Genomic DNA, 56,195 nt, shown 5'->3' on the forward strand with positions numbered 1-56,195 from the left:
TGAGTTGCCTGCGCGTCACGACCACAGTCCTACCGGGTTCCGCCCCGCGAAGAGGCCACAACCCAGGAACTGATCACGACACCACACAGGCCCTAGTACTCCAGCTGTAGATCGTGATCTTTGCGTTGTTGGGCTGCTTGGCGCTGGTAGTGGCCGGCACGGGCTGGCTCGGTCTGGTGCGGTCGCGCCAGTCGTCGGCGGGTCACGCCGTCGTGTCCGCCGGATGGCCGGACTCGGCGAAGGGCCCCCGGTCGGGGCGCAGCGAATAGAGCACCTCGTACACCTCGCGGCGGACCTCTACCGCTTCGTACGCGGCAGGGATTGTGCGGGCGAGCTCGGTCTCCCGGAACGCGTCGAGCACCTCGCGGCTCTCGAAGAAGTAGATGCCGCACACGTCGCCGGTTGCGCTGTCGCGGCCGTAGACCTTCTGCAGGAGACCGGGTACGTCATGGAAGCGGGGCCGCCGCTCCAGCAGGCGCCGCTCGAACTCCTGCGCATCGAGTCCGGATGTGATCCGGACGAAGAGGATGGCGGGCATGGAGTCATCTCCGTCCTTGAGATGCCCCCTGAGTCGAGTATAGCCAGCAGGCACATGGACAGTGATCTCGCTGGTCAGGGCCTGTGCGGACACAGGTGCGGCCACCGTTGATCATCGTGAGTTGTGTGGACTGACGAAGAGACGGTGGCCGCAGGTCACAGCATAGATCCCACCCGTTGGCGGGGTGCGTTCGAGGCCCTGATGGGCAGGATCGCGGGCCGCTTCGCACGGGTTGAACCCCGGCGCCGGGCCGGGTGGCTGGTGCTCGGTCTGCTGGCGGACCTGCCGCGCAAGAACTGCTGGACGATCGCGGAGTGGGCCGGGGATCCCACTCCGCACGGTTTGCAGCACTTGCTGTCCCGGGCGTCCTGGGATGCGGACACGGTCCGTGATGACGTCCGTGACTACGTGGTCGAGCATCTGCGTGATGACGCGGCGGTGCTGGTCGTCGACGAGACCGGCGACGTGAAGAAGGGCACGCACACCGTCGGGGTCCAGCGGCAGTACACCGGCACCGCGGGCCGGATCGAGAACTCCCAGGTCGCCGTCTACCTCGTCTACGCCGGCAGCCGCGGGCACGCCGCGGTGGACCGAGAGCTGTACGTTCCGCGCGCGTGGACCACCGATCCCGACCGCTGCCAGGCCGCGGGCATCCCAGAGGAACGGGCCTTCGCGACCAAGCCGGAACTGGCCGCCGTGATGATCGAACGGTTCCTGGACGCCGGGCACCACGCCGCCTGGGCGGCCGGGGACGAGGTCTACGGCGGCAACCCGAAACTGCGGGCCGCACTGGAAACACGCGGCATGGGCTACGTCCTCGCCGTCGCCTGCTCAGCCGGAATCACCACCCAGGCAGGCAAGTTCAGGGCCGACGCCCTGGCCGGCAAGCTGCCCAGGCGGGCCTGGCAGAAGCTGTCCGCCGGGGCCGGCGCGAAGGGGCACCGGTTTTACGACTGGGCCGTCATCGACACCGTCGACCCCGGCCCCGGGCACCGTCAGTTGCTGATCCGCCGCAACCGTGCCACCGGCGAACTCGCCTACTACCGCTGCTATTCGCCCGGGGCCGTGCCGCTGACCACCCTGGTCAGGGTCGCCGGATCAAGGTGGCGGGTGGAGGAGACCTTCCAGGCCGGAAAGGGTCTGGCCGGACTTGATGAGCATCAGGTCCGACGATTCGTGTCCTGGACCCGCTGGGTCACTCTGGCGATGCTCGCCCATGCCTTCCTCGCCGTCGTCCGGGCCGACGAACACGACCGGGCCGCCGACCCCGCCGACCTGATCCCGCTGTCCTGCAACGAAGTACAGCGACTGTTCATCGCCATCGTCGTCCAGTCCGTCCACAACACCGCCCACCGTCTCGCCTGGTCCAACTGGCGACGTCGCCATCAGGCCCGATCCCAGACCAGCCACTACCGGCGACAAGCCGCAACGCAGACATGAAGATCACGATCTACAGCTGGAGTACTAGAAGAGCAATTGTCCGTACGACCACTGACCCCTCGGAATCGATCAGCCAGGGAGCCCGGTGGCGGGGGCGGTGGTGCTGTCGGGGCGGCTCACCCGCATCACGAGCGGACGGTGGTCGGAGGCCTCGGTGTCCACCACCTCGCAGGCGGTGCGCGGCAGCAGCGTGAACAGATAGTCGATCTTCGTTCCGTCCTCGTACGTGGGACGCCCCTTCCGGGAGGCGTCGCCCTTCTGGTCGCACTCGCGGTAGGTCGCGTACAACTCCCGCGGCCAGACCCACGCCGTCGCGTTCTTGGCCCCCGGCGGCGGCGAGTTGAAGTCACCTCCGAGGACCGTGCGGTCGTCGGCGCCCGCCGCCGCCGCCGTCATCAGCGAGCGCAGCTGGTCGTCCCGGAACTCCCAGTCGGGGTGCGCCGTGTCGCTCTCGCGCAGCGCGATGTGCGCGTTGCACACCCGCATGCCCTGCGCCGGGACCCGGGCGCACAGGATCCCGCGGTGCAGGCCGACCGTGGGCTGCGGGGTGGGGACGGCCTCCGCGTCGGGGAGGGGGGAAGCAGCCAGCAGGCCGAGGCCGGCCCGGCCGCGGCCCTCACCGGTGCAGTCGACGAAGGTGCGCCTCCCCTCCGCGTCCACCTCCTCGTACGGCTCGAAGGCGCTGTGCCACTCCGGGCCGAGGCGTACGGCCGAGGCCACGAGGTCCTCCGAACACACCTCCTGGAGGAGCAGGACGCGTACGCCGAGGTCGCCGACCAGGTCGCGCAGCTGCTGGAACTTGTCCTTCGCGCCGCCCGTGTCCTCGCAACCCCACTGCTCCACACCGCACATGTTCCACGTGGCGAGGGCCACGTCGTCCGGATTCACGGCCGCCGTGACCGAGGCCGGCGCCTGCTGCGCGGACGAGCACGCCACGGAGGCCAACAGGCTCAGGGTCGCCACGGTGCGCCCCAGCCGGCGGCCCGGGAGCCGGTTCCCGGTCTCCATCTGTCTCTGCATCCGGACATCATTGAGTATGCGCCGGTCAACCCGTGCATCGGGGGCATCCGTGGCCTCGCGTACGTCGATGGCCAGGCAGCGAGGGTCAGGAGACCGACCTCCGGGTGGAGGAACCGCTCGGTGTCCCGCCCAGGCGGCGGCCAGGAGCCCCGCCCGGGTGCCGCACACCCCGGCTGCGGACCCGGAGACCGCCTCCGCCGCCGCGGACGAGGCCCCTCCCGCCACCGCCCGTCCCCTAAGGTGGGCGCGTGGAGACGAACACGAGTGCGGCCGCGAACGGTGACCGGGTGCTGTACGGATGCATGGGACTCGGCGGGAGCTGGGGCCCCGAACCCTACGGACCGCAGGACATCGACGCCGCCGAGGCGGCGATCGAAGCCGCCCTCGACAGCGGGATCACGGCCTTCGACCATGCCGACATCTACCGGCACGGGAAGGCCGAGGCCGTCTTCGGCGAGGTCCTGGCCCGGACCCCGGGCCTGCGCGCGCGCATCACGCTCCAGACCAAGTGCGGGATCCGCCTCGCCGACGAGGCCGGCCCGGGCCGCTACGACCTGCGCGGCGAGAGCATCCTGCGCCGCGTCGAGGAGAGCCTGGAGCGGCTGCGCACCGATGCGGTGGACGTCCTGCTGCTGCACCGGCCCGACCCCCTGGCGGACGTGGACTCGACCGCCGCCGCGCTGACGTCCCTGCACCGCCAGGGCCTCGTACGGGCGTTCGGCGTGTCCAACATGGGCGCGGCGCAGATCGCGCACCTGCAGGCGCGTCTCGACGTCCCGCTGGTGGCGAACCAGCTGGAGATGAGCCTGCACAGCCGCGACTGGGTGGAGGCCGGGGTCCTGCTCAACACGGCCGCGTCCACGGGCAACGGGTTCCCGCTCGGCACGCTGGAGCACTGCCGGGACCACGGCATCCGCCTCCAGGCCTGGGGCGCGCTGGCGCAGGGCCGTTTCACCGGCCGTCAGCAGACCCCCGCCGAACGGGCCACCGCTGACCTGCTCGCCGATCTCGCCGGCCGCAAGGGCACCACGCCCGAATCGGTCCTGCTGTGGTGGCTCGGCCGGCATCCGGCCGGCATCGCGCCGGTCATCGGCACGGCGCGGCCCGACCGCATCCGTGCCTGCCGCGACGCCGCCCTGCGCGAGCCCGACCTGACCCACGAGGAATGGTACGAGCTCTGGATCACCGCCCGGGGACTGCCGCTGCCCTGAAGTCGCGGGCGAAGGCCTCGCGGAAGCCCGGCCGTTCGACCGCGGCCTCGAAGGCCCGGGTGGCGCGCCGGAGCCCGGCCTCGTTCTCCTGGGCGGCGGTGAGTTCGGCGAGGTACGCGGGCAGGCTCAGCCCGTGGGCGGCGGCGAGGGCGGTGAGCCGTGCGTGGACGTCCGTGTCGACCTCGACGGTGATGGTGTCAGCCATGGTTCCGAGTATGCGTCTTCGCGGGGTGCGCGGGGAGACCGTTCACCCGACCCGGTGCTTGGCGCGCGCGATGACCAGGGCGACGTCGTCGTGGTCGTCCGGCCGGCGCAGGGCGTCCAGCAGCCGGTCGCAGGTCTCCTCCAGGGGGTTGCTGGTGTCGGCGAGCAGCCCCAGCAGCACGTCGAGCCGCTCGTCGATGGGTTCGTCGCGGGTCTCGACCAACCCGTCGGTGTACAGCACGAGTTGGTCGTCGGGTGCCATGGGTACGGTGGTGGTCTCGAACGGGATCCCGCCCACGCCCAGGGGTGCTCCGGTGGGCAGGTCGAGCAGTTCGGGCGGCTGCCCCGAGCGGATGAGGACGGGCGGCAGATGCCCGGCGACCGCGATCCGGCACTCCGACCGGTGCGGGTCGTAGACGGCGTAGACGCAGGTGGCGATGGTCTCCTCGAGCGCGGCGGTGGTGCGGTCCAGCTGCTGGAGCACCTGGGTCGGGTCGAGCGCGAGTTCCGCGAGGGTTCGGGTGGCCGTACGCAACTGCCCCATGCTGGCCGCCGCGTTGATGCCGCTGCCCATCACGTCGCCGACCACGAGGACCATGCTGTCGTCCGGCTGGGCGATGGCGTCGAACCAGTCCCCGCCGATCTCGCTGCTGGCCGCCGCGGGCCGGTACCGGTAGGCGACCTCCAGGCCGGCGGAGTACGGCGGATGGTGGGGGAGCAGGTGCTGCTGGAGGGCCAGCGCGGTGTGGTGCGCGTTGCGGTACCAGCGGGCGTTGTCGATGCACACCGCGGCGCGGGCGGCCAGTTCACCGGCCAGGACGATGTCGTCGTCGTCGAAGGGCAGCGGGTTGCGGGTGCGCTTGAGGTCGAGGGCGCCGAGGACCTCCCCGCGGGCGATGAGCGGCACGGCCAGGTACGAGCGCAGCCCGGCACGTGCCAGCAGGGCCGCCGCGTCGTCGTCCCGGGCGATCCGCGAGAGGTCGCTGGCCTGCACGTGGGCCACGAGCACCGGGTGGCCGGTGGTCACCGACTGCGTGACCAGCCGGTCCGCGTCGTACTGGGCGACGTCGCCCGGCGGGTCCGCGGCCCGCACGGCCTCGCTGGGGAAGGCGGCCGCGAGGGCCAGGGCCCGGAAGACCGCCGGCTCGTGCGAGGAGGACTTCAGGCTGGGACGGCCTTCGAGGACCGAGTCGAGGATGTCGACCGCAGCGATGTCGGCGAGCTCGGGCACGACGACGTCGGCCAGCTCGCCGGCGGTCTGGTCCAGGTCGAGCGTCGTGCCGATGCGGACGGTCGCGTCGGCGATCAGGGCGAGCCGCCGGCGGCTGTGCGCGACCTCCTTGGCCGCCTGGTGGCTCTGCGTGACGTCCACCACGGAGGTCGCCAGGCCCAGTACCCGCCCGGTGGCGTCCTCCAGCCGGTAGTACGACACCGACCAGGCGTGCTCCGTCCGGTCGCCGTGGGTGTGACCGGCGGTGAACTGGTCGACCAGCGGCCTGCCGGTGGCGAGCACCTGGCGCATCGCCGCCTCGACGGCCTCCGCGTCGTCCAGGAAGGAGAGGGCCTCCCGGACGCCCCGGCCGATGTGCTGGACGGCGGGGAGGCCGTTGATGCGCTCCAGTGTGGGGTTGACCAGCACGTACCGCAGCTCCGTGTCCAGCACCGCGAGCCCGATCGGGGACTGCGCCACCAGGCGCGCCGACAGGGCCAGGTCCCGCTCCAGCTGCCGCAGCCGGGTGCGGTCCGTCGCGATGCCGAGGGCGTACAGGTCGCCGTGCTCGTCGAGCAGCCGCATGTTGCGGAACTCGACCAGCCGCTGGCTGCCGTCCTTGTGGCGTACGGGGAAGGCCCCGGCCCAGTCCCCGGCACCGCCCATGACGCGCGCGAACAGCTCCGTCACGAGCGACAGGTGGTCCTTGGATGCCAGCAGTGCGGCCGCGGGCCGGCCGAGCGCCTCCTGGGCGGCCCAGCCGAACAGTTGCTCGGCCTGTGGGCTCCACAGCGCGATCCGGCCTTCGGCGTCGAGGACGACCGCGGCCACGTTCAGTACGTCGAGCAGCCCGCTGGGCGCGGAGGCCCCGCTCCGGCCGGTCAACGCGTCGACGGGGCGTTCCGCGGGGGGACGCGCCGCGGAAGGGTGCTCCGCGGAGGGGCGGCCGCGGGCCGGTCGAGCATCCTCGGCTCCGAGGGCGTCGCTCGTGCCGCTGGTGCCGCTCGTGCCGCTCGTGTCGCTGGCGTCCATCCGCACGCCCCTTCAGGTCGCCGGTCGCCGGTCGTCGGCCCGTCGCCGGCCGACCGCAGGCGGACCGGGGCTCGCGGGCTTCGTTCCATCCTCCCCCCGTCCCCGTCCCCTCGCTGGCCGGAAGACTCCTCAGGCCCTCGCTTTGCTGTCAATATGTGTCACCACTGGCGGGAAAAGCAGCCTCGGGGCCTGCCGCCGCCGACCCGGTGCGACCGGACCGGACGGTCTGTGAGAAGCTCCGCACCGCATGGAGCGCAGTCCCGCCGTCACCGCTGTGACCAGGGGCTTCGCGAGGAAATCATAGGGGCGGGGAACGTGGCGAAGAACGACGACGGCAGGCCGGACATATCCGACGAGGAGTGGGCGCGCTTCGTCCAGGAGGTGCAGCAGCGCGAGCAGGAGGCGCGGCGGGAGCGGGCCGGGCGGGCCGGGCGGGCCGGAGGCGCTCCGGAGGTGCCGCAGGAGCCGTCCGCGCGGGCGCGGATGGTGACCGAGCGGCTCCGCCGGGAGGACGAGGAGCGCGCCCGCCGGCAGCCTCGACGCTTCGGCCGGTCCGCTCCGGTCCGCAACGAACCGCCGGGCTGGCGGACCGGCCCCACATGGCAGGAGCGCACCGGCCGGGCAGCGGCCCGGCGGCGCCTCAAGGCGGTGCCGGCCGTCGTCTTCATCGCCGTCCTCGCCCTGATCGCCGTACGGCCCGAGCTGGTCATCGACCGGCTCACCGGCAAGGCCGAAGCCCGGAACGCCCCACCGCTCCCCGCGGAGTCCGTACGTCCGACCGCGCCTCCGGAGGACCTGCACCCGGACCTGCCCACCCTCCAGGAGCCGTTCCGCGGCTCCCCGGCCCTCCAGTGGGCCGACGGCGCCGCGGGCATCGAGGTGCCGCCGGCCCAGGCCGTCGGCGCGATGTCCCAGGAAAAGGTGGCGCGGGCGCTGGAGCAGGCGAAGGCCTTCCTGGTGGCGACCAACCTGGACCCGGCCGCCCTGCGCGGCGAGCGCCCCGGGGCCGCGCTGGAGCTGCTCGACCCGGCGGACCGGCAGACGCTGACCTGGCTGGACCAGTCCCTGGCGCGGCCGACCAGGGATCACGACCCGATCGTCCTGTTCACGCGGTTCGACCCGGCCGAGGTCAAGCCCGTGGGCGACGTGGTGAAGGTCCGCGGCCGGATGTGGACGGAGCCCGGCAAGGACCCTGGCCAGGCCCACGTACGCGCCGACTACACCTTCGTCTACCCGCTGGCCAAGGCGAAGAAGGGTTCGGACCGGGTGGAGCGGACCATCGTGCGCCGCGAGATCACCTTCTCGATCGCCGACCCGCGCACGTGGGAGGCCACCCCGGGCACGATCCGGCTCGTGGAGTTCCTCAACGACGTCACCAACACCGCCTGCGACCGGTTCGACGGCTACCTGCACCCGGGCTTCGACGAGGACCCGGCGGCCGGGCCGACCCCGTCCGGGACGCCGTTGGACCCCTACGACCGGAGCAAGGGCATCGAGACGGCCTCGGAGGAGGGCTGCGGCGCGGCGTCCCGCTCCTGACCGTCCGCACAGGGACCGGACGCAGGGCAGGGGGTCGGGATCGGGAGCACAATGGTGTTCATCAGCGGCGGCGGAGGACCTGATGGCGGCACCTCAGGACTGGCACATCACCAGCGGCTCACCCGGCCCGGAAGAGGTCGCCGCCGTGACGGTGGCCCTCTCCGCCGTCCTGGCCGCACGCGCAGCGCAGGTGGTGGAGGCGGCCGCGGGGGCCGAGCACCGGCCGCCGGCCCGCTGGTCGCCCGCGACGGCCCGCCGCCGCGCGGTGACCTCCTGGACCGCGGGCTCCTACCTGGGCTGGCGCCGCACAGCCTGACCCACCACGATCCCGATCACCCTTGACCACAAGGACATCGGCACGGTCTGGCCGGGACGCCCGACCCGCTCGACGACGGGCTCCCCGAGCGCCTCGCCCTCGCCGCGGCGGCAGCCGTCAGCTCCGGCCCGAGGCGGCCAAGGCCCGGGCCCTGCGCCTCCTGGGTGTGCCGGCCTGCCGGGCCCCCCGGTGAAGGCGGCCCTGCTCGCCGACGTGGCCGGGGTCGCCCGGATCGCCGCCGACCGGAAGGCTGCCTGCTCGGACACCCCGGGGTTGTTTACCATACGGGTCGACCCGTATGGTAAATCTTATGAGCTCCTCTCCGTCCCCCAGGGGACGTCCCAGGGACCCCCGCTCGCACGAGGCGATCATCGGCGCGGCCACAGAACTGCTGATCGAGGTCGGCTACGCCGCGACATCGATCGGGGCGGTGGCTGCCCGCGCCGGTGTCGGCAAGGACACGGTCTACCGACGGTGGCGGGGCAAACCGGAGTTGGTCTTCGAGGCCGTGTTCACGACCACCGACCAGGCTCCGGTCCCGGACACCGGAACGCTGGCCGGGGACCTGACCGCACTGCTGCGGAGTCTGGTCGACGAGTTCCACGCACCGGCCGCCGCAGCGGCGCTGCCGGGGCTGCTCGCCGACTTCGCCGCCGATCCGGTACTGAAGGCGCGCATCCGCAGCGACTTCCTGGCCCCCTCGAAGGAGCGGCTGCTGATCGTCTTCGAACGTGCCGCGGCACGCGGGGAGATCGCGGCCGGCACACCCGTGGATCTGGTCCTGGACACGCTGGCAGGAGCCGTGTTCTTCCACGTCGGTCTGGTCGGGGAGCACCCCGACCGCCAGCTGGCCGACCGGCTGGCTGCTGTCGTCGCCAAAGGAATCGAGATCCGATGAACGGCTGGCTGCTCGCAGCAGGCATCACCGCGTCCGGTGTGGCCGCAACGCACATCGCCGGCGGACACCGGGACGTGGTGCGCCCGCTGCTGTCCTGCGCACTCGCGGACGAACCCAAGCGCGTCCTTCATGCCGTCTGGCACATGGTGAGCGTCGACCTGGTGCTCTCCGCAGCCGCCTTGGTGTACCTCGCGCTGGCGGACGATACGTCAGCGACCGGCCTGATGGCGTGGTTCGTGGCTGCGCACTTCGTGGCGTACGCAGCCGCCTTCCTGGTCGTCACGCTGTCGGTCGGCTGGCCGAAGCCACTGCTCCGGCTGCCGCAGTGGATCCTCCTCCTACCGGTCGCGGTCCTGACAGGGGCGGGTGCGGCGTAGGACAGCCCTCACTCGCCCCGCCCATGGCCCGGGTTTTCACCGATGCGGACGTGGCACCACGGCGGGCGACGTCCAGGCCGCGGTACGGCCGGCCGGCGCAGTAGGGACGCGTTCCGCTGATGCCGACCACGTCGAACTGTGCTGTGACCGAGGTGCGGAGCTCCACGATCCCGGCGTCCACCACCGCTTCGCAGGCGTACGCGTTCGCCGCGGCGGGTGCCGCCCGCGGGCGTTCGGGTTCACGCGCGAGGCCGGGCGCGGGGACCTCCGCCGGACCGGCAGGGTGCGCAGGTGTTGCGACGCCGACCGGGCGCGCACGCAGGGCACGTTTCCCGTCCATTCAAGGCTCCGCGCTGCGTCCCGCGTGTTCGGAGGGCTTCCCCCATGGGGCATGATCGGGGGATGTCTGAACGCATCATTGCCGCCTGTGACGGAGCGGCGAAGGGTAACCCGGGGCCGGCCGGATGGGCGTGGGTCATCGCCGATCCACAGGGCCGTCCCCAGCGTTGGGAGGCCGGACCACTGGGACGGGCCACCAACAACGTCGGCGAACTGACCGCTCTGCAGCGCCTGCTGGAGGCGGTGGTGCCGGGCACCGCCGTGGAGGTGCGCATGGACTCCCAGTACGCGATGAAGGCCGTCACGCAGTGGCTCCCGAACTGGAAGCGCAACGGCTGGAAGACCGCATCGGGCCAGCCCGTCGCCAACCGCGAACTCGTCGAGAGCATCGACGGACTGCTGGCGGGCCGTGACGTGACCTTCCGCTACGTTCCCGCGCACCGCGAGGACGGCGACCACCTGAACGCCATCGCCGACCAGGCCGCCAGCGACGCAGCCCTCACCCAGCAGCCCGCCGGGACGGCTCTGGGAGCCGCGGAGATGCCGGTCCCGGCGCCGGTCCGCAGCGCGCCGTCACGCGCCAGGTCGGGATCCGGGTCCGGGGCCGCGAAGAAGGCCGGGGCCGCGGGCGCCCGGAGCAGCGCAGGGCCGCGGGCCATCAAGGCGAAGTTCCCGGGCACCTGTCCGTGCGGCAAGCCGTACGCGACGGGCGAGATGATCAGCAAGAACGGGGCCCGCTGGGGCCACCAGGCCTGCGCCGCCCCGTCGGACGTCCCTCCGGACACCCCGTAGGAGGCACCGGGCCCGGCGTCCGGCTGTCAGGCGTCAGGTCGGCAGGCCGGCGTCGGCCTCGCGGTGCATGCCCGTGCACAAGGCCCAGACGATGAAGAGGTTGACGGCGATCAGGACCAGGGCCCACAAGGGGTAGTACGGCAGCCACAGGAAGTTGGCGATGGCACCCAGACCGGCCACGGCCACCCCGAAGAACCGGGCCCACAGGGCTTTGCTGATGACGGCGCAGCCGGCGAAGACGAGGGCGATGCCCAGGATCAGGTGGACCCATCCCCAGCCCGTCAGGCTGAACTCGAACACGTAGTGGCGCGTCACGACGAGCAGGCTGTCCTTGGCGAGGGCCGCGATCCCTTCGAAGATCGCCATCGCTCCACCGAAGATCATGAAGGATGCTGCCAGGACGGTCGTACCGGACGTGGGCGCGTGCGTGGGGCTCGGGTGTCTGGGGCCGGTTCGGGCACCGGCGGCGTCACTGGCCATGTCGATCTCCTCGGTGGCAGAGCCGGCCTGGCGCGGCCAGGACCAGCGCGATCCCCTGTTTCAGCCTGTCACGGCGGCCCTACCTCGGCACTCCGGCCCCCGTCCCCGGCCGGTTCCCACAGCCCCGTGAAGGCCGTTCACGCAGGTCAGGGGGGTGCGCAGGCCGGCGGGGCCGGACTGATGCGGCTTGATCGGCAGGCCACCGTCTCGCCCCTGCCGGCGGGCGCCGACGTCTTCCCGGCGTGTACGAGCCGTCGGGGCGCCGGCCCTGCCACCCTCGACCCCATGGATGTCAGCACCTTCGACGCCCTGTTCTCCGCCAGTCGTCCCGCCCTCGTCGGCTTCGCGTGCACGCTCCGCCTGCTGTCCCGGGGGCGCGGCGACCGCCGCTCCGCCGAGCGTTCCTAGGACGCGGGTGAGTCCACCGGCCGGGCCGCCTCCGGGAAGTCTTCCGGCGCCGGCGGGCGGGTGAAACGCGGTCCGGCCGCCAGGGCGGCCGCGCCCGCCGTCAGCGAGATCAGGCCGCCCGCGTACAGCACCCAGCGGACGCCCCACTGCTCCGAGAGCCAGCCCGTGAGGAGGGCGCCCAGCGGTGTCGAGCCCTGGAAGATCAAGGTGTACAGGGCCATGACGCGGCCCCGGTAGCGGGGGTCGCAGCCGAGCTGGACGCGGTGGTTCGACGCCTGGGCGAAGTACATCATCGCGAAGCCCGTCAGGCCGAGGAGCAGGCAGGCGACCGGCAGGGTCGGAGCGAGCCCGGTCACCGCCTCCAGCGCACCGAAGGCCAGCGCCGATCCCGCCACCACCGCGGCCGTGGGGCGCCCGCGCCGGGCCGTCGTCGCGAAGGCGGCCAGCAGCGAGCCGGCCGCCAGGGCGCTGCTCAGCAGGCCGAAGGTGGCCGAGTCGGTGCGGAACTCCGTCTTCGCCAGCAGGGGCAGCGTCAGCTGGAAGGTGAAGCCGACCAGGCCGAGGACGCCGACCAGGGCCATCGGCAGGAGGAGGTCCGGGCGCCGCCCGATGTAGCGCAGGCCTTCCGTCACCCGTGCCTTGCCCGGCCGCACGGCGGGCCGGTGCAGCTCCGCGGGCCGCATCAGCGCGACGCTCACCACGGTCGCGAGGTAGCTGAGCGCATTGACCAGGACGACCGGCCCGACATCGACACGGGCGATGAGGAAGCCCGCGACGGCCGGACCCACCACGCGCGCCGCGTTGAAGTACGCGGCGCTCATCGCCGAGGCGTTCGGCAGCAGCTCGCCGCCCACCATCTCGCCGACGAACGAGATGCGGGTGGGCGCCTCGACCGAGTTCACCGTGCCCAGCGCGAGGGCGAACAGCCAGATGTGCCACAGCCGTACGGTCCCCAGCAGCACCCAGAGCCCCAGCGCCAGGGCCAGCACCCCGAACGCCAGGTTGGCCAGGATCAGGATCCGCCGCTTGTCGTAACGGTCGGCCAGCCGCCCCCCGTACAGCGTCAGCAGCAGGACCGGAGTGAACTGCAGGGCCGTCACCGTGCCGAGCGCCGTGCCCGAGTTCCCCGAGAGGTCCAGGACCAGCCAGTCCTGTGCGATGACCATCATCCAGGTGCAGGTCACGGACAGGAGCTGGCCGAAGACGAACAGCCGGAAGTTGCGCACCGACAGCGACTGGAAGGTGCGTTTCAGGGTCTTCACGGTTCGGTCGATGCGGACATGGTCGCTCCGCTCGCGCGATCATGCGGGGAGGCGCGCGTCACGCGGTACCGTGCAGCGGGTCGGGCCGGCCGCCGGGGTCAGAACCTGATGCGGGCGGCGACCGGCAGGTGGTCGCTCCCGGTCTCCGGCAGCGTCCTGAGGTCGGTGACCGTCAGCGACCGGGTCAGGATCTGGTCGATCCGCGCGAGCGGCAGGGCCGCGGGCCAGGTGAACGCGAAGTCCGGTCCGGCGCCGTCCAGCCGTGCGGTGACCGGGGCCAGACCGCGGTCGTCCACCGTGCTGTTGAGGTCCCCCAGCAGGATCACCCGCTCCAGCGGCTCGGCGGCGAGGGCCCTGCCGAGGAGGACGGCGCTGTCGTCCCGCAGGCCGGACCGGAAGCCGCTCGGGCCGAGGCGCACGGACGGCAGGTGCGCGACGTACACGGCGACCTCGCCCTGCGGGGTACGGGCGGTCGCCCGCAGCCCGCGGTCCCAGCCCTCCCCGATCCCGTCGGGCCGGATGTCCACCGGCCGGACGTCGGAGAGCGGGTGCTTCGACCACAGACCCACCGTCCCCTGCGCCGCACGGTGGGGGTACTCGTCAGCGAGGGCCGCCTCGAAGGCCGGCAGCGCCGCGGGCGTCAGCTCCTCCAGGGCGACCAGGTCGGCCCGGGCCCCGGCCAGCGCCCTCGCGGTGCCCGCCGGGTCCGGGTTGTCGTCGCTGACGTTGTGCTGGACGGCGGTGAACCCGCCCGCGGGGCCGCGACAGGGCAGCAGCAGGCCGCCGAAGAGCCCCAGCCAGGCGGCGGCGGGCAGCAGCACGGCGAGCAGGGCCGTACGGGAGCGCCGCAGGAGGGCCAGGCCGGCGAACACCGGAACGGCCAGGCCGAGCCACGGGAGAAACGTTTCGAGGAGGCTGCCGAGGTGGCCGGGCGTGTCCGGCACGAGGGAAGGGAACCCCAGCAGGAGGGCGACCAGTACGGACAGCACCGCGAGGAGACGCCCACCCGCCGACGGCACGGCGCCTCCAGGACCTCCTCGCCGCGGACGCCCCGGACGAGACCACCCCGACAGCCCCGGACGAGACCGCCCCGGCCGCCCCGGCCGCCCCGGCCGCCCCGGCCGTCCTGCTTCCCCGTTCCCCGGCATCCCCGCTCCCGTCGGATCCGCGCGGGTCGTGGCCCGGCGTCCGGTCCCGGCCGATCCCGCACGGTACAAGGACGCCCGACGCCCAGCCGCGGTTCCGCTCCCGGTCCCCTGAGCAGGACAGGGAGCGGGGCGGGCACACGCCGGGGTGCGCCCGCCCGCTCTGCGTCGGTCAGCGCCGGTCCAGTTGCGCCGCCGAACGGGCCAGCGCGTCGGCGGCCGTGGCGCACCGCCGGGCCAGGGCCTCCAGACGGGTACGGAAGGCGTCGGCCTGCACACCCTGCCGGTCGAGGGTCGCGGCGTCCGCCCGCAGCCGTTCGGCGTGGTCGCGCAGGGCGGTGGAGTGCGCGTACAGGCCCTCCGCCGCACCGGGCCGGCCGGCTGCCGCCGGACGCGGGGCCGGGATCTCCGTCACGCGCTCCTCCAGGGGGCGAAGGCGTTGGTCACACCGGACAGGGCCGGACCCAGCTCGGGGTGGTGCCGCAGCAGCACGGTGACCATGGTGTTGCGGTCCACCCACTCCAGGCCCTCGGCGGTGTAGACCTCGGGCCGGTAGTCCGTGGTGAAGAAGCGGTCGCTCTTCAGGCGCCGGCTGGCCATCAGGATGAAGATCCGGAAGAGCGAGTCGCTGAAGCCGAACCCGGCCGGCCTCGGCTCCGCCAGGTTCCCGACGAGCGTGTCGACGCGGTCGAGCCTGCCCTCGTACAGGTCCCTGATCAGCGCGGTGTCGCCGGGGTGCCCCCCGGTCAGCTCGTCGAAGGAGGCGACGGGCCGCTTGCGCAGCATCTGCCGGTAGGCGTTGTAGCGCGGGATGCCGCGCTCGCGGTCGCGCAGGACGTCGACGGTCCCGAGGTCGAGGTGCTCACCGGTGAGCCGGGCAAGGTTCCGCAGCCCGTCCGGGTGGTTGTGCAGGACGAGGGCACCCGGATGGGCGGTGCCGAAGGTGTAGAAGAGGTCGCTCATCCCGAACTCGTCGACCGACCTGCGGGTGGTCCGGCCCTGCAGGTCCTCGAAGCCGACGGCTTTGCGCACGGCCCCCGAGCGGTGGTCGCGGACCGTCACCTCGTCCGGGATCAGCGGGTGCAGCCGGTACGCCGAGACGAACTCCTCCGTCATCGAGAAGGGGGCCGCGTGGTGGTCCGTCGGCGAGCCGAGGATGCCGCTGAGCAGTTCGCCCTTGCCGATCCGCCCGTACTTCCGGCTGACCCAGCGGGGCAGCATGCCGTACCAGTTGGCGTCCATACCCCGCTTCAGGACGGGGGTGTCGAGGATGCCGGGGGTCCACTCCACCGTGTGGATCTTCGCCATGAGCGCCGCGTTGACGAGCCGGGCCGTGTGGAAGAGCCGTTCGTCGGCCCAGGTCGGGTGGTGGGAGCGCAGGTGGTCGCAGATCGCGTTGTGCTCCTTGGCGAACAGCGTGTGGAGCAGCGACAGGCCGGTCCAGTAGTCGCTGTTCATGCCGGTCGCGTCCAGGCACTCCATGCCGGGACGGGGATCGGCGGGCAGCCGGCCGTCCTCGACGCGCAGCTTCCCGTACTCGCCGGTCCGCAACGACCTGCACCGGGCCTCGTCGCTGCCGTAGATCTGCGAGCCGTCCCACCAGTGCGTCACGGTGTTCTCGTACGTCGGCGGGGAGTCCGGGCCGGTGTGGGCCACCGGGTCCGGCCGGGTGCGGTTGACCCGCATCGGGCAGCTGCCGCCCGTCCGCTCCCAGTCGTCGTCCGCGGCGAGCGGGACGGTGAACGGCTCGGCCTCCTCGTTGTCGCCGTGGTTGGCCCAGCCGTGGTTCTCGAAGTGGATCCAGGCCGCCGCCAGCAGGTTGAGCGTGGGCGCAGGTACGAAGCCGCGGCGCGCCAGCAGCTGCCGGCTGATCTCCCGGGGGCTCGGCGTCATCAGCTCGGCGTCGGAGTCCGGGAAGACCAGGTGCAGCGGCGCGTTGCGGTCCAGGCGGGTGCCGGCCCTGCCCATGTCCTCGTCGTACGGGTCGTAGCCCGAGCCGTCGTACGAGCGGTAGGGAGCCAGGCCGGCGCTGGGGCGGCGCGGGCGTTCACCGCCGGCGCCGTAGGTGTCGTACAGGTTCCGCCGGCGCAGGTCGTCCCGGAGCACCGAGAGGTTCAGCAGGCTCAGGGGGGTGGGGAGTTCGTGCCATTCCCGGGTTCGGTTGATCCGCTCGAACGCCGCGGAGGCGAGCCGTTCCAGGAGCCCGGGAGGGCCCTGCACGGGCCCCGGAGCCCGCCCCGGGACGGGGGCCGGGCCGGTGCGGGCCGTGGCCTGGGCGGGAACCGCCGCGGAATCCGTCGCGCTCGGCGCGCTCGGCGTCGGCACGCTCGTGCCGGTCGTGTCAGTCGTGTCAGCCATCGTGCTTGGTCGTTCCTCAGCGGTCGTAGAGCTGGAAGAGCCGGGTGGCCATGACCCGGCCGCGGTAGGGCGCGAGTTCCGCGTCGACGTGCGCGCTCGCCTCCGGCACGTCGAACTCGAGGTTGTGTGCGTACCGGTTGGCGGGCATGGCACAGCGGGAAGGCGTGCGTGTCGTCGGTCCAGGTGAACTCGGTGAACTGCGCGGGCAGCGCGTAGGGGGAGACCGCCGAACGCCCCTCCAGGCTGGGCACCACATCGTGTTCGTTGACCAGCGAGCACACCCGGGTCCGGGGGTCCGCGGGACGCTTGCCGTCGATGGGCGAGCCGATCGCCACGACGTGGGTGACCCGGTACACCGCGCAGAAGTCCCGGTCGGCGGCCAGGTTCATCGCGGTGATCCCGCCCAGGCTGTGCCCGACCAGCGCGAGTTCGGTGCCCGAGGGGACGACCGACCGCAGTGCCCTGGTGACGGCCCGGGAGTACGGTGTCGCGGGCCGGGACACCGCGTTCAGCGCGCCCAGCAGGTCCTGCGGGCTCTCGCCCCGCACCCCGGCCATGCCGGCGAGCTGGACGACGTGGCGCGTCACCCCGTCGGGCCCGGCCACCTGCTGGACGAGGAGGGTGCCGCCGGTGCCGAAGGTCCCGATGTTGCGGATGTAGCCGGTGATGGTCCCGGAGCGGTCGAGTCGCTCCAGCAGGGCCCGGTCGGCCCGTTTCCGTTCGGCACGCCCGGGACCGCGGTCCAGGAGGCTCCAGAGCCGGCCGGCGATGCCGAGGAAGGGCTCCGCGGCGGTCAGCGTGCGACCGGTCGCGATCTCCCACCCCGCCTCGTCGTTGAAGGGGTTCTCGTCGGTCAGGGCGTTCCACGCCACGATGTCGGCGAAGGAGGGGGCGAGCAGGGCGAAGGCGCGTTCGGCGCCCTGGTTCCCGATGATCCCCTTGAACACCCGTACGGCCTCGGCCTGCCGGTCCTCCTCGATGGCGCGGATGACCCGGGCGGTGTCGGGGTCCTCGAGCAGTTCGGGGTGTTCCACCGCAGCGGCCCGGACACGGGCCTTGAGGCCGGTGACGGCGAGGGAGACCGCGAGGCTCTCGCGACCGGTGAGGACCCCCGCGAACCAGGCGGCGCGGGCCAGCGGCCCGCGTCCCTGCGGGCCCCAGCCGAATCCGGCGGGGTCGGTGAGGGCGCGCAGCAGGCCACGGCGCGCGGCGGGCGGGACCCCGGCGCCGAAGGCGAGGCCCGTGGCGTGGCGGGCGGCCTCCCGCACGGCGTCGGCGGCCTCGGCCAGGTCGCGGCAGATCTGGTGCAGGCAGGCCACGTCCGGTTCGGTGACGGCCTGGACGGGGCCGCGGGGAGCGGCCGGAGCGGCGGCGGCTTCGGGCACGGATCGTCGTCCCTTCGGTCAGCGTGCGGTGAGGGTGAGGCGGACGGTCGTCGCGTCCAGGGCGCCGGGCAGCGGCCGGTCCGGGTCGAGCACCGGGCGTCCTCCGGTGACCCGGTGGCCTCGCAGCACCTCGGCGCAGACCGCCGCGGTCACGAGCAGACCGAGCCGGTCGCCGGGGCACCGCCCGCCGCCGTGCCCGAAGGGGGCCATGAGGGTGTCCGTGTCGGCACCCGGCGCCAGCCAGCGGCCCGGCACGAAGAGGTGGCCGGCCGGCACCTGTTCGGGGTCGCGCTGGTGGAAGCCCATCGGTGCGAGCACGTGGGTGCCGGCCGGGTAGGTCACCCCGCGCCATACGGTCTCCGCTCGGGTGACCCGTACGAAGTCGGGCACCACCGGGTAGAGCCGCACGGCCTCCTGTACGCACGCCCGCAGCCGGGACGCTTCGGCCGTTCCGGTGTCCCCGGCCACCGCGTCCTGCTCCGCCGGGTGGGCGGAGAGCAGCAGCAGGGTCCGGGCGGCCACGAACGCGGCAACGTCCAGGGCGAGCAGCCAGTGGTGGGCCTGGCCGACCACGTCGACCTCCGCGCCGAAGGCGGTGTCGGGCGCGGCGAGGGCCCGGCCGAGCAGGGTGTGCCCGGGGGTGCGGGCGGCGTACTCCTTCAGACGCGCGTCCGCCCGGGCGTACAGCCGCTCGTTGGCGGGGGTGCGTGCCTTGCGCAGGCCCAGCCAGTTGGCCTCCTCGCGGAGGGTGACCAGCCCGCGGTGCAGCTCCTCGTCGTCGCGGGCCAGGTCACCGAGGACGAGGCGGCGGGAGATCCGCTGGAAGGCGCGCAGCAGCTGCGGGTAGTCCAGTACGGGTCCGCGGGTCAGCGGGGCGCACTCCTCGGCGATCACGGCCAGGTACGGGGTGCAGGACGGGTGGACCGTCCGGTCGGGCGCCAGGGCGTGGTCGTTGACCTCGCGCCGGGCCTTGCGCAGGGCACCGTGGGAGCAGATGACCCCGGTGGGCTCCAGCACGCCGAGCATCTTGACCTTGTCGACGGCGTCCATGGCGAGGCTGTCCACCGGCTCGGCGAAGAACTGCCGCACGTCGGCCGGGTCGAGGAGCACCAGAATCTCGCCGGAGAGCGCGCGGAGCCGGACGGGCGCACCGCCGTGGCGGGCGCGCAGGGCCCGGAACGTGGCGGCCGACCAGCCGTACTGGTTCACCGCGGCCAGCGCGGAGACCAGCGGGGGACGCGGGGCGGAGATGCCCTTGACGAAGGTGGGCAGGGTGTGGGTCAGGACGAACCGCAGGGTCTCGGCGCGGCCCGCGCGGACGGCTTCCGTCCGGCCGTGCGCGGGGGCGCCGGGGCCGGCTCCGCCCGGTTCGGCCGTAGGCCGCGGAAGGGAGACCCGGTCCGGGGTGGAAGCGAGCTCGGACTCGGTCATGCCGCGATCACCTTGCCGGGGTTGAGCAGGTTCTTCGGGTCGAACAATCGCTTGAGCCCGCGGTGCAGTTCCAGGGCGACGGGGTCGAGCTCGCGGGTCAGCCAGTCGCGCTTGAGGATGCCGATGCCGTGTTCGCCGGTGGTGGTGCCGCCGAGGGCGAGACCGGCGGCCATGATGTCGTCGTACGCGGTCTGCGCGCGGCGGAACTCGTCCGGGTCGGACTCGTCGAACACGACGGTCGGGTGCAGGTTGCCGTCCCCGGCGTGGCCGAGGGTGAAGATGCGCAGCCGGTAGCGGGCGGCGATCTCCTCGATCGTCCCGATGAACTTGGCCAGTTCGGAGCGGGGCACCGCCACGTCCTCGATGAAGGCGGTGGGTTTGCCGCCGAGGGTCGCGGCGAACGCCCCGAGGGCGGGGGTGACCAGCCGCCGGGCCTCGATGATCTGCCGGGACTCCTCCGTGGTGGCGGCGGTGACCACGTTCTGCGCCCCGGCTCCCTTGCAGAGCAGGTCCATCGTGTGGAGGTCCCGCAGCGGGTCGCCGGCGTCGCTCTCGACGATGAGGGTGGCGGCGCTGCCGGGCTGCAGCAGCGGGTGCCCGTAGTCGGCGACGGCCTGGGAGGTGGCCCGGTCGAGGAGTTCGAGCGCCGAGGGCACGTGCCCGGCGGCGGTGATCGCGGCGACGGCGTCCCCGGCCGCGGTCAGGCTGGGGAACTGGGCCAGCAGGGAGAGGGCCGGCGGGCGCGCCGGCCGCAGGGCGAGGGTGACGCCGACGACGACGGCGAGCGTGCCCTCCGAGCCGACCAGGAGACGGGTCAGGTCGTAACCCGCGACGCCCTTGGCGGTGTCGCGGCCGGTCCGCATGCGCCGGCCGTCGGGAAGGACGAGGTCCAGCCCGAGGACGTAGTCGGCGGTGACCCCGTACTTGACGCAGCAGATGCCGCCGGCGCCGGTGGCGATGTTCCCGCCGATGGTGCAGCGCTCCCAGGAAGCCGGGTCGGGCGGGTAGGTGAGGCCGTGCTCGGCGACGGCGTCGCCCAGGCGCCTGGTGACGACGCCGGGCTCGCAGCGCACCAGCCGGTTGGCGGGGTCGATCTCCAGGATGCGGTCCATCCGGGTGGTGTTCAGCACGAGGCAGCCGTCGACGGCGTTGGCGGCGCCGGCGAGACCGGTGCGGGCGCCCTGCGGGACGACGGGGACGCCGAGCTCGTACGCCGTGCGCATGATGTGCTCGACCTGCTCGGCGGTGCGGGGCAGGGCGACGACCGCGGGGGTGCCCGGCTCGGAGAAGGGGGCCGAGTCCCTGGAGTGGGTCGCGAGCGTCCCGGGATCGGTGTGGAGGATGCTGTCGGCGCCGCCGTCCGCGTCGGCGAGGAGGGCGCGCAGGCGGGACAGGAGGGGGGTGTCGGAGGACATACCGGCCTTCTGAAGGTCGTACGGGGAGGTACGGGGGGACGTTTGGGCGGGTGCTACAGGGACGGGAGTTCGGTGGTGACCGGTACGTCGATGAGCACGGGCCCGTCCTGCTGGGCGGCGGAGTCCCGGACAAGCTTGGTGAGTTCGCCCGAGCCCTGGACGCGGTGGGTGCGCAGGCCGTAGCCGGCGGCGATCGCGGTGATGTCGAGGCCGGGGATGTCGAGGCCGGGGGCGCCCTCGGCGCGCTCCAGCCGGGCGAACCACTGGAGGATCGCGTACCGGGCGTTGCTGAGCACGACGAAGGTGACCGGGAGCCGGTAGTGGGCGGCGGTCCACAGCGCCTGCACGGCGTAGTGGACGGATCCGTCCCCGATGACCGCGACCACGGGCCGGTCGGGGGCGCCGAGTTGGGCTCCGACCGCGGCCGCCGCGCCGAAGCCGAGACCGCCGCCCGCGGAGAAGAGGTAGGAGCCGGGCCGGCTGATGCGGGCGGCCTCGTGGAACCGGGGGACGTTGGAGGGGGATTCGTTGACCCAGAGGGTGTTCTCGGGGGCGCCCCGCACGATGGCGGACAGGGCGGCGAGCGGGGTCAGCACGCCTTCCGTCTCCTCGGGGAAGCGCACCTGCGCGTGGGGCGGCCGGTTCTGCTCCGCGGCCGGGAAGTGCTCCGCGAGACCCCGCAGGGTCAGGGTGAGGTCGGCCACGACGGCGTCGCCCACGGGAGCCTTGGCGGCCTCCTCGGCGTCCCGGGTGAGCAGGAGGAGCTCGGCGCCCTCGGGCAGGTAGGAGCCGGGGATCCAGGGGTAGTAGCGGAAGACGGGCGCGCCGACGACCACGATCAGGTCGTGGCCGGCGAGCTGCCCGGAGAGCGGCCCGATCGCCGGGACCAGCTCGCCGCGGAACTGCGGATGGTCCTGCGGGAAGGACACCCGGGCCGAGACGGGCGCCGCCCAGACGGGCAGCCCCGTACGGCCGGCGAGGTCCACGACGGCGTCCCAGGCCCCGGAGGCGTCGACGTCGTCGCCGACGACGAGGACGGCGGAGCGGGCCGCGGCGATCCGCCCGGCGAGCCCGGCGAGGACGTCCGGCGCGGGCACGGCCGCGTGCGCGATCCGGCGGGCGGCGGCCACCTGCGCGCCCCGGTCCTCGTCCTCCGTCAGCTCGGCGTCCATGTCGTCCATGGGCAAGGAGACGAAGACGGGCCCGTGCGGCGGGGTTTCGGCGATCTGGGCGGCGCGGGCCAGGGCGGGGGCCACGTCCGCGGGACGCGGCGGCTCGTACGCCCACTTGACGGCGGGCTGCGGCAGGAGCGTGGCCTGCGGGTTGGAGAGCAGGGCTTCCATGGTGAGCATCGCGCGTACCTGCTGTCCGGCGGTGACCACCATCGGGGTGCGGTTCGCGCGGGCGTTGAGGATGGCCCCCATGGCGTTTCCGGTGCCCGGCCCGGTGTGCAGGTTGACGAGCGCGGTGGTGCCGGAGGCGAGCGCGAACCCGTCGGCCATGCCGACGACCACGGCCTCCTGGAGGCCGAGCACGTAGCGGAAGTCCTCGGGGAAGTCCTTGAGCATCGGCAGTTCGGTCGATCCCGGATTGCCGAAGACGGTGGTCATCCCCCGTGCTCGCAGTACGTCCAGGACGGCTTCTCGAACCGTGCGCATGAGGATCCTCCATGCAGTGGGGCAACCGTGGGTGATCAATCCAGCACGCCCTGTGGATCTTGGCAAACCCTACGGAGGCCTGTCCCCGCCTGTCGCGCACACCCCGGAAAATCGTTTCCTCAGCCTCCTGCCACCGGCGTGCGCGGGGCGGTCGGCGTCCGCCCGGCGCCCGGGAAGTCGCCCACACGTGTCGGCTCCCGGCGGGCACCGGCGGGAGCCGGTGCCGGTGCGGGGCGAGGCGGGGGGAGGACGCGCGCCGCCCCGCACCGGAGGAAGGGGGCGGCCGCAATCCGTACCTGCGGTGTCTGCCCGGCCGGGCCCCGAAGGCCGTTTCCCGGCAGCGGGGTTCAGCCGCGGGCGCGCAGGGTCGCGGTACGGGCCCGTACCTCCTCGGGCGTCAGATAGCTGTCGGTGTGCTCGAACTCCCGCAGCGCGGGCGGCTTCGCGGACTGGAATCCGATCCTGACGAAATCGTCCCCGGCCAACGCGTTGAGCAGCCAGTTCGTCATGACCCGGGTCTTGGCCACGTTCGTGCGCAGAGCCGACCAGTGGTAGCCGCGGGCCACCGCCTGGGCCGGCAGGCCGCGCAGCGGGATGCCCAGCGGCTTGGACACGGCATCGGCGCCCCCCAGGTCCACCACCAGGCCCAGGTCCCTGTGCACGTACGGCCGCAGCGGCCGGTGGCGCAGCTCCGCGATCAGGTTGTCGGCGACCGCGCGCCCCTGGCGCTGCGCGTGCTGGGCCGTGGGCGGGCAGATCGCGCCGTCCTGGTCCGCGGCGAGGTCCGGGACGGCCGCGGCGTCCCCCAGGGCGAACACCCCGGGAGCGCCGGGCACCGTCAGCTCCGGGGTGACCACCAGCCTGCCGTGGTCGGTCGCCGTCCCCAGCGTCGCGACCAGCGGGCTCGCCGTGACCCCGGCCGTCCAGATCAGGGTCCGGGTGGGCAGGACCCGCCCGTCGGTGAGCGTCACCTCCTCGGCACCGGCCTTGGCGATGCTCACCCCGAGCGACACCCGGATCCCGCGCCGGCGCAGGACCTCCAGGGCGGTCCGCCCCAGGGACTCGCCCAGCTCGGGCATCAGGGCGGGGGCGAGGTCGAGGAGGTGCCAGGTGATCTGCCGGGGATCCAGCCGCGGGTACCGCTTGACCGCGTGGTGGGTCAGCCGCTGGAGGCACGCGGCGGTCTCGGTGCCCGCGTAGCCTCCGCCGACGACGACGAAGCACAGCCGGGCGGCGCGCTCCGCCTCGTCCTCGCTGGCATCGGCCAGATCGAGCTGTGCGATGACGTGGTCGCGCAGGTGCGCCGCCTCGGCGAGGGTCTTCATGCCGCGGGCGTGCTCCGTGAGCCCGGGGATGTCGAAGGTACGGGTGACGCTGCCGGGGGCCAGTACCAGATGGTCGTAGCCCTGTTCGATGACCTCGCCGGTGATCTTGCGGATCACGCAGAGCTTCGCTTCGGGGTCCACGCCGATGGCCGCGCCCGGCACGATCCGGGTCCGGTGCCGGCGGCTGCGCCGCAGCGAGACGGCGATGGACTGCGGGGTCAGCACCCCGGACGCCACCTGGGGCAGCAGTGGAAGGTACAGCTGGTAGGCGTCCGGCGTGACCAGGGCGATGTCCGCCTCCGCGGGGGCCAGTCCGCGCTCCAGCCGGCGGACGCATCCGACTCCGGCGAAGCCTGCGCCCACCACGAGGATCCTCGGTCGTGTCACGGTGTCCGTCCTCTCTCGGGCCTGCGATGTCCCCGCCGCACCTGCCCCGTCCGGAGCCGCTCAGCAGCCCGGGCGCCGCAGGGCCGGGGATCCGGCCGGATTTCCCCGCTCCCCGACGCGTGCGCGTGGCCCGCGGAGATCGCCCGGGCAAGGATTAGTTTGTCCCGTGTGCCCGACATCCGAGGAGGAGCCGCGATGGCCGACAGGGAACCCCGCGCCGAACTGGACGAGCGCTACAGCGACCCGCAGGCGACGGCCGTGCCGTGGGCGCGGGCCTCCGCCCGGCTCGCGGAGGCGGAGCTGTACTGGCTGACGACCGTACGCCCCGACTCCCGCCCGCACGTCACCCCGCTGATCGGCGTCTGGACGGACGACACCCTCCACTTCTGTACCGGCGCGGACGAGCGCAAGGCCAGGAACCTGGAAAAGAACGCGCACGTCGCCCTCACCACCGGCCGGAACACCCTGCACGAAGGTCTCGACCTGGTCGTCGAGGGACGGGCGGCCCGGGTGACCGACCCGGCCCGGCTGAGCGTGCTCGCCGCGGCGTGGGAGGAGAAGTACGGCTCGGACTGGCACTTCGACGTGGGCGACGGGGTGTTCACGGCCCCCGGCTCGGGGGAGGCCCTGGTCTTCGCCGTGACCCCGGACACGGTGTTCGGTTTCGGTAAGGGCGCCTACAGCCAGACGCGCTGGAGCTTCTCCTGATGTGCGGCCGCTACGTCTCCACCCGCAGCCCCGAGGACCTGACCCGGATCTTCGACGTCACGCGGTGGAACCCGGAGCAACTGGTGGAGCCGAGCTGGAACGTCGCCCCCACGGACGCGGTGTGGGCCGTCCTGGAACGCCCCGACCGTACCTCGGGCGTGCTGGAGCGGCAGTTGCGCGCCCTGCGCTGGGGGCTCGTGCCGTCCTGGTCGAAGGGCCCGGGCGGCGGGGTGAAGATGATCAATGCCCGGATGGAGACCGTGCACGAGAAGCCGGCCTACCGCAAGGCCTTCGCCCAGCGCCGCTGCCTCCTGCCCGCGGACGGTTTCTACGAATGGGAGCCGGTGGCGGCCACCGCCTCCGCGAAGGCTTACAAGCAGCCGTACTTCATCCGGCCCGAGGACGGCTCCGTCATGGCGATGGCGGGCCTGTACGAGTTCTGGCGGGATCCCGCCGTCACCGCCGACGACGATCCGGCGGCCTGGTGGACGACCTGCACGGTCATCACCACCGAGGCCACCGACGCCGCCGGCCGCATCCACCCCCGCATGCCGCTGACCGTCGCCGCGGCCGACTACGCGAACTGGCTCGACCCCACCCACCAGGACCCGGACCCCCTGCGCGCCCTCCTGGCCACCCCCGCCGGAGGCCGCCTGGACGTCCGCGCGGTCTCCACGGCGGTCAACAACGTCCGCAACGACGGCCCGCAGCTCCTCGACGACCCGGCGGGCACCGGCGGTTGACCGCGCCGGGCGGCAGGGGCACTGCGGTGAACGGGCGGCCCGGTCCTTGGGTAGGGTGCCGTTCGATAGTGGCGTACTGCGTGGGAGACGTGAGTTGATGAGTGGTCAGCAGCCGGACCGGGGGCGAGCCTCGCAGATCTTCCAGCCGCTCGCCGGAGACGACCCGACCACCATCGCCGGTTACCGGCTGGCGGCCAAGCTCGGCGCGGGGGGCATGGGCAAGGTGTACCTCTCGTACACGCCCGGCGGGCGGCCCGTGGCCATCAAGGTCATCCGTCCCGAATTCGGCGAGGACGCCGAGTTCCGCCGCCGCTTCGCCCAGGAAGTGCAGTCCGCGCAGCGCGTCCAGGGCCTCTTCACCGCCCCGGTCATCGACGCCGACACCGCCGGCGCCCAGCCCTGGCTGGCCACCGCGTACGTCCCCGGCCCCTCCCTCGCCGACGCCGTCGTCGCGCACGGGGCGCTGCCCGTGGAAGCGGTGCTGCTGCTGATCGCCGGCATGGCCGAGGCCCTGCACGTCATCCACGGCGCGGGCATCGTGCACCGCGACCTCAAACCGTCCAACGTGCTGCTCGCGGCCGACGGACCGCGCGTCATCGACTTCGGCATCGCCTACGCCGCCGACGCGACCTCGCTCACCGGCAGCGGCGTGACCATCGGCACCCCTTCCTTCATGGCCCCCGAGCAGGCGGCGGGCCGCAGGGTGACCCCGGCCACCGACATCTTCGCGCTCGGCCAGGTCGCGGCGTACGCGGCGACGGGAACCCCCGCCTTCGGCGAGGGCACCGGGCACGGGGTGCTCTACCGGATCGTCCACGAGGAGCCCGACCTCACCGCCGTTCCGGAGCGGCTCCGCGAGCTGGTCACCCGCTGCCTGGCCAAGGACCCCGAGGCAAGGCCCTCCATCAGCGAGGTCATCGCGCTCTGCCAGGCGGCGAACGCGGAGACGGTGCTGCGCCGCCCCGAGGACTGGCTGCCGGGGGCCGTCGCCGCCGACATCACCGTGCGCGCCGCGGCCCCCGCCCCGGTACAGACCCCGCCGCCGCCGGCCGGGGCCCCGTCCGTCGCGTACTCGCCCACCACCCCGGCCGCCCCCGCCACCCCGCCCCCGGGGTACGGTCCGGCCCCGGCGCACCAGCCCACCCGGCCCGCACCGCAGCACCCCGCCTCCCCTCCGCAGTACCGCACGCCCGCCCCGGTCCCTCCTCCGCAGGCCCACGCGCACGCCTACGCCCCCACCCAGGGTCCGGGCCCGGCCTACCCGCAGCCGTACCCGCAGGGGCACCAGCCCGGCCGGCCCGTGCCCCCCGCGGCGCAGCCCCCGCGCACCGGAGGCAAGCGGGTCACGGTCCTCGCGCTGGCCGCCGCCGTGATCTTCGCCGTCGCGGGAAGCGGTACGGCGTACCTGCTGCTCAAGGACGAGGGCAAGGACGCCGGCAAGGAGGCGGGAGCACCGTCGCGGAGCGGGAGCCAGGCCCCTGGCCCGGAGAAGAGCAAAAGCGCCGCGGCCGACCCGAAGCAGGGCGGCACGTCCGACCCGAAGCCCGCCGACTACAAGGCCGTCAACCTCACCGCCGGCTACCACCTGACCCTCGGAGACGAGGCCGTGAGGCCCCAGCAGGGCGAGGACGGCGGGTACGAACTCTCCTACGACACCGGCGGATACCTCGACGCGGAGAGCCACGGCGGCAACCTCGTGCTGCTCGACCCGGGACAGGAGGGCTCGCTCGCGACCTGCCGCGCGGAGACCCGGTTCACCCAGAACGTCTACGTGAACAAGCTCTCCAAGGGGCGGCAGGTCTGCGTCACCACGGGATCGGGGCACCTGGGCCTGGTGACGGTCCAGGGCTTCTCGGGCGAGGACTCGCCCAGCACGTACATGACGCTGGACCTGACCGTCTGGCGCAACGCCGTCAACTCCCCGTCCGGCAGCTGACCCCGCCACCGCCTTCCGGCCGTGCGGCAGGCGTCCCCGGGGGCCGGCCGCACGGCTTCAACGGCTCCGGCGGCCGGGCACGGCGCGCCACAGCGCCCAGCAACAGGTGCCCAGCAGGAGCGCGTTGACGGGCAGCGCCATCGGGAACTTCGACCACACCGCCGGCCAGACCAGCTTCACCCCGACCAGCAGGGCGGCGTTCACCACGACGAACAGCAGCCACGCCGCGGCCGCCGGCAGGCGGGGACGGACGGCGGCGTTCACCGCGGCGGCGACCAGCGCGGTGCCGGAGACGAGGAGTTCCCGGGGGTGGACGGCCGAGGGCCGCACCCAGTCGTGCACCTCGTTCCACGGCAGGGCCGTACCCGCCCAGACCAGGCCGAAGACTCCAACGCCGCGCAGCAGCAGCGCCGGGGCCCCCTGCGGGCCGCGACGGACGGCGGGAGCCGACGGCAGGGGTGCCCGCACGGGAGCCGGCGCCCGGGTCCCCCGCTGCGCGGGGACACCGGCCGCCGCCGGGTCACGGACCACGGCCTCCAGCGCGGCCAGGGCCTCCTCGGCGGTGGCCCGCCGGTCCGGATCCTTCGTCAGCAGCGCCGTCAGCACCGGCGCCAGCGGGCCCGCCCGCTCCACCGCCCGCGGTTCCTGCGTGATGACGGCGACGCACAGGGCGGGGAAGGTCTCGGCAGCGAACGGAGGCGTCCCCTCCACGGCCGTGTACAGGGTGGCACCCAGCGACCAGAGGTCGCCCGCCGGCGCGGTGGGGCGGCCCTGCAGCTGTTCGGGCGCCATGTACACCGGCGTGCCCATGACCGCTCCGGTGTGGGTCAGCGTCACCGTGGCGTCGGGGACGTGCGCGATGCCGAAGTCCGTGATGACCACCCGCTCGTCCGCCAGCAGGACGTTGTCGGGCTTGAGGTCGCGGTGGACGATGCCCTGCGCGTGGGCCCGTCCGAGCGCCCTCAGCATCTGCACGCCGATCTCGGCCACCTGACGCACCGGCAGGTGACCCTCGCGCGCCACGGCGCCGGCCAGGGACGTACCCGCCACGTACTCCATGACGATGACGGGCGCGCCATCGTGCTCGACCACGTCGTGCACCGTGATGATCCCCGGGTGGGCCAGCCGCGCCGCGGACCGGGCCTCGCGCAGGACGCGCCGGAGCAGCACCTCCCGCTGCTCCTCGCCCACGTCGTGGGGGAGTGTCACCTCCTTGACGGCGACCTCCCGGCCCAGCGTCTCGTCCCGCCCCCGCCACACGCGGCCCATGCCGCCCTGCCCGATCAGCTCCAGGAGCTGGTACCGGCCGCCGATCAGGGCCCCGCTCACCTCTGCCACGGCGCCATCCTAATGAGCCCGCCTCCCCGGGCCGCCCCGCTCCTGCCGGTAGCGTCCGGGGGTCGTCCCGAACTCCCGGCTGAAGGCGTGGGAGAGGGCGTACGGGCTGCCGTACCCCACCCGACGGGCCACGGAGGCCAGGGAGTCCGGGGTGTCGCGCAGGATTCCGGCGGCCAGCGTCAGGCGCCACCAGGCGAGGTAGGCCATGGGCGGGCGGCCGACCAGAGCGGTGAAACGGCGGGCGAGGGTGGGGCGGGAGACGCCCGCCTCGACGGCGAGCCGGTCGTTGGTCCACCGCGCCGCCGGGTCCGCGTGCAGTGCCCGCAGGGCGGCGGCGGCCACCGGGTCCTCCAGTACGGCCGGCCAGGCGCCGCCCGTGTCCTCGTCCAGCCAGGAACGGATCATGTAGACGAGGAGGAGGTCGAGCAGACTGGGCACGGCCGTGCCGGATCCGGGGCGCTGGCGGCCCAGCTCCCGGCCCAGCAGGTCGATGGCCGAGCGCAGTTCGGGGTGGCTGCCCACGCGGTGCGGCAGGTGGACCACCTGCGGCAGTTCGGCCATCAGCGGGTGCACGTGGCTGCGGTCGAGCCGGTACTTGCCGCAGAGCAGCTCCACGCCGCCCACCGCGTCCCCGGACGGGTGCGGTCCGCTCCCGCCGGCCCAGTGCGCGAAGGGCAGGGCCCGCGCCACGGCCGCCGCGTCGGCCGGGCCGTCGGCCATCACGTGTCCCGTGCCGTGCGGCAGGAGCACCGCGTCCCCGGTCGCGAGCAGCACGGGCGAGCCGCCGTCCGGCAGCAGCCAGCAGCTGCCCGCCAGGACGACGTGGAAGCCCGCGCCGTCGTACGGGGGGAGCCGCGTGCACCAACTCCCGCCCACCCGTACCCGGTCGGAGGAGGGCCGCCCGATGCGCACGGCCGAGATCGCGTCGCTCACCACGTCCATCGGGGCAGCGTACTGCGGGTACCGGTGCTGAGACGCCTGCGTATCGGCATGAGCCGGACGGGCATTGAGCGGCTCATCCGCTTCTCCTAGGGTCGAAGGCATGAACAGCGAGAGCAGGCAGGGCGGCCGGAGCATCGTGCTGGGTGACGTCGAGGTCGTCCGGGCCGTCGAATGGCAGGGCCCCTTCGGCCCCGCCCGGGACCTGGTCCCCGGAGCCGGGCCCGAGGTGTGGAAGGAGAACGAACGGTGGCTGGCGCCCGAGCACTGGCGGCCGGACGACGACAGCGCGTGGATGGCGCTGCAGACCTGGGTGCTGCGCAGCGGCGGACGGACCGTACTCGTCGACACCGGGGTGGGCAACGGGCGCGAGCGTCCCTCCTCCCCGAACTTCCACCACCGGCAGGGAGACTTCCTGGGCGCCCTGGCACGGGCGGGCGTGCGCCCCGAGGACGTCGACGTCGTCGTCAACACCCATCTGCACGCCGATCACGTCGGCTGGAACACCCACGACGCAGGAGGGGAATGGACGCCCACCTTCCCCAACGCCCAGTACCTCATTCCCGCGGCGGACGACTTCCACTACGGCCCCGGCAACGGGTACGCGGGCGGCCTGCGCGACGACGACCGGCTCATGTACGAGGACAGCATCGCGCCCGTCCACCGGGCCGGGCAGGCCGTGCTGTGGGAGGGTTCCCACCGCATCGACGAGCACCTCACGCTGGAGTCCGCGCCCGGCCACACGCCCGGTTCGTCCGTGCTGCGGCTCGCGTCCCGCGGTGACCGGGCGGTCTTCGTAGGAGACCTGGTGCACAGCCCGGTGCAGATCGCCGCCCCCGCCTGCAACAGCTGCTTCTGCCTGGACGCGGAGCAGGCGGTGAGCAGTCGGCGGCGGATCCTCGGCCGGGCCGCCGCCGAAGCAGAACTGGTCGTTCCCGCGCACTTCGGCGGAGCCGGCGCCCTGGAGGTCCGGCAGGAGGGCGGGGGCTTCACCCTCGGGCGGTGGGCCGCCTTCGGTACGGCGTAGGACCCCCGGGGAGCGGCGGCCCCTCCGTACGTCCCGTCACTCGAAGCGGGAGGTGTCGCCCGCTCCCCGGCGCACGATCTCGACGTCGCCGCCGGAGAAGTCGATGACCGTCGTCGGCTTGACGCCGCAGTCGCCCGAGTCGAGCACGGCATCGACGACGTGGTCGAGGCGCTCCTTGATCTCCCATCCCTGCGTCATCGGCTCCTCCTCGTCGGGCAGGAGCAGGGTGCTGGACAGCAGGGGCTCACCGAGCTCGGCGAGCAGGGCCTGGGTGACGACGTGGTCGGGGATCCGGACCCCCACCGTCTTCTTCTTCGGGTGCAGCAGCTGCCGCGGCACCTCCTTCGTGGCCGGGAGGATGAAGGTGTAACTGCCGGGCGTCGCGGCCTTGATGGCGCGGAACACGTCGTTGTCGAGCTGCACGAACTGCCCGAGCTGGGCGAAGTTCTGGCACACGAGGGTGAAGTGGTGGCGGTCGTCGAGCTCCCGGATCGACCGGATCCGGCCGAGCCCCTCCCGGTTGCCCAGCTGGCATCCCAGGGCGAAGCAGGAGTCCGTCGGATAGGCGACGAGGGAGCCGGAGCGGATGATGTCAGCCACGTTGCTGATGGTGCGCCGCTGAGGATTCTCGGGGTTCACGTCGAAGTACTTGGCCATCCGCCGACTCTACGGGATCGGACCCCGCCCCTCCGGCGGCCTCGTACGGTGGACGCGGGCCAGGACCAGGACGGTGTCGTCGGCCGGCGGTCCGGGCAGCAGGTTCGCCAGGATCCGCTCCGCGAGGTCCTCCAGGTCTTCCAGGCCCTCCGGGCTCCCCGGGCCTTCCGCGGGGGACGGCGGTGCCGCGCCCAGTTCCGTGCGCAGGGCGTCCAGGCCCGAATCGATGTCCCGGCCGCGCGTCTCGATCAGGCCGTCCGTGTACAGCGCCAGCGTCGCGTTCTCGGGGAGCTCGATCTCCGTCGTCCCGTACGGGACCCCGCCGACGCCGAGGGGGACGCCCAGCACCTCGCCGACGGTGTCCACGGAGCCGTCCGGCCGGAGCACCAGAGGCGGGAGGTGGCCGGCGCTGGCGATGCGGGCCCGCCCGTCCGCCGGGTCGTACACGATGTACAGACAGGTCGCGAGTTCGATTCCGAACTCCTTTGCGCAGACGTCGAGTTCGGTGAGCAGCTCCGCCGGGTCGCTGTCGTGCCGGGCCAGCGCCTTGGTGGTGATGCGGAGCCTGCCCATCGCCGCGGCCGCGGGCACGCCGTGCCCCATGACATCGCCCACCACGAGGGCGATCCGGCCGTCCGGCAGCTTGATCACGTCGTACCAGTCGCCGCCGACCTCCGTGAGGTGGCTTCCGGGCAGGTACCGGTGGGCCACCTCCACGTACGGGCTGGTCGCCGGAGCGCTGGGCAGCAGGGCCCGCTGGAGCGTGCGCGAGATGTCCTGGACCCTGCTGTACAGACGGGCGTTGTCCAGGCAGATCGCGGCCCGGGAGGCGAGTTCGCCGGCCAGTCCGAGGTCGTCCTCGGTGAAGACCGGCCGCTCTTTGGAGCGGCCGAACATGGCGATCCCCTGGACCGTGCCCCGGGCGATGAGCGGGGCGACGAGGACGCAGCCCAGACCGCTCTCGGCCAGGATCCGGGCGCGCGACTCGATGACGACCGTCCGGGCGACGAAGTCCTCGTCGACCACGGCGGAGACGGGCCGGTTCGCGCGCAGCATGTCGTGGATGACGGAGCCCGGCGGGTACCGGACGGTCTCCACTCCGCTCACCAGTTCGGTCGCCGGCGGGGGCAGGACCGTCCCGGAGGCGATCCGGCGGGTGAACAGCGGCAGCTGCGGGTCGAAGCGTTCGGAGGAGTCCATCCACTCCACCACCTCCACGACGGCCCCGTCGCAGAAGTCCGGCATCGCCACGTCGACCAGTTCCTGGGCCGTGCGGTCCACGTCCAGCGTCGTACCGATGCGGGCGGCCGCCCGGTCCAGCAGCGCCAGCCGCTGACGGCTGGCGGTGGCCTCCAGGATGGCCCGCTCCCGGTCGGTCACGTCCACCATGAGCCCGCCCACCCCGGGCCGGGACCCGGCGGTCCCGCTCAGCGGGAAGAAGGTCACCGAGCGCACCTGGTCACGGCCCGGCCGGCCCCGCGGACGCATGCCCACCAGCGTCCCCACGACGGGGGTCCCGTCCGCGGCGACCTGGCGGAGCATGCGCTGGTACTCACCGCCGTCGGACAGGTCGACGATGTCGTCCGTGTGCCGCCCCAGGTGCGCCTCGACGGGCAGGCCGTCCATGTCGGCCATCGCCTGGTTGAGGTGCGCGTACCGCAGGTCCGGGTCGAACATCACCAGGCCGACGGGGCAGGTCTCGAAGAGCGCGTCGAGGAAGGCCAGGTTGGTCTTGACCCGGTCGAGCTCCTCGCTCCGGCTGGCCAGCACCATCACCACCGGGCGCTCCTCGGCGCCCGTCACCGGGAAGCCCCGGAAACCGCACGCGAAGGCCGTGCCGTCGCGGTGCCGGGCGGTCAGTGTGCCCCGCCAGTACCCCTGGCTCAGAGCGAGCCGGACCAGCCGGGCGCAGGGGTCGGAGCCGCTCGCCCCGTCGGGGGGGTCCGCGAAGAGCTGGGCGCCCGGCCGCGACAGGGCGCCGGGGGAGTCGTAGCCGAAGAGGTCCTGGGCGCCGGGCCCCCAGAAACGGATGCGGTGGTCGTCGCCGAGGCCGAAGACGGCCACCGGGACGTGTTCGAGCAACGTCCCGGGCTCGGACCAGATCGGGCCGTGGGCGTTCTCGCCCCCCGGCCGGACCGATGGCACGAGACGTCCCCTTCCACCCGGCGCTCTCTCCCCCCATTATCCGGACGGCAGCGAAGCCCGCCTTTCGGGCCCGGCGCCGCCGTCCGGCCCGGCGCGTCGGTGTCCGGCTCCGGCGAGCGGTCCCGGTCAGCCCGCGGGCGTGTGTGCGGGCAGCGATGAGGTCTCGGGGAAGGCCTCGCCGAGGGCGGCGTCGAACAAGGTGGTGACCTCGCGGGCGGTCAGACCCTGCTCGCGCGCCTCCAGCATCCACGCGCCGAGCCGGGTCCGCAGGGGAGATTCCGGGGCGGTCTGCGGGGTGGCCAGGGTGCGGGTGATGAAAGAGCCCGCACCCTGCCGCACCTCCACCAGACCGGACCGTTCCAGCTCGCGGTACGCCTTGAGGGTGGTGTTCGGGTTGACCTTCGTTGCGGCGGCGACCTGCGCCGCGGTGGGCAGCTTGTCGCCCTCGACGAGCGCCCCCATGCGGAGCGCCTGCTCCACCTGGTGGACGATCTGGAGGTAGGCGGGTAGACCGCTGCGCCGTTCGATCCGGAACACGACCACGGTGCCCCCCTCCTTGATCTCTCGTGGTGCCGTTCAGCGTAGGGGGTGTTCCGGGGTGTCCGGCCGCCCTAGGCCCTGTCGTCAAAGGGGCGCCTGGCCCACGGCGCCCGGCACCGCACCTCGCCGCGTTGTCGGGGCACCCGAGTACGTCCAGTACGCGGGCGCCCCTCCGCCTTGCGATGCACGGCGCCGGACGCCGCGGACCTGACCGGCGCCACTTCGACGACAGGGCCTAGAGGGTGCCGCGTCGCATGCGCAGGACCAGGAAGCACAGGAGGGCGGCGGCGAGGGCCAGGAACACCGCGGCCGCGGTCGCCTGCATGCCCGCCATCTGCTCGTGGACGTAGTAGTCGCGGACCGTGTCGACGATGCCGAGCGAAGCCCGGCAGGCCTCCGGCGAGGCGTCGTGGACGCAGGTGCTCCACCCGTAGAGCTTTCCGGAGGCGGTGCCGAGCCACTGGTCGACCTCCAGGACGCCCTGGAGCGCGGCGGGCTCGGGTCCGTCGAGCGGGAAGGCGAGGCGCCGCGGGGCGTCGAGCCGGTCCCGGAAGAGGCCGGCCGCGAAGAGCAGGACGGCGCAGGACAGGAAGGTGACGGTCATGGCGGCCACGGCCCGGCGGGCCAGCGCGCCGATCGTGATGCCGAGCGAGGTGGTGAACACGGCCGCCGCGACCAGCATCGGGCCGGTGGTGTCGAACTCCGTACCGGTCAGCCAGTCCGCCGGCGCGAACGGCCGGACGGAGCGGAGCCACCAGGCGTGGAGGAGGCTGAGGGTGCCCGTCGTCGCCGTCACCAGGGTCAGGGCGAAGCCCAGCTTGCCCAGCAGCCAGCGGCGGCGGGGCACGGACTGGGTGGTGACGAGGTGCGCGGTGCCGTGCTCCTGGTCGGAGGCGAGCAGCGGGGCCCCGAAGAACACCCCGAGCAGCAGCGGCAGGAACGCCAGCTGGCTCCCGGTGGACCCGAGGTCGTCGGCGATCCGGTCCCGCACGGCGGGGTCGACGGAGAGGACGGGCGTACGGGGCCAGCCGGCGGCGTGCAGGGTGTCCAGCATGGCGCCGCGCTGGTAGACGATCCAGGCCGCGCCGAGGACGGTCGTGGCGGCGCAGACGACCAGGGCGGTGCGGTGCTGGCGGGTCAGCAGCCAGGCGAGACCGCGGATCCGGCGAGGGCCGGCGGGCGCGGCGCTCCGGCTGGTGGCGGTGCGGGTCGCGGTGGTCATGCCGCGGCCTCCTCTCGGTGGTCGGGGGCGGCGGTGGGGGACAGGAGCGCGGGGGCCCCGGGGGAGCGGAGGTAGGCGAGCAGCACTTCTTCCATGCTCGGCTCGGCCTGCTGCCAGGCCTCGTCCAGCGGGCCCTGGCGCCGGACCATGGCGGTGAACTGCCGTCCGGAGGTGTGGACTTCGATCACGGTGTGGGCGTGCAGGGAGGCGGGCAGCCCTTGTTCCGTGGTCACCCCGGTGACGAGGGTGTGCATGGGGACGAGTTCGTCGGCCTCGCCGGCCATGCGGACCCGGCCGTCGGCGAGCACGAGCAGGTAGTCGCACATGTCCTCGACCTCGCTGAGCAGGTGGGAGGACATCAGTACGGTGGTCCCGTGCTCGGCGGCCTCGGCCATGAGCAGGGAGCTCATCTCGTCCCGGGCGAGGGGATCGAGATCGGCCATCGGCTCGTCCAGCAGGAGCAGCCGGGGCCGTTTGCCGAAGGCGAGGGCGAAGGCGACGCGGGTGCGCTGGCCGGCCGACAGGTCGCCGACCCGCGCCTCCAGCGGCAGCCGGCCGGACCGTACGATCCGCTCGGCCAGCGCCTGGTCCCAGGCGGGGTTGAGTTCCTGGCCCAGCCTCAGCGTCTGGGCCACCGTGAACCGCTTGAACAGCGGCTTGCCCTGTGCCAGGTAGGCCCAGTCGGTCATCGCTCCGGACGCGCCGACGGGGGTGCCGAAGATCCTCATCCCGCCCGCCGACGGCTGGAGGAGCCCGGTGGCCAGGCCGAGCAGGGTGCTCTTGCCCGCGCCGTTGGGCCCCACCAGCGCGGCGACGCGGCCGGCGGGAATCCGGAACGAGCAATTCCGCAAGGCCCACCCCCGGCGGTACTTCTTCCCCGCCCCGGTGGCCTCCAGGGCCCACCGGTCACCGGCCGCGTCGGAACTGGTCGTGTCTCGCACGGCTTCCCCCTTTTCCATGATTCCACTAGAGAACTAGTGGAATCATGGTCTGAGGGTGGGGAGCTGTCAAACCCCCGGCAGCCCCGAGCGGCGTCGGGCGGCCGGACGAGTCGGACTATCAGCCTGTTATCGTCCTGGGCATGCCCGAGCTGATCACGCCCACCCCGCGCCTCCACGCCTCCTGGCTCTCCGCGCAGGAGGAAGCGGGACCCGACGCCCACCTCGACGGCGGCGGACTCGGCTCCGAGGACGACGTGGACACGGCCGAGGGCTTCGCGGCCTGGGTGGAACGGCTGCGCGGGTACGGGGACCGTACGGTCCCCGTCGAGCAGGGCCGCGTCCACGCCTCGTACTGGTGGATCACCGAGGGTGACACCTACCTCGGCGCCATCGACCTGCGGCACTACCTCAACGGCTTCCTGCTCGACGCCGGAGGGCACATCGGCTACAGCGTGCGCCCCTCGGCGCGCCGCCGCGGGCTGGCCACCTGGGCCCTGACCGGCGTCCTCCACGAGGCGCGGGTGCTCGGGATGGACCGGGTGCTGCTGACCTGCGACCCGGACAACACCGCCTCGGTCCGCACGATCGAACGCAACGGAGGCGTACTGGAGGACGTCCGCGACACCCTGATCGGGCCGAAGCGGCGCTACTGGATCGACCTCTAGGAGCCCGGCCGATGTCCCTGGGCCGACCGGGGCGGAACGTGGTCTCGTGCGGCATCACCGCCACGCGCTCCAGCACGAACTCCGCGCCCCTCCCCCCGCCCCGGGCCCCCGGCGGCCTCCGTGCACCCACCCTCCCGCGCCACCGGGGGAACGGCGGCCAGCCGGGCGGCGGGATCCCGGACTCCCTCCGGATGCAGCACGGGCCGGGGCGGGCCGTACGCGGACGGCCTCAGCGGGCGGGGACGGGCCGCCCGCCGGACAGCCCCGAGCGGGCCAGGGCCCGCAGCATGGCCGGCAGGTCCTCCGGGTCGCCGCCGCAGCCGCGGACGAGGCCCTCGAACAGCTCCGGCGTCAGCTCGTACCGCTCGGCGTGCCGCAGCAGTTCCGCGCGGCGGTCCGCCGGCCGCGCATGGTCGGCCATCAGCCGCAGCAGCTCGTCCTCCTCGACGAAGCGGCTCAACCCGCAGTCCAGTCCGTCGTCGCCCAGGTCCGCGGGGTACGGGGCGCGGGACCAGGCGCCGTTCTCGTACCAGTACACGCACCCCAGCTCGTTCCCGGCGAGCAGATCGCGCAGCTCCTCGTGGGGAAGCCACCCGGGAGCCCCTGCGAGCACGTCGACGGGCGGCTCGTACCACTTGACCTCGCTCGACTCGTCCTCACCGAAGAGGACGAACCGGTCGTCGTCCAGCGGGGCCAGCGTCCACCACGTGCAGCCGCAGTCGTCGAGGTGCAGTCCGCCCTCGTCGATCCAGCAGCCGGTGCGGTGGCCCGGGCGGACCCGCTCCGACGCGGCCGTCGCCTCCAGCACGGCGATCGTGCTCCACCGGGCCCAGAGGATCTCGGGCGCCGGCAGGTCCTGCGGTAGTCCCGGTCGGTGCAAGGCCATTCCATCCCCCACGGTCGTACGCGATCAGGTTCCTGGCGGAGACAACCGCCCCCGGCGACAGCCCGCGCCCAGGCCGGCGCGGCCCCGGTCATGGGGCGCTCCGCCTCGGGTGCCGGGTGAGGGCCGGCAGGTCCATCGCCCGGCGCCCGGTCCCCGGGCCGCACCGCCTCATTCAAGCCGCCCGGTAACACCCGGCCGCATCCGGGGTCGGATTCCGCTCCATTCCTTCACGAACGCATGAAGAATGGTCACTCTCCGCGCGGCCGCGGGGCTTACGATCTCGACGGACGGTCTCGTCCTGCGACCGCCGCCCGCCCCGCACCCGTGGAGGTCAACCGTGTTCTGGACGGCCGAAGGACACCGCAGTCACCGCACCCGCCGCGCCGGCCTGCGCATCCGCGCCGTGGCGGGCGTCGCCGCGGGGGCGTTCCTCGCCGGGGGCTGTTCCTCGGGCGGCGACGGGCCGGGCGAAGCGGCCGGGGGCGTGCCCGTCGTCGAGAAGGGCAAGCTGACCACGTGCACCCATCTGCCGTACCCGCCGTTCCAGTTCGAGCAGGACGGCAAGGTCGTCGGATTCGACGTGGCCCTGGTCGACCTGGTCGCCGAGGAGCTCAAGGTCGAGCAGAAGATCCTCGACACCCCCTTCGAGAACTTCAAGACCGGCGCCTTCCTGAACTCCGGCGAGTGCGACCTCGCCGCGGCCGGAATGACCATCACCGACGAACGCAAGAAGAACGTCGACTTCTCCGTGCCCTACTTCGACGCCACGCAGGCACTCCTCGCCACCAGGAAGAGCGGCGTGACCTCGCTCGCCGACGTCAAGGCCAAGGGGAAGAAGCTGGGCGCCCAGGCCGAGACCACCGGCGAGTCCTACGCGAAGAGCCAGGGCTTCGACCCGGTCGCCTTCGAGAGTTCCGACGCGGTGCTCAACGGGCTGCGCACCGGCCAGGTCGATGCCGTGATCATCGACTACCCGGTCGTCCAGGGCTGGCTCAAGGACAAGAAGAACGAAGCCGAGTTCGTCCTCGGCGAGAACATCGCCACCGGTGAGCAGTACGGCTTCTCCGTGAAGAAGGGCAACACGGCCCTGCTCGCCGCCGTGGACAAGGCGATCACGAACGCCAAGGCCGACGGTACCTACAAGAAGCTGTACGAGCAGTGGATCGGCCCGCTGCCCCAGGCCACCTCGTGACCTCCCGGCTGACGCGGCGCCAGCGGCGCCGCGTCTGGCAGGGCGTCCAGTACGCGGTCTTCGTGGCCGTGCTGGTCCTGGTCGGCGTCTCCGCCGACTGGGACCGGCTGCAGAACCAGTTCGCCCAGACGGACCTGGCCGCCCGGCTCTTCCCGGACATCATCACCATCGCCCTGCGCAACACGGTGGTGTACACCCTGTCCGGGTTCCTCTTCGGCCTGGTGCTCGGGCTGGTCATCGCCATGATGCGGCTGTCGTCGGTGGGCCCCTACCGGTGGGTCGCGAGCGTCTACATCGAGCTGTTCCGCGGCCTGCCCGCCCTGCTGATCTTCATTTTCGTGGGCGTGGCGGTACCCCTCGCGTTCCCCGGCACCGAGATCCCCGGCGGCATCTACGGCAAGGTCGCCCTCGGCCTCGGCCTGGTCGCCGCCGCCTACATGGCCGAGACCATCCGGGCCGGCATCCAGGCGGTGCCCAAGGGACAGATGGAGGCGGCCCGTTCGCTGGGCTTCTCGCACGGCCGCGCCATGGTGTCGGTGATCATCCCGCAGGCCTTCCGCATCGTCATCCCGCCGCTCACCAACGAACTGGTCCTGCTCTTCAAGGACTCCTCGCTGGTGCTGTTCCTCGGGGTGACCCTGGACGAGCGGGAACTGACGAAGTTCGGCCGCGACCTCGCCAGCCAGACGGCCAACTCCACCCCGATCCTGGTCGCGGGCCTGTGCTACCTCCTCGTGACCGTGCCCCTGAGCTTCGTGGTGCGCCGGCTCGAGGCCCGCGCGGACAAGGCCACGTGAGGAAGACATGCCACAGAAGACGGGACCGCTGGACACGACGGCCGGAGACGGCCCGGAGATCGAGGTCCGCGGGCTGCACAAGTCCTTCGGGGACAACCACGTACTGCGCGGCATCGACCTGGAGATCGCCCGCGGCGAGGTGGTGTGCGTCATCGGGCCCTCCGGCTCCGGCAAGTCCACCCTGCTGCGCTGCGTGAACCTCCTGGAGGAACCGGAGGAGGGGCAGGTCTTCGTCGGCGGCACGGAGGTCACCGACCTCGACGTCGACATCGACGCGGTGCGCCGCCGCATCGGCATGGTCTTCCAGCAGTTCAACCTGTTCCCGCACGTGAGCGTCACCGAGAACCTCACCCTGCCGCAGCGCCGCGTGCTCCGCAGGAACAAGGCGCGGGCCGCCGCCGTCGCCCGGGAGAACCTCCAGCGCGTCGGCCTCGCCGACAAGGCCGACGCCTACCCGGCGCAGCTGTCCGGGGGCCAGCAGCAGCGGGTGGCGATCGCCCGGGCCCTGTCGATGGGCCCGGAGGTCATGCTCTTCGACGAGCCCACTTCGGCGCTCGACCCCGAACTCGTCGGGGAGGTGCTGTCGGTGATGCGGGTGCTGGCGGGCGAGGGCATGACGATGATGGTCGTCACGCACGAGATGAGCTTCGCCCGCGAGGTCGCGGACCGGGTCGTCTTCATGGACGGCGGCGTGATCGTCGAACAGGGGCCCGCGGCGCAGGTGGTGGGCGCTCCCCGCCACGAACGGACCAGGAACTTCCTCAACCGCATCCTCGACCCCGCCGCGGCCGAGGGCCCGCCCGAGGAGTGAGCGGCGGCGGTCAGGCGGGACCGGCGGTCAGGAACTCCCGCAGGTCGATGATCTCGTAGCCGTCGGCCTCGGCCGCGTCGATGATGCGGGGGAGGGCCTCGGCGTCCAGGACCACGCCGTCCCCGGTGCTGCCGACGTGCATCTGGATGATCGCCCCGGGGACCAGTGCGTCGACGGCCCGCTGGACCGCCCGGTCCACCGTCATGCCGCGCGCCGGGCCGAGGTAGCCGTTGGTGTCGGCGGTGAACTCGATCGCCGCGAACCCGAGCGCGTTGACGTCGGCGACGGACGCTGCGCTGGTGGCGCTGTACGGGAAGCGGAAGAACGGCAGCGGCTCCGCCCCCGAGGCCTTGCGGATCGCCTCGTCGGCACGGCGCACCTCCTGCGCCCGCTCCGGCGTGCTGAGGTCGTCGAAGTAGGGGTGGCTGTACGAGTGGTTGCCCAGGCCGTGGGCGGCGGCCATGGCGCGCACGGCCGCGGGACGGGCATCGGCGAACGCCCCGGTCGGAAAGAAGGTGGCGGGCAGCTTGCGCCGCCGCAGCTCGCCGAGGACGGTGTCGGTCCCGCTCTCGTCCCAGGCGGCGTTGAAGGTGAGCGCCACCACCCTCCGGGCCGTGGGCAGCCTGCGGATCTCACTGCCCAGGAGCACGTCCGGCGGGCGCGGCCCGGCCTGTTCCCGCCCCGACGGGGCCGGCCCGGGAACGGGCCCGCCGGGCCGGCCCGTGCGCCGGGGGGCCGCTGCGGCACCCGCGTGGGGGGCGAGCCCCGCGACCACGAGGGCCGCCAGCGCGGCGCGGCGTCCTGCGTCCACCACGGTCACTCCTTCCGTCGGGGCCCGTCTCCGCTGACCGGGCGGGCCTGCCACGACTATGCGGAGCGGGGTGGCCCGGGCCGCGGAGCCCGTGCCGGGCACCCGGGTGATCTCCGGCCGGCCGGCCGGGCCCGGGGAGCGTGCGGACGGTGGGCGGGGGCGCGCGGGGAAGGGAATGCGCTTCTTTCAGAGGTTTCCGGGGACCGGCTTGCACGATCGGGCGTGTTTTTCGATGGGGTGGTGTTCAGGGGGCGCTCGTCGCCCCCGCGGCTGCCGGAGCGGGGGAAGGCAGGCCGCCCACCCACACGCCACTTGAGAGGTTCGCGCCGACGTGAACGTTGCCGAGACTGTCACCCTCGCGCCGATAGACGCCACCGCAGTCCGTGATTCCGCGAGCGACGCGATCAGGGCGCCCAGGCGCCGGGCCCGCCGTCCCGAGGTACCCACGGCCCGGGTGGGCGCAGAGGAGCAGCTGTGGGGGAGCGTATGAGCGAAGGCGAGTTCGATCCGTCGGGGGACCAGGCGGTCTCCAGCGAACTGGCCGGTGTCCTGCCGGTGGAGTTCGCGGCGTTCCACTCCCAGCAGCACCGCGTCTATCTGCGCTACGCGCACCTGCAGCTGGGCAACGGCAAGGACGCCGAAGAGGTCGTCGACGACGTGTTCACCTTCCTGCTGAAGGTGTGGGGCCAGGCGCTGAAGGAGGCGAGCCTGCACGGCTTCGCCTGGGCCGTGCTGCGCGAGCACATCGAGCGCAGGCTCGCGGTCCTCGGCCGCCCGGTGGCCATGGTCGAGACGGCCTGGTTCGCCGCCCTGCGCCGCTCGTCACGGGAGCGGCTGGAGCTCCTGGAGTCGAAACTCGGCCTGTACGCAGCGATCGCCGAACTGTCCGAGCGGCAGTACGACGTGGTGCTGCTGGTCTTCCTGCTGGGCAACGACTCCGACACGGTCGCCCGGATGATGGGGATCTCCCCCGCGACGGTCCGCTCGCACATCCGCGGCGCGCGCCGAACCCTGTCCCGCAAGCTCGGGGTGGACTGGATCCCCGGAGAGGAGAAGGACCAGTGAGCGACCTGCCCCGAGAGCGGGACATGACGCTGGCCGGACTGGACGCGGCCCTGGCGGACGCGATGGTGCTCGCCGAGGAGTACGCCGGCTACGACGAGGGCGCGGCCCGTCGGCGGATCGCCCGCCGGATCGTCGCCGACCGCGCACGCTCCGCCCGGGGCACCGCCGTCACCGGCGGCGCGGCCGCGGCGGGACGGGGGGCGGCCGCGCCGGCGGCGTGGGACGACCTGGTGCTGGACGCCGCCTGCCACGTGCGGGCGGCGCGCGGCCTGGACGACCTCACCTGGTCCCTGGTGGAGAGCCGGGACTTCGCCGAGCTGGCCCTGAGCGCCGACTGCTGGCCCCACGGCGCCGAATCGGCCCTCCTGTTCGGCTGTCTCCTCCACCTGACCGACCGGACGGAGGGGGCGCGGTTCTGGTTCCAGTACGCGGCCGGGGCGGGCTCGCGGACCGCCGCGCAGTGCCTCTACCTCCACCACCTCGCCCGGGCCGAGGTCGGCACCGCCCGGCACTGGAAGGACGAGGCCCACATCCTGCCGCCCGACGGACACCTGCCGCCCCTGCCGCAGATCCCGGAGGACCTGGAGGACGCCCTCACCGCTTCGGTCATCTGGACCTCCCCGCCCATCACCACGCAGGACCTCACCACCCTCGCCACCCGGTCCGGCCGGCCCCCGTACCGGCTCCCCCTGCGGCTGCGCCAGGCCGTCACGGCACGGCCGCGGAAGGGACACCCCGACCTGGGGGACGTGTTCACCCCCGGACCGCAGGTCGCCGTCGCGGTCGCCCAGCACGCACGGCTCAACCCCCTGCACCTGACGCACGAGTCGAACCTGTGGGCCCGCGAGGCACTGCGGCAGCCGCAGCTGACGCGTGCCGCCCGGAGCGCTCCCGCCGCAGGGCCCGCACCGGCCCCGCTGGAATCGGTGCACCAGGCCCTGCGCATCCTGGAGGTGATCAACCGCTACTCGGGCGGCGTGAGCCTGACGCAGATCGCCCGCGAGACGAAGCTGCCCCAACTGGTGCTGCTGCGGGCCGTGGAGCAACTGCTTCGGGCCGACCTCGCCAGCGCCGTCGGACCCGATGCCTACGCCTCCGGCCATGCCCTGATGCTGGGCGACGCGGTCAGCGGAGAGGGGCGCGGCCACCTGCGGGAAACGCTCGCCTGGGTCCGGGACGCGGTCGGCGCCGCCGTCTACGTGGCCCGCTACACCGACGGCGAGGTCTCCATCACCCAGTACGCCGACGGTCCCGCCGCCCCGGTGGTGGACGAGTGGGTGGACTTCCGTGCCGCCGCGCACGCCTCCGCGGTCGGCAAGGCGCTGCTGGCCCAGCTCGGGCACGACGACCGCAAGGACCACCTGGACCGCCACCGGATGACCCGGTTCACCTCCCACACCCTCACCGGCCAGGAGGCCCTCTTCCACCAGCTCGACGCCCGCCAGCCGAACGCCCCGCTCCTCGACCTCCAGGAGTACGCCATCGGCACGGTGTGCGCGGCGGTTCCGATCACCGCGGGGCCGAACGCGGAATGCGTGGCGCTGTCCATCCCCGTCCCCGATCCGGGCCGCCTGAAGCAGGCCGCCCGGATCCTGCAGAGCGAGGCGGCCGCGGTCCTACTGGCTCTGATCGTCGCCGGCAGCACCGGGCCCGCGGCACGCGAGGACGGGCCGGCGGATCCGGGGGAGGCGGGTGCGGCCGGGTACGGGAGCACCATCCTGTCCACCACCGTCTGAGTCCGGGCATCGCCGGCGCGCGGACTCGAGGCGAGGAGGCAACCTGCCCCGCGTACGGCGATTCTCGGCCATCGGACGGCAGCAGTGTGCGGGGCCTTCCCGAGGAAGGCCCGCGCGGTCGACCCCGCCCTACGGGGGTGTCGGGCGGGGCCGTTGACCTCTCCACGGGGGAGGGGAGAAGGTCACCGCAGGCACAGCATTGCACTGGTTTCAGCCAAACAACAAGACTCTGGCCGATGATCTTGCCGCTGCCGTCCGGCCGCCCCGGAGGTTCACCAGCGACCCGGCTCGGTCCCCACGACCGGAACCGAGGACTCCCCGTCCACGCCCACCGGCACGTCCCCGGCGAGCATCACCCGGTGCATGACCCGCGGCGCGTCCAGGTGGGCGGTGTCGGACGGGGCGAGATGGATCGTGGCGCGGTTGTCCCAGAAGGCCACGCTGCCCGGTTCCCACCGGAACCGCACGGTGTACTCGGGCCGCGTGGCCTGCTCCAGCAGCAGCTCCAGGACCGGACCGCTCTCCGCGCGGGACAGGCCCGTGATCTGTTCGACGTAATAGCCGTTGACGAACAGCACCCGCTCGCCCGTTTCCGGGTGCACGCGTACCAGCGGGTGTTCCGAGGCGGTCTGATGGTCCAGCAGATGACGGACGTACGCATCGTCCCCCGGCCGGGCCTGGTAGCCGACGCCCAGCCGGTGCTCGGCACGCAGGCCGTCGACGAACCGCCGCATGGGCGCGGAGAGCCCGGCGTAGGCGGCCGCCAGGTTGGACCAGGTCGTGTCGCCGCCGTAGGCCGGTACCGTCTCGGCACGCAGGATCGTCGCGGCGGGCGGATCGATGCGGGCACCGTGGTCGCAGTGCCAGCCCCGCAGGAGCGTGTGGCGCCGACGGCGCAGCCACTCGGCGTGGTCCATGCCGAACCGTCCGCCGAGTTCCAGCCGGTCGGCCGTCGTCTCCACCTCGGGGACCCCGGGCGGTGATGCGCTGCCGCGGGACCTGAGCACCACCGGCTCTCCGAACCTGCGCGCGAAGGCCACGTGGGAGTCGTGGTCGAGCTTCTGCTCCCGGAAGAACACCACCTTCCAGCGCAGCACGGCGGCCCGGATCTCGGCGACCACCGCGTCGTCCAGCTCCCCGGCCAGGTCGGGCCCGGTGATCTCGGCACCGATGTGCCCGGCCACCGGCCTGACTTCGACCCTGGTGGACCCGTTCGCCGCCATGCGCACTCCGTTGGTCGTAGTGGTGCCCTTCCCCGCCAGCATGACGGCTGACCACGCCCCAGGAAAGATCGCGCCACCCGGGCCGGACCGGCGGTCTCAGGCGCGGTCGGCCGCGTCGAAGCGGGCCAGCGACAGCGCCCCGGCCCGCAGCGAGTCCTCCAGCGCACGCCGAGCGCCCCCGTCCAAACCGCCCAGCAGGTCCGCCGCCTCCTCGGCGGCGTCCCGGGCGATCTCGGCCGCCAGCTCCTGCGCAGGGGTCCGGGGACCCAGTTTGCTCACGGCCGACGCGGCCCGCGCCGGGGTGAGCAGGGCGGTGCCGTGGGCGAGCAGCCAGCCGGGGACACCGGCCACGCCCTCGGCGGGCGCCCGGTAGGGGCGTGCGCCGTCGAAGCGCCCGTCCTCGGCGAAGCCGGGCTGCTTGTACTTGGCCAGGGGCCGCGCGGGCCCCCGGAACTCTCCGGCGGGCTTGACCACCAGGCCCTCCGCGTGGTTCCCCGCGAGCGCGGGCAGGCCCAGCAGCCCGGGCAGCCGGGTGGGGAAGAGCACCGGCAGTTCCTGCAGCCGCGCGACCGGGCCCGCGGCCACCAGCGGCGCACAGAGCAGACCGGCCGCGCCGGCCGCTTCGCGCAGCGTCCGGTCCGCGACCCAGCACTCGCCGTCCCCGTCGGTGACGGTGGCGTCGAAGGGCAGCCAGAGCAGGTCCGGGGCGTACCAGACACCGGTCTGCACGGGCTCCGCCCCCGGGACCGGCGGGACGTCGGGGTGGGGGTAGCGGCCGCCCGCGAGTTCGCCGTAGACGGTCACGACCGCCGAGGCCCGCGCCCCGCACCGCTCCCGCAGCAGCCGGGCGCAGCGGGTCGCCGCGACCGCCAGGGCGGGCCAGATCCGGCCGACGCCGAAGAAGGCGTCCAGTCCGCCCTCCCCGAGCAGCTCGCGCCGCTTGGCGGGATGGGCGCCCGAGGCGTCGCACACCACCGCGAAGTTCGCACCGTGGACCTTCTCGTGGGCGACCCACTCCCGCCCGCGGGCCTCGGCCAGCCTGGTGCGGGACGGGATCTTCGGATACGGGGACCAGGAGAGGGGTTCGGGGTGCACCGGGCGATGGTAGCGAGCACCTCCGGCCCGCAGCCCGGGGATTTCCGCCGGAGCGGCCGGACCCCCCACCCCGGAAACCCGGGCGGGGGGCCCACGGCCCGTACCGCCGGAGGGGAGCCTTCCCGGTCCTGCCGTACTGCACGTCCAGGCAGTTGCCCGGGGCCCGGACGGCGCCGTCGGCCTCCGGCTTCCAGGCCTGCGCGTTGGTGCCGTTGCAGGAGTGGATCTGGACGGGTGTGCCGTGGCGGTCTCGGAACCCCTCACGTCCAGGCACTTGCCGGGTTCCGCCGACGCGCCGGGCCGCTGGATGCGGAGCGCCGTACTGGAGGTGGCGGAGCGGAGGACCAGGCCGATGCCGAGGCGGGGGCGATCCTCCCGGCGTACCACCTCGGCGGGCCCGGACGCACCACCAGGTCGCCCGGCGGCTCCACCCCGGAGCCGGCCGCCTGCTTCCGCCGGCTCCGCCGCGGCCCGGCCCTGCCGGCGGCCCGCCTCCCGCACCGAGCACGCAGCGGGGGGCCTGCCGATCAGCGCCTCGCGGCCTCCGGTGACGCCCCCTGATCCGGCCGCATCAGGGAGCGTCACCCTCTAGCGCCGGTGCGGGGCGGTGATCCGGCGGACGGACTCGACCACCGCCGCCCGGTGCCGGGCCAGCAGTTCGGGGGTCCAGCCGGTGCCGGTGCCGCCCGCGGCGGGGCCGCCCACGGCGCCGAACCACGCCTGCGACAGGCCCACGACCAGCGTCAGTACGTCGACGGCGTCCATCCCGGCGTCGATCCGGCCCGATTCCTGCGCCTGCCGTACCGCCTCCACCTTGCCCGCGTAGGAGGCGGCCTCCGCGTCCGTGGAACCCGGACGCTCCAGCTGCTTCCACAGCACCAGCCGCATCAGCGACGGCCGCTCGACGAGGTGGTCGAAGACGGCGCCGGCGTAGCCGGCCAGATCGCCGGCGTCGAACGGCACGGATTCCGAGCCCGTCTCCAGCGCCCGCTGGAGCACCGCGTCGAAGAGCTGCTCCTTGTTGCCGTAGTAGACGTAGATCAGCCGCTTGTTCGCCTGGGCCGCATCCGCGACGCGGTCCACCCGCGCCCCGGCGATGCCGTACGCCGCGAACTCGGCGAAGGCCGCGTCGAGCAGGCGGGCCTTGGTCGCACTCGAATCCCTTGCCATGGCGGGCAGCCTAGCAAGTAACTATCCAGTTATTGACATCCTCGCCCCGCGTGGTGCATGATCTATCTATCCAGTTAGTTACTTATGAGGAGAGCACAATGGAGATCCGCGCACTGGGCCGCCAGGGGCTGAAGGTCGGAGCCGAGGGGCTGGGCCTGATGGGCATGAGTGCCCACTACGGGGCCACCGACGAGACCGAGTCGCTCGCCACGATCGACCGCGCCCTGGAGCTGGGCGTCACCCTCCTCGACACCGCCGAGGGCTACGGGCCGTTCCGCAACGAGCAGCTCCTCGGCAAGGCGCTGGCCGGCCGCCGTGACGCCGCAGTGGTCGCCACCAAGACCGGCGTCGAGTTCACCGATGAGGGCGGCTTCCGCGGCCACAACGCGACCCCGGAGTACATCCGCCGTTCGGCCGACCGCTCCCTGCGCCACCTGGGCACCGACCACATCGACCTCTACTACCTGCACCGCATCGACCCGGCCGTCCCCGTCGAGGAGAGCGTCGGCGCCATGGCCGAGCTGGTCGAGGCCGGCAAGGTCCGCCACATCGGTCTGTGCGAGGTCGCGCCCGCCACCGTCGAGCGCGCCCACGCGGTGCATCCGCTCGCCGCCGTGCAGACCGAGTACAGCCTCTTCGAGCGCGGCATCGAGCACGACGGGGTGCTGGACACCCTGCGGCGGCTCGGCATCGGGCTCGTCGCGTACTCCCCGCTCGGCCGCGGCTTCCTCTCCGGAGCCGTCACCAGCCCGGACGACTTCGCCGCGGACGACTTCCGCCGCACCGACCCCCGCTTCCAGGGGGAGAACTTCCACCGCAACCTCGCCGTCGTCGACCAGGTGCGCCGCCTCGCCGCCGAGAAGGACGTCACGCCCTCGCAGCTGGCCCTGGCCTGGACCCTGCGCCAGGGGGCGGTGCCCATCCCGGGCACCAAGCGCCGCCGCTACCTGGAGGAGAACGTCGCGGCAACCGGCGTCACGCTCACCGACGCCGACCTGGCCGCCATCGACTCCGTCGCCCCGCACGGAGTGGCCTCGGGCGACCGCTACGCGCCGGAGCTGATGGCGTCACTGGGCGGCTGACGGGCCGGGCAGGGGGGCACCACAGGCCCGGGGCGCCGGTCCGCTCAGGCGAAGACCCCCGCGCGGGCCGCGGCGACCGCCGCCCGCGCCGCCCGCTGCGCCGCTGCCTCGTCGAGCGGGGCGCCGGAGGTCAGCAGCCGGTAGTACAGGGGCGCCGAGACGGCGCGGACCACCTCGGCGGCGTCGGTGCCCTCCGGCACTTCGCCCCGCTCCACGGCCTGTTGCACGCACGGGGCCCAGGCGGCGACGCGGACCTCGTAGAAGCGGTGCAGGGCCTCGGCCGTCCGCTCGTCGCCGGTGGCCGCGGCGATCACGGCCCGGAACAGCGCCCCCTGGCGGGGGTCGGTCAGGGTCCGCCGTACGAGGTCGGCGTTGGCCAGCAGGTCGCCGAGGAGCGAGCCCGTGTCGGTGCGCGGCGAGGACTGCTCGGCCATGTCCGTCAGCAGGTCCGCGACCAGGCCTGCCACCGTGCCCCAGCGGCGGTACACCGTCGTCTTGCCCACGTCGGCACGGCGGGCGACCTCCGTGAGGTCGAGCCGGTCGTACCCGCACTCGGCGAGCACGTCCCCGGCGGCCTGAAGCACCGCGGCCCGGACCCGGGCCGTACGGCCCCCGGGGCGAACGGTGCCCGGCTCGACGGCATCACTCGGCGTCATAACGGGTCTCCGGTTCCATTAGGGGCGATCTCCTGCTACGTTGGGGCCATCTTAACGGGTCTACCGTCCCATTACGTTTGCCGGAGGGATGCATCATGGATTACAGGCAGCTCGGTACCTCGGGTCTCACCGTCCCCGCCCTGAGTTTCGGAGCCGGAACGTTCGGCGGCCAAGGGCCGCTCTTCGGCGCATGGGGCACCACCGACGCGCAGGAGGCGCGCCGGCTGGTGGACATCTGCATCGAGGCCGGCATCACCATGTTCGACACCGCCGACGTGTACTCGGCGGGCGCCTCGGAAGAGGTGCTGGGCCAGGCGGTCAAGGGCCGGCGGGACCAGGTCCTGATCTCCACCAAGGCCGGTCTGCCCATGGGCGACGGCCCCGGCGACGCCGGAACCTCCGGGTCCCGCCTGATCAGGGCGACCGAGGACGCCCTGCGCCGGCTCGGCACCGACTACATAGACCTCTTCCAGCTGCACGCCTTCGACGCCGCCACGCCCGTCGAAGAGGTGCTGTCCACGCTCGACGAGCTGGTGCGGTCCGGGAAGATCCGCCACGTCGGCGTCTCCAACTTCGCGGGCTGGCAGCTGATGAAGTCCCTCTCGGCCTCCGAGAAGCTCGGCTTCCCCCGCTACGCCGCCCACCAGGTCTACTACTCCCTCATCGGCCGCGACTACGAATGGGAGCTGATGCCCCTCGGCCGGGACCAGGGCGTCGGCGCCGTCGTCTGGAGCCCCCTGGGCTGGGGACGCCTGACCGGCAAGCTGCGCCGCGGCCGCCCGCTGCCGCCGGGGAGCCGCCTGCACCGGACCGCGGACTTCGGCCCGCCGGTGGAGGACGCCTACCTCTACGACGTGGTCGACGCCCTGGACGAGGTGGCCCGCGAGACGGGCCGGACCGTCCCCCAGGTGGCCATCAACTGGCTGCTGGCGCGGCCCACGGTGTCCTCCGTCATCGTCGGTGCGCGCAACGAGGCCCAACTGCGCCAGAACCTGGGCGCCGTCGGCTGGACCCTGTCGCCCGAGCAGACCGCCCGCCTCGACGCGGCGAGCCACCGGCCGGCGCCGTACCCGTACTTCCCGTACGAACGCCAGGAGGGCTTCGCCCGCCTCAGCCCGCCGATGATCGGGAGCCGTCGGCCGGCCGCGTGACCGTCGGCGTGTTCCAGCCGGAGATCCGCAGCCGCGGCGCGGAACCGCGCAGGCCGGCGGTCCGGTAGGCCGCCGTCAGCGTCACCGACTCACCCGGCCAGAGGCTGACCTGGTTGTCGCTCCACCGGACGGGCAGCACCGGTTCGTCCCCCGCCCCCACCAGGTGGACGTCGGTCAGCAGCGCCGGAGCGGTGCCGCCGCCCCCGTGCCGCAGGGTCACCGTCGTCGTGGACGTCCCCGCGCCGTCCTGCGTCGTCGAGGCGGCCGAGGTGACCGTCGCCCGCCCCATCGTGGTCAGCCCGCTGAGGTCGGCGTAGGAGGTGGTGGGGGTGTAGTACCAGTCGGTTCCCGCCCAGTCGAGCACGTCCTCCTCGGTGGAGAGCCAGTAGACGTTCCGGCTCACCTCCCGCCCCGAGCCGTCCGTCAGCAGCAGCCGGGCCAGATAGGTGGTGGACAGCCCCGCGACCGACCGGGGGACCGTCAGTACGGTGCTGTTCGCGCCGTCGCCCCCGACGCTCAGCCCGGTCACCGTACGGTCGTACTCCGGCGTGCCGTCGGGGGTGAAGAGCGTCACCCGCGCCGACAGGCCGGAGACCGCCGCGGGCCGGTTGTTGACGACCGCCACCGAGCGGTCGTCGTAGGCGTACTGGATGTGCAGCGGCTCGTTCGCCTTCTTCGCACCGAAGTAGGCGCCGCCCTGATCGAGGTAGCGGTCCACCAGCTGCCACTGCAGCGAGGTCCAGCCGCTGTTGAACATCCAGTAGATGACACCCGTCGACGGCTTCGAGGCGTCCTTGGCATTGCGCCCGTACGCCTCGAACTGCGCGCGCACGTTCTCGTACTGGGCCAGCTGCGCCTTGCGCACGTAGTCCTCGAGGCCGGTGGGCGCGCCGTAACGGCCCTCCAGCGCCGCGTTGTACAGCTTCAGCGTGGCGAACGTGGCCGAGGGGGAGCGGTGGTACTGGGGCGCGGACGGGTCCTTCCAGAGGGTCTCCAGCTCGGCGGGGGACAGCATGCGGCGCAGCGTGTCGAGGGTCGGCACGTCCGGGCCCGCACTGGTCTCGGAGTTGAAGCCGGTGGCGCCGCCCTCCCGCTTCGCGTACCAGTAGCCGGGCGGGACCCAGTCGTAGGGGCCGGTCATCTTCATCCCCGACCTCCCGGTGACCGGCGCCGAGGCGTCGGAGGCCGCGGGCACCACCGGGGCCGTCCAGTCTGCGGCCTCCAGCGCGTCGAGGTACCCCCGCTCGATCTCCTCGTCCGGTGCGAAGTCACTGCCGATCAGGAAGGAGATCACACTGGGGTGGTGGCGCAGCCGGGCGGCTTCGGCGGCCATGGACGCCCGGGCGACGGGGTAGTCGCGGGCCTCCCACCTCTCCCCGGCCTCGCTGCCGTTGACTTCGCCCTCCCACTTGTCGCAGCACTCCCAGCCGGGAAGGGTGAGGATCCCGTACCGGTCGGCCAGGTCGAAGAACTCGTCCGGCTCGATGTGCCCTTCCAGCCGCAGGGTGTTCAGGCCCAGGTCGAGGGCGTACTTCAGCCGGTCCTCGACGTAGGTGCGGTCCCAGCGCAGGAACGCATCGGGGGACCAGCCCGCGCCCTTGATCAGCAGCGGGCGTCCGTTGATCCGGTACTGCCGGTCGCCGTCCGCGTTCAGCGGAGCCCGGACGTCGCGGATGCCGAACGACGCGTGCGCGGTGTCGGAGGGCGCGCCGTCCACCGTCGCGGTGAGGTCGAGTCCGTACAGGGGCTGCCCGCCCATCGAGGCGGGCCACCACACCCGCGGGGAGCCCAGCCGCAGGCCGGGATGGTCGGCGGGGGAGAAGACCACCGTCTTCGTCTCGTGCGGGGCGAGAGAGACCTCCCGGCTGACGGCGGCCGGACCCGCGGTGCCGGACACCGTGGCGGTGACGGTGCCGGCCGAGTCGTTGCGCACCTGCGCCTTGACGGTCAGGTCGGCCGAGGCCATCGACGGCACGGCCAGGGCGGTCACCACGTGGGCATCGCGCAGGGCGACCGGACCGCCCCGGCGCACCGTCACGTCCCGGACGATGCCCATGTTCTCGTCGGGCGGCGGCTGGATCCAGTCCAGCCATCCCATCGTCAGCTGCTTGCGCGGGTCGTTGGGCTGGATCCGGAAGGCGACCGTGTTGGCGCCGGCCCGGACCAGGTCGGTGACGTCCAGCTCGTGCCGGGTGTACGCGCCCGCGACGGTGCCCGCGGAGGCGATCCGGCTGCCGTTGACGAAGACGTCGGCGGCGGAGATCACCCCGCTGAAGTCCAGGTACGTACGGGCCGTCGTGTCGGCGACGGTGAAGTCGGAACGGAACCACCACGGCACGTCGAAGTCGGCGGCCGGGATCTGCTTCTGACGGGTGGAGTAGAAGGGGTCGGGGTACACACCCGCGGCGAGGAGCGCCGCGAGGACGGTGGAACGGGGGCCGGCCGGATACCAGCCGGCCGCCGGATAGCCGGGGCTGGAGACGACGGCCGCCGGGTCGGAGACCTTCGCCGACGACTGGATCGCGTACCCGGCCAGGACCGTCGTGCTGCCCGGCTCCGCGGCGACCGGGGTCACCCGGGCCGCAGGGGCCGGACCCGGCACCGCCTGCGCGGCGGGAGCCGTTCCGGACGCGCCGGCGGCGAGGGCGAGGACCACCCCGGCGGCGGCCAGGGCGAGGCGAGGGAACACGGGGCCTCCCGCGGATCGGGGCGCACGGAAGGGCCCCGCTGGTGAACTGCCCTGAGGGAACGGGCGGCATGAACGCTACTCAATCCGCGCACGCCTCCCGCGGCAGGCCGCCCTCGGCGCGTCGGGCCCGGACGGCCGGCCCGGCGGCCCGGCCGGGGCCCGGCCGTCCGCCTGCCCGGGCGCCCCTTCACACGGGGCTGCGGCGGGTGGCGAAGGGGCCGCCGGAGCCGAAGGCCAGGGCGGCGAAGCGTTCGCCCATCCGGCGGTGCGCATCGGCGTCCGGGTGCAGCCGGTCGGGCAGCGGCAGTTCGGCGTGGTCCGCGTCTCCGTAGAGCTCGCGGCCGTCCAGGTGGTGCAGGTTCGTGTCCTCGGCCGCCCGCAGACGGACGATGCGCGCGAGCTCCTCCCGGATGACGCCCAGGGTCAGCTTCCCGGCGGCCCGCTCCGCGGGGTCGCCCGTGGCCCGGAAGCGGATCCTGCCCGCGGCCAGCTCGTCGAGGTCCGGCGCGCTGGGACCGGGCGTGTCCTCGTGGATGGGGCAGAGGATGGGCGAGACGACCAGGAGCGGCGTGGTGGGATGGCCCTCGCGGACGGTGTCGAGGAAGCCGTGGACCGCCGGGCCGAAGGCGCGCAGCCGCATCAGGTCGGTGTTGACGAGGTTGATGCCGATCTTCACGCTGATCAGGTCGGCGGGGGTGTCGCGCAGCGCCCGGGCCGTGAAGGGGTCGAGCAGGGCGCTGCCGCCCAGGCCGAGGTTGGTCAGTTCCGCACCGCCCAGGGCACCGGCCACCGCGGGCCAGGTCGTGCTGGGTCCCGCGGCGTCGGAGCCGTGGCTGATCGAGCTGCCGTGGTGCACCCAGCTGGGTCGGCCGCGGTCCGGCAGGGGCTCGACCGGGGCATCCGTCCGCAGGGCGACCAGCTCGGTCATCTCGTTGTACGGCAGCCAGATCTCGACGTCCTTGAGACGGTCGGGGAGTGCCGGGAACCGGGCCGTGCCGACGGGGCCGGAGCGGGTCCGGGCCGAACCGGTGGCCAGGTCCACCGTCAGCACGTTGCCGCCGTCCACCCTCGCCTGCCCGGCCGGACGGCCGTCGACGACGAGGTCGTAGACCCCGTCCGGGCGTGGCGGCGCGCCCGCGTACACCCGCCTGGTGCGCAGGGCGTCCAGCTCGATGACGGTGGCGCGGGTGCGCAGCGCCAGGCGTACGCCGGACGGCTGGGCCTCCGCCATGGCCAGCAGGCCGTCGGTGCACTGGGCGCGGGCCCGGGCGGGCAGCCGGTGCGGCAGCAGGCCGTGGGCGGTGCGCTCCAGGTCGAGGGCGCCGCGCAGGAGGTCCGGGGTGATGGGTGTGGTGATCCACCGGGGTGCGGTGCTCATGGTTCCAGCCTGTCGGTCAGGGTGGTCGTTCGGAGTGCGCCGGCTCGGGTGCGGGCCTGCCGGGCCGTGCAGGGCGGCTCCGTGGCGTCCGGCGGTGGGGCATGCGGGGCGGTGCGGCGTGCGGGAGGGTGCGGCGTGGCCAGGGGCCGTGGTCAGGGCTGCGCGGGCCAGTTCCGCAGCAGGGCGTCGAGGGCGTCCAGCACCCTCGACCAGGACTCCTCCGAGTCGGGGGCGCTGTGGCTGAAGCTTCCGCCCGACTCCAGGCCGACGTAGCCGTGGAAGACGCTGCCGAGGAGCCGGACGGCATGGGTCCGGTCCGGTTCCGTCAGGTCGTAGCCGCGCAGGACCGCCCGCATCATCCCGGCGTGCCTGCCTCCCGCGCCGGCGGCCGCTTCCTCCGGGGTCAGCCTCAGCTGGGCCGCGGCGTATCGGCCCGGGTGCTCCCGGGCGTAGTCGCGGTACACGTTCGCGAGGGCGGTCAGGGCGTCCTTGCCCGCCCGCCCCGCCAGCGCCGCGGAGACCCGGTCGGCCAGTTCCTCCAGGGCGAGCAGGGCGATCCGCGCTTTCAGGTCACGGGAGTTGCGTACGTGCGAGTACAGGCTCGCCGCCTTGACGTCGAAGCGCCGGGCGAGCGCCGACACGGTCACCTGGTCGAAGCCGACCTCGTCCGCGAGTTCCGCTCCCGCCCGGGTCAGGCGTTCCGCCGTCAGCCCCACGCGCACCATGGCCGTCCTCCCCTTCTACGACAGCCATGGTGGACCTGCCTCATACCTTTAGGCAAATGGAATAATCCTGTAGGCAGCTGCGGACCTACCCGTTCCCCTGCCGGCCCGCCTTCACCGCTGCCCGCGTCCGCCCGCTGCCGCCGCTGCTGCCGCCGCCCGTCCGGCCGGCCGGTGACGCGCCGGCGGGACGTGCCGCGAGGGCCGTGAGGAGCACGACCAGACCGCAGCCGGCGACCAGCAGCCAGCCGGGGCGCGACGCGAGGGCGAGTCCAGCGGGCGGGGCGTCCACCAGGAGGCCGCCGGCGAGGGCGATGCCGAGGGCCGAGCCGACCTGCCGGGCGGTCGACGTGATCCCCCCGGCGACCCCGGCCCGCTCGGGCGGCAGGGCGCTGACGGCGACGTGCGTGATCGGCGCGTTCGCGAAGCCGAACCCGGTGCCGACGAGCAGCAGGGCCACCGACAGCAGCCGGATGTCGGTGTGGTCGCCGATGCCCACGAGGCAGAGGCCGCCGGCCGTGACGAACCCCCCGGCGAGCAGCAGCGGCGGGCGGGCCCCGTAGCGCCCGACGAGCATCCCGGAAACCGGCGCGCACACGGTGGCCGCGACGGCCATCGGGAGCGTGACGAGTCCCGCGGCCACCGGGGTCGTGCCGCGGGCCTGCTGGAGGTACAGGGTGGTCAGGAGCAGGGTCGCGCT

50 protein-coding genes and 1 pseudogene (1 of these 51 running past the window's edge) are annotated in these 56,195 nt (G+C 73.5%); 20 read left to right on the forward strand and 31 right to left on the reverse strand.

What is annotated here, in order from left to right; translation table 11 throughout:
* Positions 1-202: 202 nt before the first annotated feature.
* Positions 203-538: a YdhR family protein gene (locus tag ACFWUZ_RS19285; protein WP_384373819.1), complete on the reverse strand. Its 336-nt coding sequence runs from the start codon at positions 536-538 to the stop codon at positions 203-205.
* Between the two features lie 201 nt (positions 539-739).
* On the opposite strand from ACFWUZ_RS19285, the gene ACFWUZ_RS19290 reads away from it, so the two are divergent.
* Entirely contained in the window at positions 740-1,978 is a 1,239-nt protein-coding gene (locus tag ACFWUZ_RS19290; RefSeq protein ID WP_384178513.1) for an IS701 family transposase, read from the forward strand.
* Positions 1,979-2,047: 69 nt separating this feature from the next.
* On the opposite strand, the gene ACFWUZ_RS19295 is transcribed toward ACFWUZ_RS19290, so the two are convergent.
* A complete protein-coding gene (locus tag ACFWUZ_RS19295) occupies positions 2,048-2,998 on the reverse strand; it encodes an endonuclease/exonuclease/phosphatase family protein (RefSeq protein WP_384373823.1) in 951 nt (316 codons plus the stop codon).
* A gap of 248 nt (positions 2,999-3,246) precedes the next feature.
* Between ACFWUZ_RS19295 and ACFWUZ_RS19300 the strand changes: the two genes are divergently transcribed.
* Positions 3,247-4,209 carry an aldo/keto reductase family oxidoreductase gene (locus tag ACFWUZ_RS19300; protein ID WP_384373826.1) on the forward strand — a complete coding sequence of 321 codons (963 nt, stop codon included), beginning with the start codon at positions 3,247-3,249 and terminating at the stop codon, positions 4,207-4,209.
* On the opposite strand, the gene ACFWUZ_RS19305 is transcribed toward ACFWUZ_RS19300, so the two are convergent.
* Together ACFWUZ_RS19305 and ACFWUZ_RS19310 are read right to left on the reverse strand one after the other, a co-directional pair.
* A complete protein-coding gene (locus ACFWUZ_RS19305; protein WP_384373829.1) occupies positions 4,181-4,414 on the reverse strand; it encodes an antitoxin MazE7 in 234 nt (77 codons plus the stop codon). The two genes, ACFWUZ_RS19300 and ACFWUZ_RS19305, sit on opposite strands and share 29 nt — an antisense overlap.
* 42 nt (positions 4,415-4,456) lie before the next feature.
* On the reverse strand, positions 4,457-6,655 hold the full coding sequence (locus ACFWUZ_RS19310; RefSeq protein WP_384373832.1) for a SpoIIE family protein phosphatase: 2,199 nt from the start codon (positions 6,653-6,655) through the stop codon (positions 4,457-4,459).
* Between the two features lie 315 nt (positions 6,656-6,970).
* Here ACFWUZ_RS19310 and ACFWUZ_RS19315 point away from each other — a divergent pair, with 315 nt between their 5' ends.
* The 5 genes from ACFWUZ_RS19315 to ACFWUZ_RS19335 all read left to right on the forward strand — a co-directional run bounded on the left by ACFWUZ_RS19315 (position 6,971) and on the right by ACFWUZ_RS19335 (position 10,916).
* Positions 6,971-8,194: a hypothetical protein gene (locus ACFWUZ_RS19315; protein ID WP_384373834.1), complete on the forward strand. Its 1,224-nt coding sequence runs from the start codon at positions 6,971-6,973 to the stop codon at positions 8,192-8,194.
* Positions 8,195-8,276: 82 nt separating this feature from the next.
* Positions 8,277-8,510, forward strand: coding sequence for a hypothetical protein (locus ACFWUZ_RS19320; RefSeq protein WP_384373836.1), 234 nt, complete (start codon positions 8,277-8,279; stop codon positions 8,508-8,510).
* A 310-nt stretch (positions 8,511-8,820) separates the two neighbouring features.
* Positions 8,821-9,408: a TetR/AcrR family transcriptional regulator gene (locus ACFWUZ_RS19325; protein WP_384373839.1), complete on the forward strand. Its 588-nt coding sequence runs from the start codon at positions 8,821-8,823 to the stop codon at positions 9,406-9,408.
* Entirely contained in the window at positions 9,405-9,785 is a 381-nt protein-coding gene (locus ACFWUZ_RS19330; protein WP_384373842.1) for a hypothetical protein, read from the forward strand. Before ACFWUZ_RS19325 ends, ACFWUZ_RS19330 begins: the two co-directional genes overlap by 4 nt.
* Positions 9,786-10,187: 402 nt before the next feature.
* The gene (locus tag ACFWUZ_RS19335) at positions 10,188-10,916 is read left to right on the forward strand and encodes a ribonuclease H (RefSeq protein WP_384373846.1); all 729 of its coding nucleotides are present in this window, start codon (positions 10,188-10,190) and stop codon (positions 10,914-10,916) included.
* A gap of 33 nt (positions 10,917-10,949) precedes the next feature.
* Here ACFWUZ_RS19335 and ACFWUZ_RS19340 read toward each other — a convergent pair whose 3' ends face one another.
* Positions 10,950-11,396, reverse strand: coding sequence for a hypothetical protein (locus ACFWUZ_RS19340; RefSeq protein WP_384373849.1), 447 nt, complete (start codon positions 11,394-11,396; stop codon positions 10,950-10,952).
* A gap of 285 nt (positions 11,397-11,681) precedes the next feature.
* Between ACFWUZ_RS19340 and ACFWUZ_RS19345 the strand changes: the two genes are divergently transcribed.
* Positions 11,682-11,804: a hypothetical protein gene (locus ACFWUZ_RS19345; RefSeq protein ID WP_384373852.1), complete on the forward strand. Its 123-nt coding sequence runs from the start codon at positions 11,682-11,684 to the stop codon at positions 11,802-11,804.
* Here the strand turns inward: ACFWUZ_RS19345 and ACFWUZ_RS19350 are convergent.
* From ACFWUZ_RS19350 to ACFWUZ_RS19390, 9 genes are all read right to left on the reverse strand, one after another.
* Positions 11,801-13,066, reverse strand: a complete 1,266-nt coding sequence (locus tag ACFWUZ_RS19350; protein WP_384373855.1) for an MFS transporter — start codon at positions 13,064-13,066, stop codon at positions 11,801-11,803. The two genes, ACFWUZ_RS19345 and ACFWUZ_RS19350, sit on opposite strands and share 4 nt — an antisense overlap.
* Positions 13,067-13,164: 98 nt before the next feature.
* Positions 13,165-14,085, reverse strand: a complete 921-nt coding sequence (locus ACFWUZ_RS19355; RefSeq protein ID WP_384373858.1) for an endonuclease/exonuclease/phosphatase family protein — start codon at positions 14,083-14,085, stop codon at positions 13,165-13,167.
* Between the two features lie 298 nt (positions 14,086-14,383).
* Positions 14,384-14,626, reverse strand: a complete 243-nt coding sequence (locus ACFWUZ_RS19360; protein WP_384373861.1) for a hypothetical protein — start codon at positions 14,624-14,626, stop codon at positions 14,384-14,386.
* Positions 14,623-16,431 (reverse strand): peroxidase family protein, encoded by a 1,809-nt coding sequence (locus tag ACFWUZ_RS19365; protein WP_384373864.1) that lies wholly within the window; start codon positions 16,429-16,431, stop codon positions 14,623-14,625. Before ACFWUZ_RS19365 ends, ACFWUZ_RS19360 begins: the two co-directional genes overlap by 4 nt.
* On the reverse strand, positions 16,335-17,954 hold the full coding sequence (locus ACFWUZ_RS19370) for a hypothetical protein (protein WP_384373867.1): 1,620 nt from the start codon (positions 17,952-17,954) through the stop codon (positions 16,335-16,337). Before ACFWUZ_RS19370 ends, ACFWUZ_RS19365 begins: the two co-directional genes overlap by 97 nt.
* Before the next feature lie 18 nt (positions 17,955-17,972).
* A complete protein-coding gene (locus ACFWUZ_RS19375; protein ID WP_384373869.1) occupies positions 17,973-19,385 on the reverse strand; it encodes a cytochrome P450 in 1,413 nt (470 codons plus the stop codon).
* The gene (locus tag ACFWUZ_RS19380; protein WP_384373872.1) at positions 19,382-20,800 is read right to left on the reverse strand and encodes an FAD-binding oxidoreductase; all 1,419 of its coding nucleotides are present in this window, start codon (positions 20,798-20,800) and stop codon (positions 19,382-19,384) included. The genes ACFWUZ_RS19375 and ACFWUZ_RS19380 overlap by 4 nt, the downstream gene beginning before the upstream one ends.
* A gap of 53 nt (positions 20,801-20,853) precedes the next feature.
* Positions 20,854-22,458 carry a benzoylformate decarboxylase gene (mdlC, locus tag ACFWUZ_RS19385; protein ID WP_384373876.1) on the reverse strand — a complete coding sequence of 535 codons (1,605 nt, stop codon included), beginning with the start codon at positions 22,456-22,458 and terminating at the stop codon, positions 20,854-20,856.
* A gap of 347 nt (positions 22,459-22,805) precedes the next feature.
* Positions 22,806-24,170 (reverse strand): NAD(P)/FAD-dependent oxidoreductase, encoded by a 1,365-nt coding sequence (locus ACFWUZ_RS19390; RefSeq protein ID WP_384373879.1) that lies wholly within the window; start codon positions 24,168-24,170, stop codon positions 22,806-22,808.
* A 195-nt stretch (positions 24,171-24,365) separates the two neighbouring features.
* Here ACFWUZ_RS19390 and ACFWUZ_RS19395 point away from each other — a divergent pair, with 195 nt between their 5' ends.
* The 3 genes from ACFWUZ_RS19395 (at position 24,366) to ACFWUZ_RS19405 (ending at position 27,557) form a co-directional block, all read left to right on the forward strand.
* The gene (locus tag ACFWUZ_RS19395) at positions 24,366-24,878 is read left to right on the forward strand and encodes a pyridoxamine 5'-phosphate oxidase family protein (protein WP_384373883.1); all 513 of its coding nucleotides are present in this window, start codon (positions 24,366-24,368) and stop codon (positions 24,876-24,878) included.
* Positions 24,878-25,621 carry an SOS response-associated peptidase gene (locus tag ACFWUZ_RS19400; protein ID WP_384373886.1) on the forward strand — a complete coding sequence of 248 codons (744 nt, stop codon included), beginning with the start codon at positions 24,878-24,880 and terminating at the stop codon, positions 25,619-25,621. Before ACFWUZ_RS19395 ends, ACFWUZ_RS19400 begins: the two co-directional genes overlap by 1 nt.
* A gap of 97 nt (positions 25,622-25,718) precedes the next feature.
* The gene (locus tag ACFWUZ_RS19405) at positions 25,719-27,557 is read left to right on the forward strand and encodes a protein kinase (protein ID WP_384373889.1); all 1,839 of its coding nucleotides are present in this window, start codon (positions 25,719-25,721) and stop codon (positions 27,555-27,557) included.
* Positions 27,558-27,614: 57 nt separating this feature from the next.
* Here the strand turns inward: ACFWUZ_RS19405 and ACFWUZ_RS19410 are convergent, their stop codons facing one another.
* Complete coding sequence (locus tag ACFWUZ_RS19410) at positions 27,615-28,895, reverse strand: serine/threonine-protein kinase (protein WP_384373892.1); 1,281 nt, start codon at positions 28,893-28,895, stop codon at positions 27,615-27,617.
* 9 nt (positions 28,896-28,904) lie between these two features.
* Positions 28,905-29,837 (reverse strand): AraC family transcriptional regulator, encoded by a 933-nt coding sequence (locus ACFWUZ_RS19415; RefSeq protein WP_384373895.1) that lies wholly within the window; start codon positions 29,835-29,837, stop codon positions 28,905-28,907.
* 100 nt (positions 29,838-29,937) lie between these two features.
* Between ACFWUZ_RS19415 and ACFWUZ_RS19420 the strand changes: the two genes are divergently transcribed.
* Positions 29,938-30,861 (forward strand): MBL fold metallo-hydrolase, encoded by a 924-nt coding sequence (locus tag ACFWUZ_RS19420; protein ID WP_384373898.1) that lies wholly within the window; start codon positions 29,938-29,940, stop codon positions 30,859-30,861.
* A 36-nt stretch (positions 30,862-30,897) separates the two neighbouring features.
* Here ACFWUZ_RS19420 and ACFWUZ_RS19425 read toward each other — a convergent pair whose 3' ends face one another.
* The 5 genes from ACFWUZ_RS19425 to ACFWUZ_RS19445 form a co-directional block, all read right to left on the reverse strand.
* Positions 30,898-31,518, reverse strand: coding sequence for an L-threonylcarbamoyladenylate synthase (locus ACFWUZ_RS19425; RefSeq protein ID WP_384373901.1), 621 nt, complete (start codon positions 31,516-31,518; stop codon positions 30,898-30,900).
* A 9-nt stretch (positions 31,519-31,527) separates the two neighbouring features.
* Positions 31,528-33,663: a SpoIIE family protein phosphatase gene (locus ACFWUZ_RS19430; protein ID WP_384373904.1), complete on the reverse strand. Its 2,136-nt coding sequence runs from the start codon at positions 33,661-33,663 to the stop codon at positions 31,528-31,530.
* Between the two features lie 126 nt (positions 33,664-33,789).
* Positions 33,790-34,206 carry a GntR family transcriptional regulator gene (locus ACFWUZ_RS19435; RefSeq protein ID WP_384373907.1) on the reverse strand — a complete coding sequence of 139 codons (417 nt, stop codon included), beginning with the start codon at positions 34,204-34,206 and terminating at the stop codon, positions 33,790-33,792.
* 232 nt (positions 34,207-34,438) lie between these two features.
* Complete coding sequence (locus ACFWUZ_RS19440) at positions 34,439-35,425, reverse strand: ABC transporter permease (protein ID WP_384373910.1); 987 nt, start codon at positions 35,423-35,425, stop codon at positions 34,439-34,441.
* Entirely contained in the window at positions 35,422-36,366 is a 945-nt protein-coding gene (locus ACFWUZ_RS19445) for an ATP-binding cassette domain-containing protein (RefSeq protein WP_384373913.1), read from the reverse strand. The genes ACFWUZ_RS19440 and ACFWUZ_RS19445 overlap by 4 nt, the downstream gene beginning before the upstream one ends.
* A 140-nt stretch (positions 36,367-36,506) precedes the next feature.
* Here ACFWUZ_RS19445 and ACFWUZ_RS19450 point away from each other — a divergent pair, with 140 nt between their 5' ends.
* Positions 36,507-37,031, forward strand: a complete 525-nt coding sequence (locus ACFWUZ_RS19450) for a GNAT family N-acetyltransferase (RefSeq protein WP_384373916.1) — start codon at positions 36,507-36,509, stop codon at positions 37,029-37,031.
* Positions 37,032-37,260: 229 nt separating this feature from the next.
* Here the strand turns inward: ACFWUZ_RS19450 and ACFWUZ_RS19455 are convergent, their stop codons facing one another.
* The gene (locus tag ACFWUZ_RS19455) at positions 37,261-37,917 is read right to left on the reverse strand and encodes a hypothetical protein (RefSeq protein ID WP_384373919.1); all 657 of its coding nucleotides are present in this window, start codon (positions 37,915-37,917) and stop codon (positions 37,261-37,263) included.
* A 337-nt stretch (positions 37,918-38,254) separates the two neighbouring features.
* Here ACFWUZ_RS19455 and ACFWUZ_RS19460 point away from each other — a divergent pair, with 337 nt between their 5' ends.
* Genes ACFWUZ_RS19460 through ACFWUZ_RS19470 form a run of 3 tightly spaced genes read left to right on the forward strand, consistent with a single transcriptional unit; the run spans position 38,255 to position 40,717 of the window.
* On the forward strand, positions 38,255-39,109 hold the full coding sequence (locus ACFWUZ_RS19460; RefSeq protein WP_384373922.1) for an ABC transporter substrate-binding protein: 855 nt from the start codon (positions 38,255-38,257) through the stop codon (positions 39,107-39,109).
* Positions 39,076-39,906, forward strand: coding sequence for an amino acid ABC transporter permease (locus ACFWUZ_RS19465; RefSeq protein WP_384373925.1), 831 nt, complete (start codon positions 39,076-39,078; stop codon positions 39,904-39,906). Before ACFWUZ_RS19460 ends, ACFWUZ_RS19465 begins: the two co-directional genes overlap by 34 nt.
* A gap of 7 nt (positions 39,907-39,913) precedes the next feature.
* Positions 39,914-40,717: an amino acid ABC transporter ATP-binding protein gene (locus tag ACFWUZ_RS19470; protein ID WP_384373928.1), complete on the forward strand. Its 804-nt coding sequence runs from the start codon at positions 39,914-39,916 to the stop codon at positions 40,715-40,717.
* A 10-nt stretch (positions 40,718-40,727) separates the two neighbouring features.
* Here ACFWUZ_RS19470 and ACFWUZ_RS19475 read toward each other — a convergent pair whose 3' ends face one another.
* Positions 40,728-41,528, reverse strand: coding sequence for a polysaccharide deacetylase family protein (locus tag ACFWUZ_RS19475; RefSeq protein ID WP_384373931.1), 801 nt, complete (start codon positions 41,526-41,528; stop codon positions 40,728-40,730).
* 486 nt (positions 41,529-42,014) lie between these two features.
* Here ACFWUZ_RS19475 and ACFWUZ_RS19480 point away from each other — a divergent pair, with 486 nt between their 5' ends.
* Positions 42,015-42,593 (forward strand): sigma-70 family RNA polymerase sigma factor, encoded by a 579-nt coding sequence (locus ACFWUZ_RS19480; protein ID WP_384373935.1) that lies wholly within the window; start codon positions 42,015-42,017, stop codon positions 42,591-42,593.
* An 866-nt stretch (positions 42,594-43,459) separates the two neighbouring features.
* Positions 43,460-44,227: pseudogene (locus ACFWUZ_RS19485) on the forward strand (IclR family transcriptional regulator); the annotation flags it as partial.
* 374 nt (positions 44,228-44,601) lie between these two features.
* Here ACFWUZ_RS19485 and ACFWUZ_RS19490 read toward each other — a convergent pair.
* The 3 genes from ACFWUZ_RS19490 to ACFWUZ_RS19500 all read right to left on the reverse strand — a co-directional run bounded on the left by ACFWUZ_RS19490 (position 44,602) and on the right by ACFWUZ_RS19500 (position 47,817).
* Positions 44,602-45,552, reverse strand: a complete 951-nt coding sequence (locus ACFWUZ_RS19490) for a TauD/TfdA dioxygenase family protein (RefSeq protein ID WP_384373939.1) — start codon at positions 45,550-45,552, stop codon at positions 44,602-44,604.
* A gap of 96 nt (positions 45,553-45,648) precedes the next feature.
* Positions 45,649-46,647 carry an RNA ligase family protein gene (locus ACFWUZ_RS19495; RefSeq protein ID WP_384373942.1) on the reverse strand — a complete coding sequence of 333 codons (999 nt, stop codon included), beginning with the start codon at positions 46,645-46,647 and terminating at the stop codon, positions 45,649-45,651.
* A gap of 588 nt (positions 46,648-47,235) precedes the next feature.
* Entirely contained in the window at positions 47,236-47,817 is a 582-nt protein-coding gene (locus ACFWUZ_RS19500; protein WP_384373945.1) for a TetR family transcriptional regulator, read from the reverse strand.
* 98 nt (positions 47,818-47,915) lie between these two features.
* Here ACFWUZ_RS19500 and ACFWUZ_RS19505 point away from each other — a divergent pair, with 98 nt between their 5' ends.
* Positions 47,916-48,899, forward strand: a complete 984-nt coding sequence (locus ACFWUZ_RS19505; protein ID WP_384373948.1) for an aldo/keto reductase — start codon at positions 47,916-47,918, stop codon at positions 48,897-48,899.
* 44 nt (positions 48,900-48,943) lie between these two features.
* On the opposite strand, the gene ACFWUZ_RS19510 is transcribed toward ACFWUZ_RS19505, so the two are convergent.
* The gene (locus ACFWUZ_RS19510) at positions 48,944-49,555 is read right to left on the reverse strand and encodes a TetR/AcrR family transcriptional regulator (protein WP_384373951.1); all 612 of its coding nucleotides are present in this window, start codon (positions 49,553-49,555) and stop codon (positions 48,944-48,946) included.
* Positions 49,556-49,650: 95 nt separating this feature from the next.
* Here ACFWUZ_RS19510 and ACFWUZ_RS19515 point away from each other — a divergent pair, with 95 nt between their 5' ends.
* Positions 49,651-50,706: an aldo/keto reductase gene (locus ACFWUZ_RS19515; RefSeq protein WP_384373954.1), complete on the forward strand. Its 1,056-nt coding sequence runs from the start codon at positions 49,651-49,653 to the stop codon at positions 50,704-50,706.
* Here ACFWUZ_RS19515 and ACFWUZ_RS19520 read toward each other — a convergent pair.
* The 4 genes from ACFWUZ_RS19520 to ACFWUZ_RS19535 all read right to left on the reverse strand — a co-directional run.
* Positions 50,666-53,395: an exo-beta-D-glucosaminidase gene (locus ACFWUZ_RS19520; protein WP_384373957.1), complete on the reverse strand. Its 2,730-nt coding sequence runs from the start codon at positions 53,393-53,395 to the stop codon at positions 50,666-50,668. The two genes, ACFWUZ_RS19515 and ACFWUZ_RS19520, sit on opposite strands and share 41 nt — an antisense overlap.
* Before the next feature lie 187 nt (positions 53,396-53,582).
* The gene (locus ACFWUZ_RS19525; protein ID WP_384373960.1) at positions 53,583-54,773 is read right to left on the reverse strand and encodes a GDSL-type esterase/lipase family protein; all 1,191 of its coding nucleotides are present in this window, start codon (positions 54,771-54,773) and stop codon (positions 53,583-53,585) included.
* Between the two features lie 152 nt (positions 54,774-54,925).
* The gene (locus ACFWUZ_RS19530) at positions 54,926-55,498 is read right to left on the reverse strand and encodes a TetR/AcrR family transcriptional regulator (protein WP_384373963.1); all 573 of its coding nucleotides are present in this window, start codon (positions 55,496-55,498) and stop codon (positions 54,926-54,928) included.
* An 85-nt stretch (positions 55,499-55,583) separates the two neighbouring features.
* A protein-coding gene (locus ACFWUZ_RS19535; RefSeq protein ID WP_384373966.1) for an MFS transporter crosses the window boundary here: on the reverse strand, positions 55,584-56,195 show its 3' end. It continues 843 nt past the right edge of the window; the window shows 612 of its 1,455 coding nt (coding positions 844-1,455); its start codon lies beyond the right edge, outside the window; its stop codon occupies positions 55,584-55,586.

Origin of the sequence: Streptomyces sp. NPDC058646 (assembly GCF_042716875.1) — a bacterium.
Classification (GTDB): domain Bacteria; phylum Actinomycetota; class Actinomycetes; order Streptomycetales; family Streptomycetaceae; genus Streptomyces.

Bases quoted from the DNA above. Each gene is read 5' to 3' on its own strand.
- ACFWUZ_RS19285 (WP_384373819.1), bottom strand. From the start codon at position 538: ATGCCCGCCATCCTCTTCGTCCGGATCACATCCGGACTCGATGCGCAG.
- ACFWUZ_RS19290 (WP_384178513.1), top strand. From the start codon at position 740: ATGGGCAGGATCGCGGGCCGCTTCGCACGGGTTGAACCCCGGCGCCGG.
- ACFWUZ_RS19295 (WP_384373823.1), bottom strand. From the start codon at position 2,998: ATGCAGAGACAGATGGAGACCGGGAACCGGCTCCCGGGCCGCCGGCTG.
- ACFWUZ_RS19305 (WP_384373829.1), bottom strand. From the start codon at position 4,414: ATGGCTGACACCATCACCGTCGAGGTCGACACGGACGTCCACGCACGG.
- ACFWUZ_RS19310 (WP_384373832.1), bottom strand. From the start codon at position 6,655: ATGGACGCCAGCGACACGAGCGGCACGAGCGGCACCAGCGGCACGAGC.
- ACFWUZ_RS19320 (WP_384373836.1), top strand. From the start codon at position 8,277: ATGGCGGCACCTCAGGACTGGCACATCACCAGCGGCTCACCCGGCCCG.
- ACFWUZ_RS19325 (WP_384373839.1), top strand. From the start codon at position 8,821: ATGAGCTCCTCTCCGTCCCCCAGGGGACGTCCCAGGGACCCCCGCTCG.
- ACFWUZ_RS19330 (WP_384373842.1), top strand. From the start codon at position 9,405: ATGAACGGCTGGCTGCTCGCAGCAGGCATCACCGCGTCCGGTGTGGCC.
- ACFWUZ_RS19335 (WP_384373846.1), top strand. From the start codon at position 10,188: ATGTCTGAACGCATCATTGCCGCCTGTGACGGAGCGGCGAAGGGTAAC.
- ACFWUZ_RS19340 (WP_384373849.1), bottom strand. From the start codon at position 11,396: ATGGCCAGTGACGCCGCCGGTGCCCGAACCGGCCCCAGACACCCGAGC.
- ACFWUZ_RS19345 (WP_384373852.1), top strand. From the start codon at position 11,682: ATGGATGTCAGCACCTTCGACGCCCTGTTCTCCGCCAGTCGTCCCGCC.
- ACFWUZ_RS19375 (WP_384373869.1), bottom strand. From the start codon at position 19,385: ATGACCGAGTCCGAGCTCGCTTCCACCCCGGACCGGGTCTCCCTTCCG.
- ACFWUZ_RS19380 (WP_384373872.1), bottom strand. From the start codon at position 20,800: ATGTCCTCCGACACCCCCCTCCTGTCCCGCCTGCGCGCCCTCCTCGCC.
- mdlC (WP_384373876.1), bottom strand. From the start codon at position 22,458: ATGCGCACGGTTCGAGAAGCCGTCCTGGACGTACTGCGAGCACGGGGG.
- ACFWUZ_RS19395 (WP_384373883.1), top strand. From the start codon at position 24,366: ATGGCCGACAGGGAACCCCGCGCCGAACTGGACGAGCGCTACAGCGAC.
- ACFWUZ_RS19400 (WP_384373886.1), top strand. From the start codon at position 24,878: ATGTGCGGCCGCTACGTCTCCACCCGCAGCCCCGAGGACCTGACCCGG.
- ACFWUZ_RS19405 (WP_384373889.1), top strand. From the start codon at position 25,719: ATGAGTGGTCAGCAGCCGGACCGGGGGCGAGCCTCGCAGATCTTCCAG.
- ACFWUZ_RS19415 (WP_384373895.1), bottom strand. From the start codon at position 29,837: ATGGACGTGGTGAGCGACGCGATCTCGGCCGTGCGCATCGGGCGGCCC.
- ACFWUZ_RS19420 (WP_384373898.1), top strand. From the start codon at position 29,938: ATGAACAGCGAGAGCAGGCAGGGCGGCCGGAGCATCGTGCTGGGTGAC.
- ACFWUZ_RS19425 (WP_384373901.1), bottom strand. From the start codon at position 31,518: ATGGCCAAGTACTTCGACGTGAACCCCGAGAATCCTCAGCGGCGCACC.
- ACFWUZ_RS19440 (WP_384373910.1), bottom strand. From the start codon at position 35,425: ATGACCACCGCGACCCGCACCGCCACCAGCCGGAGCGCCGCGCCCGCC.
- ACFWUZ_RS19450 (WP_384373916.1), top strand. From the start codon at position 36,507: ATGCCCGAGCTGATCACGCCCACCCCGCGCCTCCACGCCTCCTGGCTC.
- ACFWUZ_RS19455 (WP_384373919.1), bottom strand. From the start codon at position 37,917: ATGGCCTTGCACCGACCGGGACTACCGCAGGACCTGCCGGCGCCCGAG.
- ACFWUZ_RS19470 (WP_384373928.1), top strand. From the start codon at position 39,914: ATGCCACAGAAGACGGGACCGCTGGACACGACGGCCGGAGACGGCCCG.
- ACFWUZ_RS19480 (WP_384373935.1), top strand. From the start codon at position 42,015: ATGAGCGAAGGCGAGTTCGATCCGTCGGGGGACCAGGCGGTCTCCAGC.
- ACFWUZ_RS19490 (WP_384373939.1), bottom strand. From the start codon at position 45,552: ATGGCGGCGAACGGGTCCACCAGGGTCGAAGTCAGGCCGGTGGCCGGG.
- ACFWUZ_RS19500 (WP_384373945.1), bottom strand. From the start codon at position 47,817: ATGGCAAGGGATTCGAGTGCGACCAAGGCCCGCCTGCTCGACGCGGCC.
- ACFWUZ_RS19505 (WP_384373948.1), top strand. From the start codon at position 47,916: ATGGAGATCCGCGCACTGGGCCGCCAGGGGCTGAAGGTCGGAGCCGAG.
- ACFWUZ_RS19510 (WP_384373951.1), bottom strand. From the start codon at position 49,555: ATGACGCCGAGTGATGCCGTCGAGCCGGGCACCGTTCGCCCCGGGGGC.
- ACFWUZ_RS19515 (WP_384373954.1), top strand. From the start codon at position 49,651: ATGGATTACAGGCAGCTCGGTACCTCGGGTCTCACCGTCCCCGCCCTG.
- ACFWUZ_RS19525 (WP_384373960.1), bottom strand. From the start codon at position 54,773: ATGAGCACCGCACCCCGGTGGATCACCACACCCATCACCCCGGACCTC.
- ACFWUZ_RS19530 (WP_384373963.1), bottom strand. From the start codon at position 55,498: ATGGTGCGCGTGGGGCTGACGGCGGAACGCCTGACCCGGGCGGGAGCG.